The following is a 57,671-nucleotide window of genomic DNA, read 5'->3' on the forward strand; positions in this document are numbered from 1 at the left end:
GGTTGTTCGGGTTGATCAGCACGATGGCGCGGGTGCGCGAGGACACCAGCGTCTCGATCTCCACTGGGTCGGGCTGGAAGCCGTTCTCCGGCGCGCAGCGGTAGTACACCGGGCGGCCGTCGTTGAGGATGGTGGCGGCCGACCACAGCGGATAGTCCGGCGAGGGCACCAGCACTTCGTCGCCCGGGTTGAGCAGCGCGCGCAGCGACAGGTCGATCAGCTCGCTGACGCCGTTGCCGACGAAGATGCGGTCCGGGTGCGCGTCCGGATGCTGGCGCCGGGCGTAGGCCGCGGCGATCGCCTCGCGCGCCTCCGGCAGGCCCTGTTGGTGGGTGTAGGGATCGGTGCGGCCCATGTCGTCGGCGATCGCGCGCTGCAGGTGCTCGGGCGCACGGAAGCCGAACGCGCCGGGATTGCCGATGTTGAGCTTGATCAGCTTGCGCCCCTGGGCCTCCAGCTCGCGGGCTCGCCGTGCCAGTTCGCCGCGGATCTCGTAGCGGACTTCGGACAGGCGTTCGCGGATCGCGAGCGGCTTGATCGGCAGGGTGGGCATCGCATTGGCCGGTGGGGCGTGGGACCTGCATGGTAGCGGAAATGTGACACCACGGCGGGGCAGGGGGCGCCTCGGCAGCCGGTCGTCTACGGCGGCCGGCCGCTGCCGCGGGCGCCGCATCGGGCAAGACGCCGGGGATGGCCCGCGTGGCCGCCGCAGACGCATGCGTGGCCATGGCTGCGGCCTGGCGCTCACCGCGCGGCGTGGCACACCCTCTAGAATCCGCGCATGACTTCCTCCCCGGTCGACTTCGACGCGTTGCGCCCCATCGGCTGGCCCTGGCCCGGAATGCCCGAGGAGCCGGCCTGGCGCGCGCTGTTCGACACACATCCGCGGGCACGGCCGGCACGGGTGGTGGAGCAGCACCGCACCGGCTACGTGGTCGCCGATGCGGTGGACACCGGGTTCAAGGTCGAATCGCTGCCGGACTGGCAGCGGCCACGCTTTCCCAGCCACGAGCGCGCCGCGGTCGGCGACTGGGTGCTGCTGGAGGACACGCGCATCGTCGCGCTACTGCCGCGGCGCACCGCGATCAAGCGCGGCGCCGCCGGCGAGCACTATCACCAGCAGGTGATCGCGGCCAACATCGATACGGTGTTCATCGTCTGCGGCCTGGATGCGGACTTCAACCCGCGGCGGATCGAGCGCTATCTGCTGCTGGTGGGCGGCGGCGGTGCGGCGCCGGTGGTGGTGCTGACCAAGGCCGACCTCACCGAGTACGCCGACGATGCGTTGGCAGTGCTGGAGGAACTGGCGGCGCAGGCCATCCCGCTGCTCACGGTCAACGCGCGCGAGGCCGACAGCGTCGCCGCGCTGCAGCCGTGGCTGGGGCCGGGGCAGACCGCGGTGCTGGTCGGCTCGTCCGGTGCCGGCAAGTCCACCCTCACCAACACCTTGCTGGGCGTGCAGAAGATGCGCACCGCGGCGGTGCGCGCCACCGACTCGCGCGGCCGCCACACCACCACCCATCGCGCGCTGCTGCCGCTGCCGTCCGGCGCCTGCCTGATCGACACCCCCGGCATGCGCGAACTCAAGCCCACCGGCGAGGAAGACCTGGCCGAAGGCGCCTTCGCCGACATCGAGGCGTTGGCCGCGCAGTGCCGCTTCAACGACTGCGCGCACCTGGCCGAGCCGGGCTGTGCGGTGCAGGCGGCGATCGAGCGCGGCGAGATCGATGCCGCGCGCCTGGCCAACTACCTGAAGTTGCGCGAAGAAGTGGCCGGCGCGGCCGGCAAGCTGGCGCAGCGCCAGGCGCAGAACGCGGCCGCCGGCCGCAGCGGCAAGCCCAGCGGCGGCAAGCCGGGCGGCAAGCGCCCGCCGCCGCGCAACCTGCGCCGCTGACGCCGGCCGTGGCCAAGCGCGCGCTGCCGGTCGAGATCCGCCACCACGCCGCGCTCGATGCGCGGCTGGTCAAGGCGGTGCGCGGCATCCGCCTGCTGGCGCTGGCCAGTTGGCCGGTGGCGCTGCAGGCACCGTTCCTGGAGAGCGTGGCGCGCGGGCAGCCGCAGCTGCCGCAGGTGCAATATCCCAGGCTGGATTTTGCCGACACCCGCCGCGAGCTGGCCGCGATCGCCCAGGCCGCCGATCCGGCGCATCCGCTCGGCGCCTATCTGCAGGCCTCGGTGCACAGTTGGGATCTGGCCGCGGCCCTGCTGGAAGCGCTGGGCACGCCAGCGGTGGGCACGTACTCGGCGCAGTTGTTCGGGGTGCCGGACGACCCGATGCCCGGCCACGGCCCGACGACCCGCGAGGCGGCCGGCCATTTCATCCGCATCGCCCAGGAACTGGACCGCGAACTGTTCTCGGCCGAAGAGCAGGTGCCGGTGTCGGCCACCGCCTTGCGCCTGCTGCTGCAGCGCGACCTGGACGAATTCTTCGGCACGCGGGTGATCACGGTGGAACTGGATCCGGACCTGCTGGCCAAGGCCGCCGCCGGCGCGCAGCGCATCCGCCTGCGCTCCGGCGCGCACTTCAGCGACTACGACCGCGCGCAACTGTTCCACCACGAGGCGCTGGTGCATTCGCTGACCGCGCTCAATGGCCGGCAACAGGCGCAGTTGCCGAGCCTGGCGCTGTCCTCGCCGCGCACCACCGCCACCCAGGAAGGCCTGGCGACCTTCGCCGAGCAGATCACCGGCAGCATCGACATCGCGCGGATGAAGCGGATCAGCCTGCGCATCGAGGCGATCGCGCTGGCCCGCGACGGTGCCGACTTCATCGAGGTATTCCGCTACTTCGACGCGGCCGGGCAGGCGCCGGCGGAGAGTTTCTCCTCGGCGCAGCGCGTGTTCCGTGGCGTGCCGACCACCGGCGGCGCGGCCTTCACCAAGGACACCGTGTATCTGCGCGGCCTGGTGTCGGTGCACACCTTCTTCCGCCAGGCGCTGCAGCGCGACCGTCTGCCGCTGTGCCGCTGGCTGTTCGCCGGCAAGATGGCGCTGGAGGACGTGGCCGCGTTCGCGCCGCTGTTCGAGTCCGGGGTGCTGGCGCCGCCGCGCTGGTTGCCGACATGGGTGGCGCGCGCCAGCGGCCTGGCCGGGATGCTGGCGTTCTCGCTGTTCGCCAACCGCATCCGCATGGACCAGGTGGACTGAACGGCGCCACGTCGCGCTCACCCGCCGCGAATGCGTGGCTGCCGATACTGCGGCGTCCGGCCTGCCCCGCATGGCCGTTTCCCTCACGAGGAACCCCGCATGAAGATCCTGATGGTGCTGACGTCGCACGACCGTCTCGGCGACACCGGCCACAAGACCGGCTTCTGGCTGGAAGAATTCGCCGCGCCGTACTACACGTTCAAGGACGTCGGTGCCGAACTGACCCTGGCCTCGCCCAAGGGTGGGCAGCCGCCGCTGGACCCGAAGAGCGATGCGCCGGACGCGCAGACCGAGGCCACGCGGCGCTTCAAGGACGACCCGGCCGCGCAGCAGCAACTGGCGAGCACGCAAACGCTGGCGTCGGTGCGCATGGACGACTACGACGCGCTGTTCTATCCGGGCGGCCATGGCCCGCTGTGGGATCTGGCCGAAGACCGCGACTCCATCGCCCTGATCGAGGCGTTCGCGCGCGCCGGCAAGCCGATCGGTTTCGTCTGCCATGCGCCGGGCGTGCTGCGCCGGGTCGCCGCGGCCGACGGCACGCCGTTGGTGAAGGGACGCCGCGTCACCGGCTTCACCAACGGTGAGGAAGCCGCGGTCGGCCTGACCGAGGTGGTGCCGTTCCTGGTCGAGGACGAACTGCAGCGCCTGGGCGGCGACTACAGCAAGGGCGCCGACTGGAGCGTGCACGTGGTCGAAGACGGGCGCCTGGTCACCGGGCAGAACCCGGCCTCGTCCGAGGCGGCGGCCGAGGCGTTGCTGGGACTGCTGCGCGGGAAGTGAGCGCTATCGATCGCGAGGTTGGCAAGGCGACCGCCATCTCGGTGCGAGAGAGCACCGAGATGGCGGGGCGCAGGCGCAGCGGTTGAAGCGCACCTCTGGCAGCCGCGGTTGCAGCGCCTCGCTGGATCCACCTACGCGCTGCCTTCCTTAGGAGCGGCTTCAGCCGCGACAGGCGTTCCCATTAAAGCTGGTCGCGGCTGAAGCCGCTCCTACGACGCACATGTGCCACCGCGTACCAAGTAGGGTGCACGCCTGTGGGAGGGACGTCAGTACCGACTGCACGCACCCGCACGCGCAGATGTGCAGCAGCGGCGCGTACAGGCACCGCTGCTGTTCTCGGCTCAGCCCCGCCGCCACCAACGCAGGCCGTAGGCGGGCAGGATGCCGTCCCAGTTCGACAGTGCCGAGGGATCGCTGCCGCCATCGGCGATGGCCTGCCAGTCGCCTTCGCCCAGCGTGGTGGCGACATCCACTGCGATCGGTTGTGCGCTGAAGTTGTAGACCGCCACGAACGCCTCGCCGCGGGCCAGGCCAAGCAGCGCGGGATCGCCCAGCGGCAATGCGCGCAGCGGCTGGTCGGCGGCCAGCGCCGCGGTGGCGGCACGCGCGGCGATCAACCCACGCAGGCGGGTGTAGACCTGGCCGGGCAGGCTGTCGGTGTCGTGGCGTTGCGCCGCGCGCGTCCAGTCCATCGCTGGCCGATGCAGCCAGCGACCTTCGTGGCGGCGCAGCGGGTCGTCGCGGTAGGTCTCGTCGTTGCCCAGGGCCAGTTCGTCGCCCATGTACAGCAGCGGGATGCCCGGCATCGCCAGCGCCACCGCGTACAGCAGCAGCAGGCGGCGCACGCCCAGTTCCAGCGCGTCGCTGTCGCCGGCGGCCAGCGCCGCGGCGATGCCGGTCAGCGCAGCGCTCATGCCGTTGCTGCCATGCACGCCGTCGCCGCTGCTCTGGAACGCTTCGCCGCGCGCGTAGCTGTCGGCGGTGCGGCCGGCGTAGAACTGGGCGATGCGCGCCAGCGCGAACGGGGCCACGCCTTCGCCACCGGCGGCTTCGTGCTGCAGCACGTTCCAGCCGATGTCGTCGTGGCAGCGCACGTAGCTGAGCCAGCCGCAGGCCGGCGGCAGCGCGGGCGTGTGCGCGATCGCCGCCTGCACGATGTCGCCGCGCTGCTCGGCCAGCGCCACCCAGCCGGCCGCCATCAGCGTGCTGTGGTAGGCCAGGTGGCATTCGTGGCCGCGCGCGGCGCCGGTGCCGAAGTAGGGCGGCAACTGCGCCATCGGCACGATCGCCTCGGCCTTCAGCAGCACCGCCGGGGCCAGGATGTCGGTGAGCGCGCGCAGCGCCTGCAGGATGGTGTGCGCCTCCGGCTGGTTCATGCAGTCGGTGCCCGGGCGCTTCCACAGATAGGCGGTGGAATCCAGCCGGAACACCTCCACGCCCAGGTTGGCCAGGTGCAGCAGCGCCAGCGCCATCTCGCCGAACACCGCCGGATTGCTCCAGTCCAGATCCCACTGGTAGGGATAGAACGTGGTCCACACCCAGGCGTCGGCGCCCTCCACCCAGGTAAAGTTGCCCGGCGCGGTGTGCGGGAACACCTGGCCCAGGGTGCGCTCGTAGGCATCTGGCACGCTGCGGTCGGGGAAGTGGTGGTAGTAGTCCAGATGCCGCGCATCGCCACGCTTGGCCGCCAGCGCCCAGGGGTGGTCGTCGGCGGTGTGGTTGAGCACGAAATCGGCGCACAGGCTGATGCCCGCTGCGCGCAGGCGCGCGGTCAGCGCCGCCAGGTCGTCGGTGTCGCCGAGCCGCGGCTCGACCTGGCCGTAGTCGCTGACCGCGAAGCCGCCGTCGTTGTCGCCGTCGCGCGCGCGCAGGAACGGCAGCAGGTGCAGATAGCGCACACCCAGTTCCTGCAGGTAGGACACGCGTTCGCCGACGCCGTTCAAGGTGCCAGCGAAACGGTCCACATAGGCGCTGTAGCCAAGCATCGTCGGGGTGGCGAACCAGTCGGGCACGCGCTCGGCGTCGAGCTGGCGCAGCGCCGGCGGCCGCGCAGTGGCGGCGGCCGCCAGTTGCGTCAGCCACTGCGGCAGCCACTGCGCGAAGGCCGGATGCGCGCCGTACAGCGCGTGCAATGGGGCGAGCAAACGTTCGCCGTGGCGCTGCAGGCGCGGCAACAGCGCGGCGGCGGCATCCGGAGGCAGATGCGCCTGCCACAGGCTGTGGGCGAGCGCGGACAATGCGGAAGGAGCGGGTGCGGTCATGGGGGGCTTGGCCGCGCCCCGGGCGGGGCGCGGATGTGCGGTCCTCGTCAGAAGTCGTAGCGCAGGCTGATGCTGGAGGTGCGGCCCGGGATCGAGCGCGCGCGGATCACGCCGGAAGACGCATCGGCGATCGACGCTTCCTCCGCTTCGGTCAGGCCGAAGGTGTTGAACAGGTTGTTGACGTTGAGCGAGACGGTCAGCGCATCGGTGATGCGGTAGTCGCCGAACAGGTTGACCTGGGTGTAGCCGGGCATCTTCAACTGGTTGCTGTCCTGGGTGTAGGCCGAACTGGTGCCGATCGCGTTGACGCCGACCTGGTAGCGCTCGCCGCGGTAGCTCGGCGTCAGCTGCCAGACGAAGCGCGCCTGCCGACGCGGCGTGTTGCCGGCGTTGGCCGGGGTGATCTGGTCCTTGTCGATGGTGGCGTCGGTCCAGGTCAGGCCGCCGTTGAGGTTGAAGCCACCGGCGCGGTACGCCGCTTCCAGTTCCAGGCCATGCGCCTTGTAGGTGCGGTCGAAGAAGCGCTGGGTGGTCGCTTCGTAGTTCTGCTCCTGGGTGCGCGCGGCGAAGGCGGTGGCGAACAGGCTCAGCCCGCCGCTGCGCCACTTCAGCCCGCCCTCGAGCTGCTTGACCACGTTGACCGCCTCGTTGGAGAACACCGAGCCGTCGTCGCGGACCACGCCGAACAGCAGGCGGTCGGCGTTGGCGCGCGCGCCGCGGCTGTAGCGCGCGAACGCGGCCAGGTCGTCGTTGAGCATGTAATTGCCGCCGAACGAGTACGACAGGTAGTTCCAGTCGTAGCGCACCGGCTTGCGGTTGCCGTAGTCGATGGTCGCCACGCTTTGCTCCGGCGCCTCGATCACGCCGTCGCCGTTCACGTCGACGTTGCTGGCCAGCAGGCCGCCGGCGGTGTTGCCGCGCGCTCGGCCCATGTCGTAGCGCAGGCTGCCGTCCAGGCTCAGCGGACCCTGGTCCCAGCTCAGCGCCAGGTACGGTGCGTTGATGTCGTAGCGCACGTCGTAGTGACGGGTGACGTCCAGGCCCCAGTACGGCACACCGTAGGCGTACAGGCCGTCCTGCGAGCGCAGGCTGCCGTCGGCGGCGACCACGTCCAGCAGCCGCGGCCGGTGCGCCAGCGACTGCACGTAGGAATTCCAGGTCCAGTCCACGTCGATGGTCTGCCGCGAGGTGTACCAGCCGGCCTTGAGGTTGAGGTTGCCGCCGTCGCCGCTGCCGAAGTCGCGCGCCAGGCTGAGATCGTTGACCGCGTTGCCCAGGTCGTTGAGATGCACGTTGAACAGGTGCGTGCGCAGCGCCAGCCCGGTGTAGGCCTGGCCGGCGTTCGGGCCGTCGGCGTAGCGCAGGCCGGCGCCGGCGCCGCCGATGCTGGCGGCCAGCGCCGCGGCATCGGCGACCTGCGCCGGGAACGGCGAGACGAAGCGCCCGGAGGTGTCGGCGATGCGGAACTTGTCGGTCAGGGTCCAGCCGCCGCCGACATCGAACTGCGCCTCGGCGCCGAACGCGCGCGACAGCGGATGCATGCCATCGCCCAGTTCCACGCGCGAGGGTTTGTTGCCGCCGTCGAGGTTGGCGCTGCTGCGGAAGTACGGGCTGTACAGCGTGTCGGTGCCGGGGTCGAAACCGTCGATGCTGCCGAAGTGCGGCGCGCCGTCGCGGCCGCTGACCCGGGTCGGCACCGGCAGGTAACCGGCGGCGCGGTCGTTGAGGTACTTGGCGTAGACGCGCACGTAGCCGTTGTCGAACAGCCGGGTCAGGTTGGCCTTGATCTGGCCGCCCTTGTCGGTGGTGTAGCCGGCGTCGCGCACGCCGTCGCCACGCCGGTAGAAGCCGCCGACGTTGAACTGCCAGTGCTCGGCGAACGGCGCGCCGTAGTCGAAGTCCAGGCGGGTGTTGTCGTAGCCGCCCAGCCCGCGGGTGAGGCCGACGCTGCCGCCGGCGGTGTCGCCGGTCTTGCTGATGAAGTTGATGATGCCGCCCGGCGAGTTGCTGGCGAAGGTGGAGGCCGAGCCACCGCGGATGGCCTCGATGCGCTCCAGGCTGTAGTCGGCGCGCAGGAAGATGTCGGCGTTGCCGAAGGCGATGTCGCCGAACTCCAGCACAGGCAGCCCGTCTTCCTGCAACTGCAGGAACTTGGCGCCGCCGGAGGCGACCGGCAGGCCACGCACGGCGATGTTGGCGTTGCCTTCGCCGCCGCTGGATTCGGAACGGATGCCGGGGATATTGCGGAAGATCTCGGCGGTGCTGCGCGGTGCCGACTGTTCGATCGCCTCGGCGCCGACGGTGCTGACCGAGACGCTGGACTTGAGCTTGCTCTTGGGTGTGGCGGTGCCGGTAACGAACACCGAGTCCAGGCTGACCACGTCGCCCTGCGCCGCCGGGGCGTCGGCAGCGGCGGGCGTGGCCTGTTGCGCGAGCGCAGCCGGCGCGGACAGCGCCGCGGCGACAGCCAGGGCCAGGGTCTGCAGGCGGATCGAAGGGTGGTGCATCGCTGTCTCTCCCGAAGCGAAGTGGTGCAGTAGGTGGCGGCGCGCCACCGCCGGAAACGGGCAGGGCGCGGCACGGACGGTGGGTGCGGCGGGCTACAGATACGGCTGCTTGCAATCGTTTGCAATTTGCAGTGCAGCAAAGCCGGCAGCGGTGCCGATGGATTCCGATCAGGAAGAGACGGGGCATATCTTGCATGGTGCAGCGCAGCGTTACAAACGATTGCAGGCGCGGCGACACTCCGCTCCGCCGCTGCGGCACGCCTCCCGCGTGCCCGACCCGCCCCAGGCCGATGCCGATGCTGATGCGTTCCGATCGCCCCCTGCTTCCGCTCTCGCGCGTGCTGGCGCTCAACGCCGGTTTCTTCGGCGTGCAGTACAGCTTCGGGTTGCAGCAGAGCAACATGAGCCCGATCTACAACTACCTGGGCGCCGACCACGCCAATCTGCCGTATCTGTGGCTGGCCGGCCCGATCACCGGGCTGGTGCTGCAACCGGTGGTCGGCGTGCTCAGCGACCGCACCATGACCCACTGGGGCCGGCGCATGCCGTACATGGTGGTGGGCGCGCTGGTCTGCAGCCTGTGCCTGCTGACCATGCCCTTCAGCGTGGCGCTGTGGATGGCGGTGGCGCTGCTGTGGATGCTGGATGCGGCCAACAACGTGGCGATGGAGCCGTACCGTGCGCTGGTGAGCGACGTGCTGGCGCCGCCGCAGCGGCCGCTCGGTTACCTGACCCAGAGCGCGTTCACCGGCCTCGGCCAGACCCTGGCCTATGTCACTCCGCCGTTGCTGGTGTGGCTGGGCATGAACCAGGACGCGGCCAATGCCCACCATATTCCCTACGTCACCATCGCCGCGTTCGCGATCGGTGCGGGGTTCTCCGCCGCGTCGATCCTGCTCACCGCGCGCAGCGTGCGCGAGCCGGTGTTGACGGCGGCGGAACTGCAGCGCTTGCGCCGCGTCGCGGTCGGGCCGCTGGCGACGCTGCGCGAGATCGTCGACGCGGTGCGGCAGATGCCGCCGACGATGCGGCAGATGGCGCCGGTGATGCTGTTCCAGTGGTATGCGATGTTCTGCTACTGGCAGTACATCGTGCTGTCGCTGTCCACCACCCTGTTCGGCACCACCGCGGCCGATTCGCACGGCTTCCGCGAGGCCGGCCTGGTCAATGGGCAGATCGGCGGCTTCTACAACTTCGTCGCGTTCCTGGCTGCGTTCGCGATGGTGCCGGTGGCGCGCCGGTTCGGTCCCAAGGCCACCCACGCCGCCTGCCTGGTCGCCGCCGGCCTCGGCATGTGCCTGCTGCCGTCGATCCACGACCGCTGGCTGTTGCTGCTGCCGATGATCGGCATCGGCCTGGCCTGGGCCAGCATGATGGGTAATCCCTACCTGATGCTGGCCAACAGCATCCCGCCCGAACGCACCGGCGTGTACATGGGCCTGTTCAACCTGTTCATCGTGCTGCCGATGCTGATCCAGATCGTGACCCTGCCGCTGTACTACGACAGCCTGCTGCAGGGCGACCCGCGCAACGTGATCCGCCTGGCCGGCGTGTTGATGCTGTTGGCGGCGGTGGCGATGTTGTTGGTGAAGCGTCGGGAATGGGGAACCGGGAATGGGGAATCGGGAAAGCGCGGCATCGTGCGCTGAAACTCCGCGTGGTAACCGATTTTCAACTCCGCTATCTGCGTGCAATCCATTGCCAGGAAGCGCGCAATTCGAATGTAGAGCCCTAGGCCAGCTGATGCAGCGTCAGCGCGCGACCAGCGCTTTTCCGATTCCCCATTCCCGATTCCCCATTCCCAGCCTTCAAGCCGACTCCCGCACCACCAGGCTCACCGGCAGCTCCACCGAGTCGACCGGTGTGCCGGCAATCAGGTGCAGCACGCCGTCCACCAGCAGGGTGGCGGCCTGGGCCAGGTCCTGGCGCACGGTGGTCAGCGGCGGCTGGCTGTAGGCGGCGAGCGGAATGTCGTCGAAGCCGACCAGGGCGATGTCCTGCGGCACGCGATGGCCGGCTTCGATCAGGGCGCGGATCGCGCCCAGGGCGATCACGTCGGAGGCGGCGAAGACCGCATCCGGTGGATCGGTCTTCTTCAGCATCGCGCGGGTCAGGCGGTAGGCGTCCTCGCTGAGGAAATGGCTGCGCGCGTGCAGCCGCGGGTCGAACACCAGGCCGTGCGCGTCGAGCATGCGCCGGTAGCCGGCGAAGCGCGGCGCCACTTCCGGTAGTTGCTCGTCGCCGAGGAAGGCGATGCGCTGGCGGCCGTGCTCGATCAAGTGCGCGGTGGCCAGTTCGCCGCCGCGCAGGTTGTCGCTGCCGACGCTGGCATAGGCCTGGCCGTCGATGCGGCTGCCCCACACCAGCATCGGCAGGCCGCCGCGCGCGGCCGCGTCCAGCGAGGCGTGCTCGTGGCTCTGGCCCAGCATGATGACGCCATCGGCCCGGCTGCTGCGCGCCAGGTCCTCGACCCAGTGGTCCTGGTGCTGGTCCAGCTTGGACAGCAGCATGCTGTAGCCGCGCGCGGTCAGTGCGTCGGCGAGCAGCGCCAGCATGGTCATCATGAACGGGTCCGACAACGGCTGCTCGTGCGCGTGCATCAACGGCACCGCGACGCAGACGATGTTGGAGCGGCGCGAACGCAGGCTGCGCGCCACCGGGTCGACCCGGTAGCCGGCGTCGCGGGCGAGCTGCTTGATGTAGGCGCGGGTGCGTTCGGCGACCACCGGATTGTCGGCCAGCGCGCGCGACACCGTGGATTCGGACACGCCGGCCATGCGCGCGATGTCGGCCATCTGCAGGCGCGCGGCGGGCGCGCCGGGTTCGGGTTTGTCGGACATGCGGAGCGGGGCGCGACGAACGAAGCGGAAGTTGCAGTGTATGCCAGGCAGGCGGCGCGCCGCTTTGCGCGTCGCGGCCGCATCGCCGCCGCAGTGGTGGGCGCGTCGTGCCCGTGGGCGGCGCCACGCCGCGCCGGCAAGGTTCAAGCAGGGGGCGTGTCTGTGCGGCCCGTTGCCGTGTCACTGAGCCTGGCGCACGTCCCCGTCATGGCGCCTGCCTGCCGCGCGCACGCACAACCGCGGCGCGCACAGCGCGGGAGGCGAAGCATGTCTCAGGCCATGTGCAGGCCGCCGTTGACCGCGTAGTCGGCGCCGGTGACGTAGGCGGCCTCGTCCGAGGCCAGCCAGGCGCACAGCGCGGCCACGTCCTCGGGCTTGCCGAGCCGGCGCAGCGGCACCGAACTGGCCAGGCGATCGAGCACGTCCGGCGGGAAGCCGCTGATCGCCGCGCTGGCGATGTAGCCGGGCGACACTGTGTTGACGGTGACTCCACGCGAGGCCACTTCCTGCGCCAGCGCGCGGCTGAAGCCCTGCATCGCCGCCTTGGCGGTGGCGTAGTTGATCTGGCCGATCTGGCCCTTCTGCGCGCTGACTGCGCCGATGTTGACGATGCGGCCCCAGCCGCGCGCGGTCATGCCGTCCACCACCTGCTTGGTGATGTTGAACAGCGCATGCAGATTGCTGGCGATCACCGCCTGCCAGTCCTCGCGGCCCATCTGCCGGAACAGCATGTCGCGGCTGCCGCCGGCGTTGTTGACCAGCACGTCGATCTCGCCGACCTCGGCCTTGACCTTGGCGAACGCGGCCACCGTGGAATCCCAGTCGGTGGCGTTGCCTTCGGAGGCGATGAAGTCGAAACCGAGCTCGCGCTGCTCGCGCAGCCACGCCGACTTGCGCGGCGAGTCCGGGCCGCAGCCGGCGACCACGGTGTGGCCGTTGCGCGCCAGCTTCTGGCAGATCGCGGTACCGATGCTGCCCATGCCGCTGGTGACGTAGGCGATGCGGAGGGTCATGGCTTAACTCCTTCGGAGTTGGGAATGGGGAGTGGGGAATGGGGAATGGTGGGAAGCGGGGCCGCTCTTGCGATTCCCGATTCTCGATTCCCCATTCCCGGCAGCGCTCAAGCGGCCAACGGATACAGTGCGAATAACAAGCTGCCACCCATCAACACCAGCGAGATCAGCACCGCCCATTTCAGAGTGAAGCGCTGGTGGTCGGCGAAGTCGACCTTGGCCAGGCCGACCAGCAGGTAGGTGGACGGCACCAGCGGGCTGAGCAGGTGCACCGGTTGCCCGGCCAGCGAGGCGCGGGCCATTTCCACCGGGGTGATGCCGTAGTGGCTGGCGGCGTCGGACAGGATCGGCAGCACGCCGAAGTAGAAGGCGTCGTTGGACATGAAGAAGGTGAAGGGCATGCTGGCCAGTGCGGTGATCACCGCCAGGTACGGCCCCCAGGCGTCGGGGATCACCGCCAGGAAGCTGCGCGACATCGCCTCGACCATGCCGGTGTTGGAGAGGATGCCGGTGAACACGCCGGCGGCGAAGATCAGCGACACCACCGACAGCACGTTGCCGGCATGGTTGACCAGGCGCCGGCGCTGTTCGGCCAGGTTCGGGTAGTTGATCAGCAGCGCCAGCGCGAAGCCGATCATGAACAGCACCGGCATCGGCAGCACGCCGATCACCAGCGCGGCCATCAACGCCAGGGTCAGCAGCAGGTTCACCCACAGCAGCCGCGGCCGCTTGATGTCCTCGGCGTCCTCCACCGTGGGCAGCGCCTCGCCGTCGTCGGCCACGCTGCTGTCCATCCAGGCATCGCCGGGCAGCGTCACCACGCCGAGGCGGCGCCGCTCCTTCATGCCCAGGTACCAGGCCAGCACCAGGATGCCGGCGATCGCCAGCGCCATTGCCGGCACCAGCGGCACGAACACGTCGGCCGGGTCCACGTGCAGCGCGGTGGCCGCGCGCGCGGTCGGGCCGCCCCACGGCGTCAGGTTCATCACGCCACCGGCCAGGATGGTCACGCAGGTCATGTTCAGCGCGTTCATGCCCAGCCGCCGGTACAGCGGCAACATCGCCGAAACCGTGATCATGTAGGTGGTGGAGCCGTCGCCGTCGAGCGAGATCAGCAGCGCCAGCACCGCGGTGCCGACCACGATCTTCATCGGGTCGCCCTTGACCAGGCGCAGGATGCGCCGCACCAGCGGATCGAACAGGCCGGCGTCGATCATCACCCCGAAGTACAGGATCGCGAACATCAGCATGACGCCGGTGGGCGCGATCTTCTTGATCCCCTCCAGCATCATCTCGTTGATGCCGGTGCCGAAGCCGCCCGCCAGCGCGAACACGATCGGGACGATGATCAACGCGACCAGCGGCGACAGCCGCTTGCTCATGATCAGGTACATGAAGGTAATGACCATTCCGAAACCGAGCGCGGTCAGCATGGAAGTTCCTCAGGGTGGTGCATGAAAGAAGGCGGATCCCGCAGCGGAGATCCGAAAATCGAAAGCCGACCAGATGTCACATCGCGAAATGCCGCCGTTGCGAATCCCAAATCCCCACTCCCGAATCCCCGCACTCAGAAGTCATACTGGAAGCGTCCGGTAATCGCCCGCGTATGGTCCAGCGTCACGCCGGCCAGGTGGTCGCGGTTGCGGCTGTCGATCAGGTTGAGCATCAGCCGCAGGTTCGGCTTGAGATACCAGTTGCCGGCCAGCGTCCACGAGGCGGTGGAGGCGTCGAGCAGATCCGGCTGGCCGTCGCGGTGCTGCTCGCCCCACATGCGGTCGTAGCGCAGCGCCAATTCGAAGGCGCCGTACTTGTGGTTGACCTGCTTGATGCGGGTGAAACGCCCGGTCTTGCCGTCGTAGCGGCGCGATTCGCCGGTGGCGAACCAGCTGACGAAGCCGTAGGCCGCCATCACGTCGGCACGCTGCGCACCATCGTCGAACACGCCGCCACTGAACTCGCCCTGCCACGACAGCGGGCCGCGCACCTGCGCGTATTCCAGCGACCACTTGTCCACGTCGGTGTCGCGGCCGTCGGCGAAGCGCGCCAGGGTGATGCGGCTGTCGTCGGACAGATGCCCGGCCGGGCGCGGGCGGATGCTCAGCGCCGGCGCGCCGCCGGCGCCGGGATGATCGTAGTGCTCGTGCGCCAGCGACAGGCCCAGGTGCAGCACGTCGCCGTCGCGCGCGCCCGGCGCCCAGGTGCCGCGGCCGCCGAACGCATGGCCGCGGACATTGGAGACGTCGATGCTCTGCAGGCTGTAGACGCTGGCGGCCCAGGTGTAGTCGGTGCCTGCGGCCTGCCACGACACCGCCTTGCGGTACAGCGGCGCCAGCGTACTGGCCGCGCCGCTGCGCTCCAGGAACTGGCCGAAGTTGGAGCCGGTGCGGTCGTCGAGGGTGAAGTACTGCTTGAACTGGCCCACGGTCAGCGTGCCGGCGCCGAATTTGCGGGTGATGTAGACGTCCTTGGCCTCGATGACCTTGCCGTTGAAATCGTCCTGCAGCCCGGCGAAATCGCCTTCGACCTTGTAGCCGAACCCGAACGCCTTGCCGGACACGTCCAGCCACAGGCGGCGGATCTCGGTGTCGTCGGGATTGGGCGTGCCGCGATGGTCGTTGTCGAAATGGGCGAAATCCCAGTGCAGGCGGCCACCGAGTTCGGCGGTCACCGGGCTGTCGTCGTCGGTGGCGGCGCGCGCCGAGCCGGCCAGGCACAGCAGCGCGCAGGCGCTGCCCCATGTCAGAGTCTTCAGTTCCACGTCCCCTCCCAGGTGCGTGTCGCAGCGATTGGATCGGTCCGCCAGCGATGGCCGCAGACCGGGATGGACGCAGCCTAGTCGGGCGTAGCTGTCATCGACCTGTCGGCGGTGGGGAATCGGGAATCGAGAATGGGGAATCGAAAAAGCACGTTCCCGGATGCGCTAGGCTTCTGCCGTTGCTGTTTCCATTCCCTATTCCCTATTCCCGATTCACCATTCCCGGCCCCCAATGCGCCTGCTCCTGGTAGAAGACAACGCCGATCTCGCCGATGCGATCGTGCGGCGCATGCGCCGCAGCGGGCATGCGGTGGATTGGCAGCGCGATGGCTTGAGTGCGGCCGGGGTGCTGCGCTACCAGCGCTTCGATCTGGTGGTGCTGGACATCGGCCTGCCTGGGCTGGACGGGCTGCGCGTGCTGGCCGGGCTGCGCGAGCGCGGCGATACCACGCCGGTGCTGATGCTGACCGCGCGCGACGGCATCGAGGACCGGGTGCAGGCGCTGGACGTGGGCGCCGACGATTACCTGGGCAAGCCGTTCGATTTCCGCGAGTTCGAGGCGCGTTGCCGGGTGTTGCTGCGGCGCAACCGCGGCCAGGCCAGCGAGGTGGTGCAGCTTGGCGGTTTCGCGTTCGACAACGCCGCGCACAGTGTCAGCCTGGACGGCACGCCGATCGACTTGCCCAATCGCGAGTACCGCCTGCTGGAGATCCTGATCGGCCGGCTCGGCCAGGTGGTGGGCAAGGACGAGATCGGCAACGGCCTGTTCGGCTTCGACGACGAGGCCGGGCCGAACGCGATCGAGCTCTACGTCGGGCGCCTGCGCAAGAAGCTGGCCGCCGCGCCGCTGCGCATCGTCACCGTGCGCGGCGTCGGCTACAAGCTGGAGGCGGACGCGGCGCCGCCGGATCCGGCGGCAGCGTACGGCGATGGCTGAGGCCGCGCCGCCGGCGCCTTCGATCCGGCGCACGCTGCTGCGCTACCTGGGCGCGTTGTCGCTGCTCGGCGCGGTGGCGCTGTTCTTCGTGGCGCGCGATTACGGCCAGCGCGCCGCCAACCGTTCCTACGACCACCTGCTGGTGTCCTCGGCGCTGTCCATCGTCGATTCGGTGGCGCTGGCCGGCGGCCAATGGCAGGTGGACCTGCCGTACGCGGCGCTGGACCTGCTGGCGATGGCGCCGGAGGACCGGGTGTTCTACCGCGTGTTCGATGCGCGCGGGCGCACCATCACCGGCTACGACGACTTGCCGGCGGCGCCGTCGCTGCCGCGCGCCAGCGCACCGCCGCGCTTGTTCGACGCGGTCTACAGCGGCGAGCCGGTGCGCTTTGCGGTGGTGTCGCGGCGGGTGTCCTCGGCGGCGGCGCAGGACCAGGTGTGGGTGCAGGTGGGGCAGACCCGCCGCGCACGCGAGGCGCTGGCGCAGGACGTGGTGCTGCACGCACTGGTGGCGATCGCACTGCTGTCGCTGCTGGCGTTGGCGCTGGTCTGGCTGGGCGTATCGCGCGCCTTGCGCCCGTTGCGCACGCTGGAGCGCGAGCTGTCGCGGCGCGAACCGTCCGAGCTCAAGCCGGTGGTCGCCACGGCGCCGCAGGAGATGCAGCAGATGGTGGCGGCGCTGAACCGCTTCATGGCGCGCCTGGCCGGCAGCAACGAAACCTTGCGTGCGTTCATGGCCGAGGCCGCGCACCAGATGCGCACGCCGCTGGCGGCGCTGCGCGCGCAGGCGCAACTGGCGCTGGACGAGGACGACCCGCGCGAGATGCGCCGCAGCCTGGAGGCGATCGAGCGCAATGCCACGCACATGAGCCGCCTGCTCAACCAGTTGCTCAGCGATGCCAGCGTGATCCACCGTTCGAACCTGCAGCGCTACGCCAGCGTCGACCTGGCCGAGGTGCTGCACCAGGCGCTGCACGAGGCCGTGCCGCAGGCCGCGCCGCGGCCGCGCGTGCAACTGGCCGTCGCCAGCGAACCGGCGCTGGTGCGCGGCGATGCGCTGCTGTTGCGCGAGGCGATCAAGAACCTGATCGACAACGCCTGCAAGTACGGCGGCGATGGCCCGCTGCAGGTCGCGCTGACCTGCAATGCGCGCGACTGCGTGGTGACCGTGGCCGACCACGGTCCCGGCATCGCCGCGGCCGAGGCCGAGCGCGTGTTCGAGCGCTTCGTGCGCGGCGAGGGTGCGGCCGCTGGCGGCGCCGGACTGGGCCTGGCGATCGTCAAGCGCGTGGTCGAGGCCCATGGCGGCCGCATCGACCTGTCCAATCGCGTGGGCGGCGGCCTGATCGCCAGCCTGCACCTGCCGAGGTTGCATCCATGAGCCTGCCCATGCTGCTGTGCCGACTGCCGCTGCTGTTGACCGTGCTGCTCGCAGGCGCCGCGCTGGCCGCGCCCGGCGACGTGCGCCGCTTCCCGGCACAGGGCGCGGCCAGCGCGCAGCTGTGCATCCAGGGCTCGACCGACATCGAAGTGTTCGCCGCGGTGATCGGCGATTACCAGCGTCTGCATCCACAGACCGAGGTGGTGTACCAGGACGCGATCGCCTGGGACATCTACCAGCGCTATCTACGGCCGGGCCCGGGCCCGCGCTGCGCCGATCTGCTGATCAGCGCCAGCATGGACCTGCAGACCAAGCTGGTGAACGACGGCCACGCGCTGGCGCACCGTTCGCCGCAGACCGAGGCGCTGCCGGCGTGGGCGCAATGGCGGCACGAACTGTTCGGCATCAGCTACGAGCCGGTGGCGATCGTCTACAACACCGCGCGGCTACCGGCCGCGCAGGTGCCGCGCACCCGCCGTCGCCTGCTGGAACTGCTGCGCGCACCGGGCCAGCCGCTGCGCGGACGCATCGGCACCTACGACGTGGAGCGCAGCGGCGTGGGCTACCTGTTCGCGACCCAGGACAGCCAACTCGGCAGCATGGCCGGGGCGCTGCTGGCGGCGATGGGCGACAACCAGGTGGTGCTGGAGGAGCGCACCGGCGTGCTCCTGGACAAGGTCGCGCGCGGCGAGCTGCTGCTGGCCTACAACGTGCTGGGCTCGTATGCACAGGCGCGCATCGATGCCGGCGCGCCGCTGGCGATCGTGCAGCCTGAGGACTACACCCTGGTGGCGCTGCGTACCGCGGTGATCCCGCGCGACAGCCCGCATGCGGCCGAGGCGCGACGTTTCCTGGACTACCTGCTGTCGCCGCGCGGACAGCAGGTGCTGTCGCGCGAGGCGCGGCTGCAGCCGATCCTGCCGCAGCCGGGCCGGGTGGCCCAGGGTGGGCCGGCCGCCGCCGCGGCGTTCCGCCCGATCGCGCTGGGCCCGGGGCTGCTGGTGTACCTGGATGCGCTGAAGCGGCGCCAGTTCCTGGACGCCTGGCGCAGCAGCATGCAGCAGGCACCGCCGCGCTGAGCGGCGGTGGCGTTCAGCGCGCGAAGCGCGGCTGGCGCCCGGGCGAACACAGCACGCGCACGCTGTCGCCGAGTGCTTCCGGCGCGCCGCCGGCCAGCAACGCGTGCAGGCGCGGCCGGTCCGGGGCCGCGCCCGGCGCCAGCCCGACCCAGGCGTCCTTGCCGGCGCCCTTGGCGGCGTAGAGGCAGCGGTCGGCCAGGCCCACGCTCTGTTCCCAGTCGCCCAGCGCCGGCCACGCGGCAACGAACGGCCACGGTGCGAAACCGATCGAGCAGCTCAGGGTCAGTTCGCGCTCGGCCAGGGCGAAGCCCTGCGTCGCCACCGCCGCGCGCAGGCGTTCGGCTAGGTCGCTGGCGGCGTCCTCGCGCGGCAGGCGCGTGACCAGCAGGAACTCCTCGCCGCCCCAGCGCACCAGCAGGTCGTGCTCGCCGCACAGCCCACGCAGGCGATCGGCGCAGTGCACCAGCGCGGCGTCGCCGGCCTGGTGGCCGTAGTCGTCGTTGATGCGCTTGAAGTTGTCCACGTCGATCATGAAGAAGTACAGGGCATCGGCGCTGCTGCCGTCGTCCAGCGCCGCCAGCAGGGCCGGGCATTCGCGGGCCAGCCAGTCCTGCAGTTCGCGGCGGTTGGCGACCTGGGTCAGCGGATCCAGACGCGTGGCCGCCTGCAGGCGCGCGTTGCTCTGCAGCAGTTGCTGGTTGGCGCGTTCGAGCTGGCGGGTACGCTCGGCCACGGTCAGGTTCAGCAGTTCCACCATGTCGCGTTCGCGGTTGACCGTGCGTCGCACGCGATGCAAGACCAGCCCGAGCAGCGCCAGCCCCAGCAGCACGTAGCCGGCGTAGGCCAGCGGATGCCGCCAGGGCGGTGGCAGCACCTCGATCTGCAGCCGCCGCGCGGCGCCGAACTGGCCGTCGCGTCCGGCCGCTTCCACCACCAGGGTGTAGCGGTCCGGCGGCAGATGGCTGACCGAGAAATCGCTGTGCGCGGTCTGCGGATACACCCAGCCCTTCTGCAACCCGTCGACGCGGTAGCGCAGGCGCGCGGTGCCCGGCGCGGCGAAGTCGATCGCGGTCATGCCGAGGGTGAACACGTTGTCGCGGTGGTCCAGGGCAATGCGCTGCGCGTAGACCACGTCGCTCTCGGCCTGGTTCTGGCTGCCGTTGCGGTCCTCGCCGGCATTGAGGATGCGCAGGTCGGTGAGCACCGCGCGTGCCTGCGGGCTGCGCAGCGGCAGACGCGTGGGATCGATCACGTCCACGCCCTGGGTGCCGCCGAAGTACAGCAGGCCGTGTGCATCGCGATAGCCGCGGCCGCTGTTGTATTCCTGGTTCTGCAGGCCGTCGCGGCGGCCCAGGCTCTGCACGATGCGGGTGCGCGGGTCGAGCACGCTCAGGCCGTTGTTGGTGCTCAGCCACAGCCGCCCCTGCGGATCCGGCAGGATGGTGTAGATGACGTTGCTGCTGAGGCCCTCGCGGTCGCTGTAGCGCAGTGCCACGTCGCGCTTGAGGTCGATGCGGTACAGCCCGCCGGAGAAGGTGCCCACCCACAGCACGCCGTCGTGTTCGTACAGCGACCACACCGAGGGATACAGGGTGCTGCCGCGCGGGCGGTAGGGCTCGGCGGGACGGCCGCTGCGCATGCGCCACACGCCGCAGTCGTTGCAGCCGATCCACAGCGTGTCTTCGCTGTCGCGGTAGACCCGGGTCAGGGTGTGTCCGTTCAGCGGCGCCCAGCGCGGATCGTTGCGCACCTGGCCGCCGACCACGCGGCTCAGGCCGCGGCGGGTGGCCACCCACAGCGTGTCGCCTTCCAGCAGCAGATCGTTGATGTGCTCGTCGGCCAGCCCGCCCAGGCGCCGCAGTGCGCCGCTGCGGTCCAGGCGCCACAGCCCCTGGCGCGTGCCCAGCCACCAGCCGTCGCGGTCGGCGGCGATGCTGCGGATCGCCTGGCTGGCCAGTCCCGGCACCACGCGCCAGGCGGCGCGGCTGCCGTCGCGCAGCAGCAGCCCCTGGTCGGTGCCGATCAGCATGCGTTCGCCGTCGCGCCAGATGCTGCGCACGCTGCTGCTGGGCCAGTCGCGGGTGTCGCTGACGCGCTCCTCGTCGTTGCGGATCACCGCCGACAACGGCCGCACCCGGTACAGCCCGGCGGTGTAGGTGCCGATCCACCAGGTGCCGTCGGGGGCCTGGTAGAAGCGGATGATGGCGCTGTTCGGCGCTACGTCGAAGCTGAGCCGCTGCGGCGCATGCCGCGCGCTGTCCAGTTGCGTCACCGTGGCATTGGTGGTGCCGACCAGCACACGGCCATCGTGCAGCCGGATCAGCGCGCTGAGGTCGCTGCCGCCGGTCAGCAATTGCGCCGGCGTCCAGTGCGCCAGCACCGCGCCGCGCGGATCGAGCTGGAACAGCCCGCCGCGCGCCGAGGCCAGCCACAGCCCTTCCGGGCCGGACTGCAGGCCCACGCATTCGTCGATGCCGGGCGGCGCCGGCAGTGCCTCGCGCGCGTCGCGGCTCAGCCGCCACAGCCGGCATTGCCGGTCCAGCGCCACCGGTTGCTTGCCGTCCGGCATCCAGGTCAGGCCCACCACCGGCGCATCGCCGCCCAGCGGGCGTGCCCGCTGCAGGTCGGTCTCGACCCGGTCCGCACCGCGTTCGGTGCCCAGCCACGCGCCGCCCTGCGGATCGATCAGGATCTGGGTGATGCGGTTGTGCGACAGGCCCTGCTTCGCGCCGAGGCGGTGGTGTTGCCAGGTGGCCAGCTCGATCACTTCCAGGCCGGCATCGTTGGTGCCCAGCCACAGGCGGGTGCCTTTCGGCTCGAAGCCGAGGCTGTCGATGCTGCTGCTCAGCAGGCTCTGCCGGCTGTCGCTGCCGAGTTCGCGTCGGTAGGCGCGGAACAGATGTCCGTCGAAGCGGTTCAGGCCCTCCTGCGTGCCCACCCACAGGAAGCCCTGGTCGTCGCTCTGCAAGGCGTTGATCGACAGCTGCGACAGGCCCTCGTCCAGGCCGAAATGCTCCAGGCTGCTGGGCAGGTCGTCGTCGTTGGCCGTCACCGCGGCGGCCGCGGTCGGCGCCAGCGCCAGGCACAGGGGAAGGCAGCGCGCGGCCAGCGGCAGGCGGCCCAGCAGGTTGGAGAGCGAGACGATCACGCCGTCTTATCGGCCATTGTGGTGCCGGTCTTGAATACGCGGCCGTCGGCGTCTTGCCGTTGGCGGTGGCGGGTGGGTGCTTGCGATGCGTGCGTCCGGTGCGCAACGCGCCGAGCTGCGCCGGGTGACGCGCCACCGTTGACATCCCGCAGCTCGACCAAGGCCGCCACCGGCTGCGTCGCTGACCGATAGGCTGCACGCACGCTCGGCATCCATCCGCGCCGCACGTACACTGCATGTCCTGCGCGCTGTCCGCGCCCACCCGACGCCGCGTTGCGGCGTCATGCCAGCCGCCTCACGCCCATGGATGCCCCGACGATCCTGGTCGCCGACGACCACCCGCTGTTCCGCGCCGCCGTGCTGCACGCGCTGCGCCAGGCCTTGCCGCGCGCCCTGGTGGTGGAGGCGGCCAGCGCCGCCACCCTGGACGCCGCGCTGGCCGCGCAGGCCGATGCCGACCTGATCCTGCTGGACCTGGCCATGCCCGGCGCGCGCGGCTTCTCGGCCCTGCTGCACGTGCGCGGCGAGCGTCCGGACGTGCCGGTGGTGGTGATTTCCTCCAACGACCACCCGCGGGTGATCCGCCGCGCGCAGCAGTTCGGCGCGGCCGGCTTCATCCCCAAGTCCTCGCCGGCCGAGACCATCGGCATCGCGGTGGCGGCGGTGCTCGATGGCGGCACCTGGTTCCCGCCGCTGACCGCGGCGCGCTCGGAGGCCGACGCGCAGCTGGCCGCGCGCCTGGCGCAGCTGACCCCGCAGCAGTTCCGGGTACTGCTGTGCCTGGCCGACGGCCTGCTCAACAAGCAGATCGCCTACGAGCTGGGCCTGGCCGAGAACACCGTCAAGGTCCACGTCACCGCGATCCTGAAGAAGCTTGAATGCCACAGCCGCACCCAGGCGGCGGTGCTGGTGAAGGCGCTGGAGCCGGAAGGCGAGGCCTGAACCGGGCGCCGGCGGGGGGCGTTTTCCGCGGCGCCCGGATACGCGATGCTATGCGCCGATGCCCGCGCCCCCTGCGGGCGGAGACCACCGGACCATGCCCACCACGACCATCCGCAACGAGCAGACCGCCCACTATCCGTTCCTGCAGGAGATGCTGGACGACGACTACTTTCCCCCGTCGCTGGTCGGCAAGGGGCAGAAGATCCTGCTGCGGTTGTGCGAGGCGATCGAGGCGCAGGAACCGGCGGACCTGGCGGCGCTGTACCGGCTGACCCATGCCGCCACCGAGGAATTCAACAAGCTGGCGCTGGAGTTCGAGGCCCACGACAGCGAGATCGAGACCTCCGCGCGCGAGAACATCGGCGTGGATTTCCTGCACATTGCCAAGGCCTACGGTTTCGACGACGCCGACGTCGAAGAGCTGATCGCCCCGCGCGAGTGGTAGACGCACCGCTGCGTAGCCGACCCTCACCCCAACCCCTCTCCCGGGGGGAGATGGGCTAAAACACGACGCTCCGGCTCTTCCTTCTCCCCTCGGGAGAAGGTGCCCCGCAGGGGCGGGTGAGGGTGCGGCGGCCAGGGGCTTGCTTCACCGCCAGGGCAGCGGCGAGGCTGGCGCGCCAACTGCGGTCAGGTCTAGCGTTGCGCTGCGCGCCCCGACCCTCACCCCAACCCCTCTCCCGGCGGCAGAGGGGCTAAAGCGCGACGCTCCGGCTCTTCCTTCTCCCCTCGGGAGAAGGTGCCCTGCAGGGGCGGATGGGGGTGCGGCGGGCAGGGGCTGCTTCACCGCCAGGGCAGCGGCGAGGCTGGCGCGCCAACTGCGGTGAGGTCTTGCGTGGCGCTGCGCGCCCCGACCCTCACCCCAACCCCTGTCCCGGCGGGAGAGGGGCTAAAGCGCGACGCTCCGGCTTTTCCTTCTCCCCTCGGGAGAAGGTGCCCCGCAGGGGCGGATGAGGGTACGGCGGCCAGGGGCTGCTTCACCGCCAGGTCAGCGGTGAGGCTGGCTCGCCAACTGCGATGAGGTCTTGCGTGGCGCTGCGCGCCCGGGCCCTCACCCCAACCCCTCTCCCGGCGGGAGAGGGGCTAAAGCGCGACGCTCCGGCTTTTCCTTCTCCCCTCGGGAGAAGGTGCCCCGAAGGGGCGGATGAGGGTACGGGCGCCAGGTTTCCTAGCCGCCAAAGTACCGCGGCCAGACATCCAGCCTCCACAACACGCCTCACCCACGCCGCAGCAGCATCTGCGTCATCAGCGCGCGCAGGGCCGGGGCCCGGACCGGTTTGGCCAGGAAGCCCCAGCCGCGTTCCTGCGCCAGGGCGCGCAACGCCGGATCGGCTTCGGCGGTGATCAGGATCACCCGTGGCTCGGCCTGCCAGCGTGCGCACAGCTGCGCGAACAGGCTCGGGCCGTCGCGGTCGCCCATGCGCACGTCCAGCAGCACCAGTTCGGGCGCCTGCGCCGGCTGCGCCGTGGCCAGGGCCTGCTCCGGGCCGGCGGCCAGTTCCACCTGGCAGGCCCAGCGCGTCAGCAGGGTGCGGCTGGCCTCGCAGACCCGCGGGTCGTCGTCGATGCACCACACGCGGCAGCCGTGCAGGATCGGGTCGTCGCCGTTGTCGCTGGCCATCGCCGCCGGCGCCTGGCGTTGCGCGGCAGCGGCATCGCCCAGCGGGACGGTCACCGAGAACACGCTGCCACGGCCCAAGTGCGAGCGCAGGCCGATGCGATGGCCGAGCAGGCGGCCGATGCGCTCCACGATCGCCAGGCCGAGGCCGGCGCCGCGGTCGTTGGCGACGCCGTCGCCGAGCCGGCGGAATTCCTCGAAGATCTCCTGCTGCAGGGCGTCGGGAATGCCCGGCCCCTGGTCGTGGACCTCGATGCGCAACTGCGCGCCCTCGCGCCGGCAGCCCAGCAGCACGCGCCCGCGCGGGGTGTAACGCACTGCGTTGGACAGGAAGTTCTGCAGGATGCGCCGCAGCAGGGTCGCATCGCTGCGCACCGTGGCGCGGGTCGGCACATAGTCCAGGCGCAGGCCGCGACCTTCGGCGACGATGCCGAACTCGCGCGCCAGGGTCTGCAGCAGCGGATCCAGCGCCAGGTCCTGCACCTGCGTCTTCAGCGTGCCGGCCTCCAGCCGCGAGATGTCCAGCAGGCTGTTGAGGATCGCATCCTGCGCCGCCAGCGCGTTGTCGACGTGGTCGGCGATCTGCCGCGCATCGGCGTCGTGCAGCTTGCCGCGCAGCGCCGAGACGAACATGCGCGCGGCGTTCAGCGGCTGCAGCAGGTCGTGCACCGCCGAGGCGACGAAGCGGGTCTTGTAGCGGTTGGCGTTCTCGGCCTCGCGCTTGGCCTCGGCCAGGTCGCGGGTGCGTTCGGCGACGCGGTGCTCCAGCGCGTCGGCCAGCGAGCGCAGTTCGCGCGCGGCGTTCTTGTAGCTGGTGATGTCGGCGTAGCTGGTGACGAAGCCGCCGTCGGGCAGCGGATTGCCGCGGATTTCCAGCACCGTGCCGTCGTCCTTCTCGCTCTCGCGCATGTGCGGGCGGCCGCTGCGCAGGTGGTCCAGGCGGCGCTGGATGGCCGCTTCCACCGGGCCGGGCCCGAGCAGGCCGCGACGCGCGTTGTAGCGGAACACGTCCTCGATCGGCCGGCCGACGCGGATCAGTTCCGGCGGAAAGCGAAAGATCTCCAGATAGCGCGAATTCCACGCCACCAGGCGCAGTTGCGCGTCGATGATCACCACGCCCTGCGGCAGGTGCTCCAGGCTGCGGCTGAGGCCGGTGTCGGCCTGCTGCGCGGCCTGCACGATGCCGTCCTGGGCGGTACGCAACTCCTGTGCATGCTGCTGCAGCAGCGACTCCAGTTCGCGCCGGCTGCGCTGGCGCAGCCGCGCCAGGCGCTGGCGCTGCTGGAACAGCAGACCCAGGAACGACAACGCCAGCCAGATCCCGGCCGCGGCCAGCGCGGCGGCACGGCCGGCCGCGCGGCTGCCGCCGATGTCGTGCAGCAGGTGCAGGCGCCAGCCGCTCTCCGGCAGCGCCATGCTCTGCCACAGCAGCGGCGCCGGTTGCGCCGGCGTGTCGATGCGCATCACCTGGCCACCGTCGTCCAGCGTCTCCAGCACTCGCCGTTGCGCCGGCAGCAGGGTCTGTTGCGCGTACTGGCGGGTGGCGAGCAGTTCGTCGCGCTCGTGCGCGCTGAGCGGCTGCAGCTGGCGGTAGCGCCAGACGTCGCGGCTGGACAGGAACACCACGCCATGGCGGTCGCTGACCAGCACCACGTCGGGCACGCGCAGCCATTCGTGCTCCAGCGCGGCCAGCTCGATCTTGATCACGATCACCCCCAGCGGACGCCCGCGTGCATCGAGGATCGCCTGCGAGAGGAAGTAGCCGGGCACGCCGGTGGTCATGCCGATGCCGTAGAAGCGGCCCTTGCCCTGCGCCAAGGCCTGCTTCACGTACGGGCGGAAGCTGTAGTCGGCGCCGACGTTGCTGCTGGCGAGGCGCCAGTTGCTGGCGGCCAGGGCCACGCCGTTGGCGTCGATCAGGGTCAGGGTCGAGGAACGGGTGACGTCGTTGGCACGTTCCAGTTTCAGGTTCAGTTGCCGCTGCGTGGCCGCGTCCAGCGGGTGGGTCAGGGCGTCGCGCAGTTCCGGATCCAGCGCCAGCACCTGCGGCAGGGTGCGGTAGCGGTCGATGCGCTGCTGCAGGGTCTGCGCATACAGCTCCAGTTGCTGGCGCAACTGCACGCTCTCGGCGCGCAGGGCGCGCTGCTCGGCGACGTGCTGCGCCGACAGCATCGCCAAGGCCATGCCGCCGACGATGACGACCAGCAGCAGGACGAGGCGGCGATGGCGCAGGAGCGAGGGCATGCGGAAGAATGCGGCGACCGGGACCGCATCAGCTTAGAGGGTGCGATGCCGTTTGCGGCATGCGCTGGCGCTGGCCGGTGTCGCGGATCGCCTGACGAGAGGACCCGGCCCGGTCAGGCCTGGACGGCAATCGCGTCAGCGGGTGTTGCCGGTGGCGACCCGCGGATACGCCGCGGACACACCATGGACGGCGAGGCCGGCGTGCACGCGGGCCGTCGGCATCGCCGGCGACCCGCGCTGCGGTTCCTTGCACGGTCGCTGCGGCTGGCGCCGCAGTACGCACGCCGGCCGATCGCGTCGGATCGGCCGGCGTGCGACGGCTCAGAACTGGACCTGGGCGCGGACGTCCAGCGAGTTCGGCTTCAGGTGCACGCCGGCGCGTTCGGCATCGGCGCGCACGTAGTTGACCTGGAACTTGAAGTGGCTGGTCAGGTACCAGTTGGCGCCGAAGGTCCAGTCGTGCTGGCGGCCGCCGAGCACGGTGCCGTCGTCCAGGTCCAGGCGGCTGTAGCGCGCCAGCAGCTCGACCGCGCCGTAGGCGTTGGCCGGCTTGATGTTGCCGACGTTGCCGGCGCTGTACGGCCGCGATTCGCCGGTCAGCACGTAGCTGGCGAACACGTACTGGCCGTCGGCGGTGTAGTCGGGGCGGCCGTTGTCGCGGGTTACGTCGGCGCGCAGCGCCTCGCCCTGCATCGAGAACGGACCCTTGATCCAGATCGCCTCCAGGCCGGTGCGGCGCACCTGGTCGACGTCGACCAGCGTGCCGGAGTCGATCAGGCGCACGTCGGTCAGGCCGGCTTCCGGACGCGCGCGGAAGCGCGCGCGCGGGCTGAAGCTCACGTCCAGGCCGTTGTGGTAGCCGCGCGGATTCTCCTGCGAATAGGCCAGGCCCAGGTGCAGCACGTCGCCCTCGGCCTTGAACGGGGTCCACACGCCGCGCACCGCCTGGGTGGTGCCGGGGTTGTCGCCCTGCAGGTCCTTGCCGCCGTAGGCGCCGGCCTGCAGCAAGTATTGCGGACGCTCGAAGGTCCACTCCACGCCGGTGCGGCGGCCCTGGTAGATCGCCTGCACCGGCAGCGCCACTTCCAGGAAGCTGTCCGCACGCGAGCTGGTCACGCCTTCCAGGCCCACCGGCACCTTGATGTAGCCCAGCCGCACCTTGCCGTAGTCGGCGCCGAACAGGGCCTTGGTCTCGAAGCGGAAGAACACGTCCAGCCACAGCTTGGCCTGGAAGTCGAAGTACACCATCGCGTCGTACACGCCCTTCTTCTTCAGCGTGGCGCCGAATTCCTTGCGCCGGAACGCGTTGTCGTCCTCCAGGCGGCCGTCGTCGTTGGAAAAGTTGTTCCAGTCGTAGGCGTAGTTGCCGGTCACGGCCAGTTCGGTGCCGTCGTTGAAGGCGACCTTGGTCGGCCAATTGTCGAAGTTGTTCGCGGCGACGGCGGGAGCGGCGGCGGTCAGGCCCAGCGCGGCGAAGAGAAGGGTGTGGCGCATGATGGAGTCGTCTCGGTAAGGAATGAAGGCGCGGCAATCCCCGGCCGGGCTGATGGTGCGATGGCGCGGGCAGTGCGGTGGCGGGTCGCACGCGAACGGCGAGGCCGCCGCGATGCGGACACGGTGCCGGACGTAATTGCCCCCTGCATGCAATAGCGGACGCGCCCGGCCGTTCTTTACGGCGATGTTGCAATTCCTGCGGCGCCGCCTCCCCTGAGGACGCGCTGCGATGGCGACGGCGCCACCACATGCCGCGAGGGCGGCGTCCGTAGGCGGCGTTGCGTGACAGCCCTTCCGTGAGCGTACCGCGCCACTGTAACCGCGTCGACATGGCCAGGCGCCGGGCCTAGTACCAATAGGTTATCTGCTTAGACGCCGGCGACGCGTACAAAGGCAGCATTCCGCGACCCGCGTCGGGTGGGCGGACCGTCCCGGAGCGCAAGCCATGCATATTCCAACCTCGCCGGCGGGTCACGCGCCCCGGCATCTGCCGTTCTACCGGCAGCTGTACTTCCAGGTGGTGGTCGCCATCGTCCTCGGCGCCATCCTCGGCCACTTCGAGCCGGCGTTCGCCGAGAAGCTCAAGCCGCTGGGCGACGCCTTCATCAAGCTGGTGAAGATGATCATCGCGCCGGTGATCTTCCTGACCATCGTCACCGGCATCGCCGGCATGACTCACCTGAAGACGGTGGGCCGGGTGTTCGCCAAGGCGATGGTGTATTTCCTGTTCTTCTCCACCCTGGCGCTGATCGTCGGCATGATCGTCGCGCACGTGGTGCAGCCCGGCGCCGGCATGAACATCAATGCCGCCGACCTGGACCAGAGCGCGGTGCACAGCTACGTGGAGAAGTCGCACGAGCTGACCCTGGTCGGCTTCCTGATGGACATCATCCCGAAGACGCTGCTCAGCCCGTTCGTCGGCGACAACATCCTGCAGGTGCTGTTCGTGGCGGTGCTGTTCGGCGTGTCGCTGGCGATGGTGGGCGAGCGCGGCAAGCCGGTGCTGAACCTGCTGGAGGCGCTGGTGGCGCCGGTCTTCAAGCTGGTGCACATCCTGATGAAGGCCGCGCCGATCGGCGCGTTCGGCGCGATCGCCTTCACCATCGGCAAGTACGGCGTGGGATCGCTGGTCAATCTGGCCTGGCTGGTGGGTTCGTTTTACGTGACCTCGCTGCTGTTCGTGCTGGTGATCCTGGGCGCGGTGGCGCGCCTGTGCGGCTTCTCGGTCCTCAAGCTGATCCGTTACCTGAAGGCCGAGCTGCTGCTGGTGCTGGGCACGTCCTCGTCCGAATCGGCGCTGCCCTCGCTGATGGAGAAGATGGAAAAGGCCGGTTGCCAGAAGTCCGTGGTCGGCCTGGTCGTGCCCACCGGCTATTCGTTCAACCTCGACGGCACCAACATCTACATGACCCTGGCGGCGCTGTTCATCGCCCAGGCCACCAACACCGAACTGACCCTCGGCCACCAGATCGCGCTGCTGCTGGTGGCGATGCTCAGTTCCAAGGGCGCGGCCGGCGTGACCGGCGCCGGCTTCATCACCCTGGCGGCGACGCTGGCGGTGGTGCCGGAAGTGCCGGTGGCCGGCATGGCGTTGATCCTGGGCGTGGACCGCTTCATGAGCGAGTGTCGCTCGCTGACCAACTTCATCGGCAATGCGGTGGCCACCGTGGTGGTCTCGCGCTGGGAGAACGCGCTGGATCGCGACCGCCTGCGCATCGCCTTGAACGGCGGCGAAGAATCGCTGCCGGATGTGACGGTCGATCCTGTCGCCACCCCGACCCGCTGAGTTCGCTGCAACCTGGACGCGCCGGCACTGCCGGCGCGTCGCGTTTTTTCCCGGTGCCCGCGGCCCTGGTGACAGCCGCCAGACAGGACCGCTCCTGCTGCTGGGGGTAGAATTCCGGGCCTCCGCGCCTTTCGACAAAAGAAGCCCTCGATGTCAAACGACGATTTCAAACAGGCCGCCCTCGACTATCACCGTCAGCAGCCGCCGGGCAAGATCAAGGTCTCCGCGACCAAGCCGATGCTGACCCAGCGCGACCTCTCCCTAGCCTATTCGCCGGGCGTGGCGTTCGCCTGCGAGGCCATCGTCGCCGACCCGAAACAGGCCAGCGAACTGACCGCGCGCGGCAACCTGGTGGCAGTGATCAGCAACGGCACCGCGGTGCTGGGCCTGGGCAACATCGGCCCGCTGGCGTCCAAGCCGGTGATGGAAGGCAAGGGCGTGCTGTTCCAGAAGTTCGCCGGCATCGACGTGTTCGACATCGAGATCAACGAGAACGATCCGGACAAGCTGGTCGACATCATCGCCAGCCTCGAGCCGACCTTCGGCGGCATCAACCTGGAAGACATCAAGGCGCCGGAGTGCTTCATCGTCGAGCGCAAGCTGCGCGAGCGCATGAACATCCCGGTGTTCCACGACGACCAGCACGGCACCGCGATCATCGTCGGCGCGGCGGTGCTCAACGCGCTGGTGGTCACCGGCAAGAAGATCGAAGAGGTCAAGCTGGCCACCACCGGCATGGGCGCGGCTGGCATCTCCTGCGTCAACATGCTGGTCTCGCTGGGCCTGAAGCCGGAGAACATCCTGGCGCTGGACCGCGACGGCGTGATCCACACCGGCCGTACCGACCTGGACCCGGACAAGGCGCGCTACGCCCGCGACACCGACAAGCGCACCCTGGCCGAGATCGTCGAGGGTGCGGACATCTTCCTGGGCCTGTCGGCCGCGGGCATCCTCAAGCCGGAGATGGTGGCGACGATGGCGCCGCAGCCGGTGATCTTCGCCCTGGCCAATCCCAATCCGGAAATCACCCCGGAAGCGGCCAAGGCGGTGCGCCCGGACGCGATCATCGGCACCGGCCGTTCGGACTACCCGAACCAGATCAACAACGTGCTGTGCTTCCCCTACCTGTTCCGTGGCGCCATCGACGTCGGCGCCACCGGCATCAACGAGGAGATGAAGATCGCCTGCGTCAAGGCGATCGCGGCGATGGCGCGGCGCGAGGCCTCGGACCTCGGCGCGGCCTACGGCGGCGAGACGCCGAGCTTCGGCCCGGACTACCTGATCCCGCGGCCGCTGGATCCGCGCCTGCTGGTCGAACTGTCCTCGGCGGTGGCGCAGGCGGCGATGGATTCGGGCGTGGCCACGCGGCCGATCACCGACATGGCCGCCTACCGCGACAAGCTCAGCCAGTTCGTCTACCGCACCAGCCTGATGATGAAGCCGGTGTACGACCGCGCCCGCGCCGACAAGCAGCGCGTGGTCTATGCCGAGGGCGAAGAGGAAGTGGTGCTGCGCGCGGTGCAGAGCGTGATCGACGAAGGCCTGGCGTTCCCGATCCTGATCGGCCGTCCCGACGTGATCGAGGCGCGCATCAAGCGCCTGGGTCTGCGCATCACCGCCGGCGTGGATTTCGAAGTCACCAACATCCACGACGACCCGCGCTTCAACGACTACTGGCAGTACTACCACGCGCTCACCGAACGCCGAGGCGTCACCGTCACCGCGGCCAAGGAACTGATGCGCTCGCGGCCGACGCTGATCGCGGCGGTGATGGTCGCGCGCGGCGAAGCCGATGCGCTGCTCACCGGCGTGGTCGGGCGCTTCCACAAGAAGCTCGGCTACGCGCGCAGCGTGATCCCGCTGGAGCCGCGGGTCAGTTCGACCTCGGCGATGACCGGCGTGATCAACCAGCAGGGCGCGTTCTTCTTCGTCGACACCCACGTGCAGGAAGATCCGAGCGTGGAGCAGATCGTCGAGGCCACGCTGCAGGCCGCCTATCGCCTGAAGCTGTTCGGCATCGAGCCGAACATCGCGCTGCTGTCGCATTCCAACTTCGGCAGCCACGATTCGCGCGACGCGCTGAAGATGCGGCAGGTGCGCGAGGCGCTGCTCAAGCGCAAGCCGGAACTCAACATCGACGGCGAGATGCAGGGCGACACCGCGTGGGACGAGGCGCTGCGCAAGCAGATCATGCCCAACAGCACGCTGAAGGGCCGCGCCAACCTGTTCGTGTTGCCGAACCTGGAAGCGGCCAACATCGCCTACAACCTGGTGCGCGTGTTCACCGATGGCGTGGCGATCGGCCCGATCCTGATGGGCATCTCCAAGGCGGTGCACATCCTCACCACCAGCGCCACCTCGCGCCGGGTGATGAACATGACCGCGATCGCCGCGGTCGACGCGCAGATCCGCAAGCAGCTCGAAGCGGAGAAGTAAGCCGCCGCAGCGGCCTCCGCTGAACACCGGCCCGCGCGACAGCGGCGCCGGTGTGGTGCAGGCGCTCCGGCACTGCCGCGGGGCGCACACCTCGCCCGCTCGGCCGCCTGACTGCCTCCCGGCCGCTCCAATGAGGGGTACGTGCGTTGTGCGCGAACTCGACGCGCCAGGGGCGTGGTTGGGGGGGCGTGCCTGGAAAAGGCGTGCGCGAGCTGGCTGGAAAAGAAGGGGGGGGGCGATCGCGCGCGTGGATCAGCGTCGGAGTAGCACGGCAGCAGTCAGGGCGTCTTCGTTGTGAGCGGCGCCGATTCGCAACGGGTCAAAAGGCGGGGCTGAAAACGCTTTCATACGCAGGCGACAAGCAGTGTCGCGGTGCCATTCGCGCCATCGCGCGCAGCCGGCACGCGGGCCGCGCGGGGTCAAGCCGGGGCACGGGGAGCGACGCCAGTGGCGCCGCGCCGCACTCAGGCCATGCGCTTGCCTACCGGCAACGGCAGGCTGTCGCCGTCGGTCTGGTTCAGCTTGGAAGGCTTGCCAGTCAGCAGCACATATGCGTCGACGCCAGTAAGTTCGGCGATCTTCAGCAAATGCCGGGCATTGGGGACAGAACGATTGTTCTCCCAGTGACCCAGGGTGCTATGCGCCACGCCCAGCAAGGCGGCAAGCTCGCGCAGTGTGAAACCGGCATTTCGCCGCGCCTGCATCAAACGCACACCTATATCCACGAGACACCTCAAAGCGGCATGTCGGCGCCGCGTGACACCAGCATAGTGCTGCGTTCGTCCTGCATCAAGCGAATAGGAAAGGCGCGTGAAAGGACCTCGTCGCGGTGGCCCCGGGAGACCCGCGCCGGGCCCGGGGCGGGCTGCTAGAATCGCCTGTCCCCTTCGCCGTGTCCCCACCGCCATGAGCCATACCGCCACCGCGCCCGCCAACGCCCAGACGCGCTACGAGGTGCGCCGCGCCGACCTGCCGCTGAGTTGCCCGACGCCGGAGATGGCGCTGTGGAACTCGCACCCGCGGGTCTACCTGCCGATCGAGGACGAGCCCGGCCTCGAAGCCAAGTGCCCGTACTGCGGCGCGGTCTTCGTGCTGGTCGACTGACCCGGGTTCGATGCACCGCCTGACCGTGGTGCAGCTGCTGCCGGCGCTGGAGTCCGGCGGCGTCGAGCGCTCCACGCTGGAAATCGCCCAGGCCCTGGTCGATGCGGGGCACCGTGCCCTGGTGGTCTCGGCCGGCGGCCGGCTGCTGCCCGCGCTGGCCGCCACCGGCGCCGAGCACATTGCCCTGGACATCGGCCGCAAATCCTTGCTGACCCTGCGCTACGTGCCGGCGCTGCGGCGCCTGTTCGCGCGCGAGCGCGCCGACATCGTGCACGCGCGCTCGCGGCTGCCGGCCTGGCTGGGCTGGCGTGCGCTGCAGGGCATGCCGGCGGCGCAGCGCCCGCGCCTGGTCACCACCGTGCACGGGCTCAACTCGCCCAGCCGCTACAGCGCGGTGATGACCCGCGGCGAGCGGGTCATCTGCGTATCCGAGACCGTGCGCGCCTACGTGCTGCAGCACTATCCGCAGACCGATCCGGCGTGCCTGCGGGTGGTGCCGCGCGGCATCGATCCGGCGCAGTTCCCGCGCCGTGCCTGGCCCGATGCGCAGGCGCGGGCCTGGGCGGCCAGCCAGGCGCCAGCGCTGGCCGGGAACGGGCCGCTGCTGTTGCTGCCGGGGCGCGGCACCCGCCTGAAAGGCCACGCCGACGCGCTGCGCCTGCTGGCGGCGCTGCGCGGCGACGGCCGCGACGCGCGGCTGTGGCTGCCCGGCGCACGCGAGGCCGGGCGCGAGGCCTACGTGCGCGAACTGGAGGCCGAGGCGGCGACGCTCGGCGTGGCCGACGCGGTGGCGTTCACGCCGCCGACCGCGCGCATCGCCGAGGCCTATGCCGCCAGCGACCTGGTGCTGCAGCTCTCGCGCAAGCCCGAAGCGTTTGGCCGGACCGTGGTCGAGGCGCTGGCGGTCGGGCGGCCGGTGCTGGGCTGGGCGCATGGCGGGGTCGGCGAATTGCTCGCGCAGCTGCAGCCCGCCGGCGCGGTGGCGACCTTCGATGCCCAAGCCCTGCAGACCGCCGCGCGCGCGCTGCTGGCGCAACCTCCGGCGCCGCCGGCGGCGCTCCCCTACACGCTGCAGGCCATGCAGCGCAGTACCTTGGCGATCTATGACGAACTCCGGCCCTGACGGTTCCCTGTCCGCTTCTGCCTTGCCCGAGGTCCGCGAGCGCTGGGCGCCGGTCTGGGTGCTGCTCTTCGTCGCGCTGTGGCCGGCGCCGGGCCTGGCGGCCGGGGTGCTGGCGCTGGGCGCCCTGGTCACCCTGGCGCGCCTGCTGCACAGCCGCTTCCGCGGGGGCGGGCGCCTGCTCAGCGGCCCGGCCTGGGCGCTGACCACGCTGCTGTTCTTCGCCTACTGGCTGCCGCAGCCGTTGTCGGCACTGGGCGCGGTGGACGTGCCGCTGGCCCTGCGCGAATCGGCGGTGGACCTGCGCTTCCTGCCGTTCCTGTGGCTGGTGGCGATGGCGGTGGCGACGCCGCGCGGACGCCGCATCACCTTCAACGGCCTGGCGGCGATCGCCGCGCTCTGGACTGTGGACGCACTGGCGCAGGCGCTGTGCGGCACCAGCCCGCTGTTCTGGTCGATGGACCAGTTGAAGTGGGCGATCAGCCACCACGGCCTGTGCACGCCGCAGGAGATCGCCCTGGCCGATCGCCTCAGCGGCGTGTTCGGCCCGTGCAACCTGAAGTTCGGCCAGGTGCTGGCCAGCGTGTCGCCGTTCCTGTTGTGGGTGGCGGCGCGCCGCGGCGGTGCCTGGGGCTGGCTGCTCGCCGCGGCCGCGGTGGGGGTGGTGCTGGTGCTGGCGGGATCGCGCGCCTCGTGGATCACCTACGCGGTACTGCTGGTGCTGTCGGGCTGGCGCCTGCTCGGCGCGCGCAAGCTGCTGGCGCTGGGTGTGGCCGCGTTGCTGGTGGCCGGGGTGCTGGGCGTGGTGTCGCCGCAGGTGCACGACCGCTTCGAGCGCACCGCGCGCGCGCTCAGCGGGCATCCGGCCGACCTCAATGCGGCGCTGACCGGGCGTGCGCAGATCTGGACCGCGGCCTGGTGCATGATCCGCCAGCACCCGATCAACGGCGTCGGCGTGCGCGGCTTCCGCGAGGCCTACGTCGGGTGCGACCCGGATCCGACCCATGCCGGGGAATGGGGACGCGAGCCGGCGTTCCATGCCCACCAGATCGTGCTCGAAGTGCTCGCCGAGACCGGCGTGATCGGACTGCTGCTGTGGCTGGCCGGTGCCGCGCAGGCATGGCGCGCCTGGCGCTACGCGTCGGCGCAGGCGCGCGAACGTGCGCGGCCGGCGATGCAGGCGTTGCTGATCACGGTGTTCCCGTTCAACACCCACCTGGCGTTCTACTCGTCGTTCTGGGGCGGGCTGACCATGCTGTTGATCGGCCTGTACGCCGGCGCGCTGCTGGCGAACGACCCCGAGCCGGGCGAGCGCGCCGACGCCGCGGCGCCGCGCTGAGCGCTCAGCCGGGCTCGTAGAAGTCGCTGCGGCCGCCGGGCTGGCGCTTGAAGCGGCGGTGGATCCACAGGTACTGCGCCGGCGCCTCGCGCACCATCGCCTCGATCGCGGCGTTGACCCGCGCGGTGTCGGCGACCATGTCTTCCGACGGAAAGTCCTCCAGCGGCGGCGCGATGCGCAGGATGTAGTCGGCGCCTTCGCGGCGGTGGAAGTACGGCACCACCGCGCAGCCGGTCAGCCGCGCCAGCTGGTGGGTGGCGGTGATGGTGGCCGCGGGCATGCCGAAGAACGGCACGAACACCGTGTCCTTGCCGCGCATGTCCTGGTCCGGGGCGTACCACAGGAAGCCGCCGCGCTTGAGATGGCGCACACTGCCGCGCAGGTCCTCGTTGGCGAACATGGCGGTGGCGTAGCGCAGGCGCCCGCGCTTGACCGCCCATTCGAACACCGGATTGCGGTGGCGCCGGTACATCCCGGCCAGCGGCACGTACTGGCACAGCAGTCGGCCGCAGATCTCCAGGGTCATGAAGTGGCCCGATACCAGCAACACGCCGCGGCCCTGCGCCTGCAGCGCCTGCAAGTGTTCCAGGCCTTCGATGCGGGTGCGCCGGCGAATCGCGCCGATGCCGCCCCACCAGGCGCGGGCGAACTCGAACACGCCCACGCCCAGCGCGTCGAAGCTGTCGCGCAGCAGGCGTTCGCGCCAGGCCGCGCTCTGCTCCGGGAAGCACAGTTTCAGATTGACCTCGGCGGCATGCCGGCGGGTCCCGGCCAGGCGCAGCGCCAGCCAGCCGATGCCGCGGCCCAGGGCGCGCTGCAGCAGCCAGGGCAGGCGTGCGGCGATCACCGCCAGGCCGAGCAGCAGCCAGGTGAGCCAGTGGCGGGGCGAGCGCGGCGGCGGTGCGGCGTGGGTCGCGGAGGCGGGCGGAGTGGGAGCGGCAGACATGCGCCAAGTTTAGCCGGGCACGCGCACGGCCGCGTCGGCACGCGCGGCGATCGTCTGCCGCCGCCCGCGCGCAACCGGCTATGCTGTCCGGATGCGCAACGATTTCATCGAGCGGCTGCTGCGCGGCCTGTACTCGGCCGTGCTCTATCTGCTGCTGCCGGTCACCGTCTATCACCTGGTCTGGCGCGGCTTCCGCGTGCGCCAGTACTTCCAGCGCTGGGACGAGCGCTACGCCTCGTATTCGCAGGCGCGCGGACGCCCGCGGGTCTGGCTGCACGCGGTCTCGGTGGGCGAGGTCAACGTCGCCGCGCCGGTGGTCAATGCGCTGCGCGCGCAGCGCCCGGACATCCGCTGGGTGATCACCACCATCACCCCGACCGGCTCGGAGCGCGTGCGCGCGCTGTGGGGCGATGCCCTGGACCACGTGTATCTGCCCTACGACGTGCCCGGCAGCGTCGGCCGCTTCCTGCAGCATTTCCGCCCCAGCCTGGCGCTGATCCTGGAGACCGAACTGTGGCCGAACATGTTGTTCGGCTGCCGCGACCGCGGCATCCCGGTGTACGTGCTCAATGCGCGGCTGTCGGCGCGTTCGCTGCGCGGCTACCGGGTGCTGCGGCCGTTGATCGGGCGTGCGCTGCGCACCGTCACCTGCGTGGCGGCGCAATCGCAGGAGGACGCCGAGCGCTTCGTCGCCCTGGGCGCGCGCCCCGAGCAGGTGCGTGCACTGGGTAATCTGAAATTCGACATCGCCGCGCCTGCGCACCTGCCCGACGTCGTCGCCGCGTTCCGTACGCGCGTGCCGGCGACGCGTCCGGTGTGGATCGCCGCCAGTACCCACGATGGCGAGGAGGCGGCGGTGATCGAGATGCACCGGCAGCTGCGCCGGCAGTGGCCGGACGTGCTGCTGTTGTGGGCGCCGCGGCATCCGGAACGTTTCGCCAAGGTCGAGGCGCTGGCGCGCGACCAGGGCTGGCGGGTGGCCACGCGTCGCCAGCAGCAGTGGCCCGGCGCCGACGATGCGGTGTTCGTGATCGATACGCTGGGCGAACTGATGGGCTTCTACGCCTGCGCCCAGGTGGCCTTCGTCGGCGGCAGCCTGCAACCGATCGGTGGGCACAACCTGCTGGAGCCCGCCGCCGTCGGCACGCCGTCGGTCACCGGGCCGCACCTGCACAACTTCTCCGAGATCTCGCGGCGCATGCGCGAGGCCGGCGCGGTGGCCATCTGCGAGGATGCCGGCGCCGTGTGCGCCGCCCTGCAGGCCCTGCTGGCCGATGCCGAGGCGCGCAAGCGCATGGCCGAGGCCGGCTGCGCGCTGGTCGAAAACGGCCGCGGCGCGCTGCAGCGGACCCTGCAACTGATCGCGCCGCATCTGCCGCCGCTGGCGGGCGCGGCGAGCGTGGAGGACTGACCTGCGTCGCTCGGGATGCGCGCGGCCATAGGAGCGGTTTTTGCCGCGACGGCATCCTTTTCGGGTTCCAGGCAGCCGGTTGTGGGGGCGACTTCAGCCGCGGCGCATGACACTCTCCGTTCGCCCATCGCATCCCCTCCCATGGCACGCGTCGGGACTGAAGTCCCTCCCACAGTACAGCGGGCTGCCGGCGTGTTGCGTCATCGGCCAGGGCGGCGTTCGCTCCGCCAGAGGGAACACCACAGGGGCCACGCTGCATGGCGCATGGCGCGTGTCGCATCGCGACGCGCGCCCCGTAGGAGCGGCTTCAGCCGCGACCCGCGCGCAGGCAACGGCGCGCCTCCCGCTGCTCCCAAAACAAAAACGGCGGACCCGAAGGCCCGCCGTTTCGGTGTTCGCGCCAGCGAACGCGTTTACTGCGTGCTGTTGGCCGAGTTGAGCTTGGACTCGGCGCTCTGGGTCAGCAGCGCGTTGATCGACTGCACCTCGGCCACGTCCAGCGAGCCGAGCGCCTGGCTCAGCAGCAGGCGGTTCTGCAGGAAGTTGTAGCGCGCCTGTGCGTAGGCCAACTGCGCCTGGTACAGGGTGCGCTGGTTCTGCACCACGTCCAGCACGGTGCGGGTGCCCACTTCCAGGCCGACCTGCGAGGCATCGAACGCCGCCTGTGCCGAGACCACCGCCAGCCGCCGCGCCTCGATCTCGCTGATTCCGGCCACCACCGTCTGGTAGGCGTTGCGGGTGTTGCGGTCGAGCGCGCGCTTCTGCAGCTCGTAGGTGTCCTGGGCGATGTCGCGCTGCGCCAGGGCCTGGCGCACGGCCGACTGGGTGGCGCCGCCGGCGAAGATCGGGATGTTCAGGGTCAGGCCGATGGTGTTGCTGTCGGCACGCGGGGTGCTGCCGCTGCCGGAGACGCTGTCGCCCCAGTTCGCGTCGCGGCCGGCGCTGGCCGACAGGTTCAGCGTCGGCAGGTGCCCGGCGCGTGCCGCCGAGACGCTGGCCTCGGCCGCCTGCACCTGGTACTGGTAGGAACGCAGCGACGGGTTCTTGTCCAGCGCCGAGGCGATCAGGCTGTCGATGTCGCCGCCGGTGGCCGGCAGCTGCGGACGGAAGTCCTCCGGCAGGCCGCGCAGGTCGCGTACCGGCTGGCCGGTGATCTCGGTCAGCGCCTGGTACAGATCCTGCAGCGAGTTGCGTGCGGTGATCGTGTCGGCGCGGGCCTGGTCGTACTCGGCGCGCGCTTCGTGCACGTCGGTGATCGGCGCCAGGCCCACTTCCAGGCGCTTGTCGGCGTAGTCGAACTGCTTCTTGGCGGCGGCTTCGTTGGTCTCGGCGGCGACCAGCGACTCGATCGCCACCAGCACGTTGAAGTAGGCCGCCGAGGTGCGCACGATCAGGTCGTCGTTGGCCGAATCCAGGGTGTAGTCGGCGGCCAGGCTGCGCGCCTTCTGCGCGCGCAGGTTGGAGAACTGCGCGAAGTTGACCAGGGTCTGCTGGCCCTGCACCGCATAGCTGCGGCTCTTGCCGGTGCCGGACAGTTCGCCGCCGCCGCGCTCGACCTCGCTATGGTTGCGCTGCAGCGACGCGCTGCCGTTGATCTGCGGCAGCAACGCGGCGCGCGCCTGCACCTCGCCTTCCTTGTCGTACAGCCGGGTCGATTCCGCGGAGGCCAACTGCGGGTCGCTGTTGCGGGCCATTTCGTAGACTTGCAGCAGGTCCGTGGCGTTGGCGGCCAGCGGAAACAGCGCGGCGGCCAGCGCCAGGACGAGGGATCGGCGGATCATTGCGGCTTCCTTGATGGATCAGAATGTGAACTGGGGGACTGGCGCTGCGCCTCGCAGGTAATACGCCAGGTCGGTTTCGAACAGCGATTCCGTGCGCGGGGCGCCGGCGTCGGCATGCACCAGCACCGCTTCCATGACCGGCGCGCGGCCGCGGATCGCGAACAGGCGTCCGCCGGGGCGCAGCCATGCCAGGAACTGGGCCGGGATCTCGGTGACCGCAGCGGTGACGCAGACCACGTCGAAGCGGCGCTCGCTGTTCCAGGCGAAGGCGTCGGCGGTCTCGATGCGGACGTTGCTGCCCAGGCCGGCGGCGTCCAGGTTGGCGCGCGCGGCGGCGGCCAGGGCCGGCTCGATCTCCAGGCTGACCACCTCGCGGCCGAGTTCGCCCAGGCAGGCGCCGACGAAGCCGCTGCCGGTGCCGATCTCCAGCACGTCCTCGCCCGGCTGCACGTCCAGGGCCTGCAGCATGCGGCCCTCGATGACCGGCTTCATCATGTACTGGCCGTGGCCCAGCGGAATCTCCAGGTCGGCGTAGGCCACGGCGCGGTGCGCCGGCGGCACGAAGGTCTCGCGCGGCAGCCGCGACAGCACGTCGAGCACGCGCAGGTCGAGCACGTCCCAGGGACGGACCTGCTGTTCCACCATCTTTTCGCGGGCTTGGGAGTAGTCGATCGTCATTTCGGGCATCCAACGCGGAGGGCCGGGCATTTTAGCCGGCACGGAGGCCGGGCGTATGCCGCAGCATCGCCGCCGGACGGCCCGGCGCGCAGTGCCGGAAGTCATCGGCGCCGGGGAATGGCCTGGCGGCCGGGCTAGCGCGCCGCATAGGCACGCAGGAAGAAGTCGATGCTGGCCTCGACATGGGCGCGGATCCGGTCCTGGCCGGCGTCGCGGCACAGGCCGCACATCATCAGCGAGTACAACTCGCCCTTGACCAGGCAGAAGAACTGCGAGGCGGCCAGGTTCAGGTCGGCGATGTCCAGTTCGCCGGCGGCGACATGGGCCTGCAGCAGCCTCGCCAGGTCCTGCTGGGTGCGCTTGGGGCCGGCGTTCCAGAACATCTCGCGGACGTGGTCGTCGCCGGTGCCGGGGGTCAGCATCATGCGGTGGGTGGCCATCGCCGCCTCGCTGCTGATCATGGCGAAGAAGGCCAGGCCAATGTCCAGCAACTGGGTGCGCAGGGGCCCCTTCAGCGCGTGCCCGAACAGGTCGTCCGGCAGCAGCGCCTGGCATTGCGCGCGCACCGCCTCGGCGAACAGGGTTTCCTTGTCGCCGTAGTGGCTGTAGACGGTGAGCTTGGAGACGCCGGCGCGGGCGGCGATGCCGTCCATGCTGACCCCGCCGAAGCCCAGTTCGGTGAACATCTCCCGCGCGGCCTCCAGGATCGCGGCACGTTTGCCCATGTCCTTGGGGCGACCGGGCCCGGCGGGACGCGAGGAGGATTTGGCGGAGGCGGCGGGCGATTTGCTGACCATGGTGGCAATACTAGACCAGTCGGTTCGATATTTATACTAGACCCGTGGGTTCATTATTGTGACGCTGCGTTCGGCCATGTTGCGCGTGACGCCGGCGGAGGTGTGCCTCGGCCGTCCCTGGGCGGCCCCGGCCGTCAGGAAGTCCCTGACATCGGCAGCGAACAGGCGGTGATAGATTAGCCATCTGCCCACAGGGGGTTGCCGCGCGCCGTTGTCGGTGTGATTCGGGAAGGGATGGAACACGGGGATCGGCGTCACGGTAGTCGCGACGGCGCGCATGCGCTGTGTCACCGCGTGGGTGTGATGTTGTGCCTGTTGCTGGCGCTGTGGTGCACCAGCGTCGTCGCGCGCGCCGCCGAACCGGCCGCGCCGCTGACCGAGCGCGCCGTGCTCGACCGCCCGGTGGTCGCGCGCTGGACCATGGAAGAGGGGCTGCCGCACAACCTGGTGCACGCGTTGGCGCAGGACCGCGACGGCATGATCTGGGTCGGCACCTGGGAAGGCGTGGCGCGTTTCGACGGCCGCGCCTTCACCGTCTTCGATCGGCAGAACACCCCGGGCATGGAGCTGTCGGGGGTGTTCGCGCTGCTCGCCGACGCCGACGGCGGCATGCTGGTCGGCACCGCCTACGACGGCGTGTTCCGCTACGCCGCCGGGCGCTGGGAGCATCTGGGCGATGCGCGCGCGCAGCGGCTGCGGGTCACGGCGATGCTGCGCGACGCCGACGGCGGATTGTGGGTCGGCAGCGAGGACGGCCTGTTCCGGATCGAGGCCGACGGCCGCCTGGTCGACGTTGGTGCCGCCGCGGGGCTGGGCAAGATCCGCATCGCTGCCCTGCTGCGCTACCGCGACGCGGTGCTGGTGGGCACGCCGCAGGGCCTGTTCCGGATGACCGCGCACGGCACGCGGGCGCAGCGCTGGGGCGCGGCAGCGATGCGCACGGCGTCGATCCGGCGCCTGGCGCCCGACCGCCAGGGCGGCCTGCTGGTCGCCAGCGACGAAGGCGTGTTCTGGCTCGGCGCCAACGGCGGCCTGCAATGGCTGCGGCGCGGTCAGCGCGTCGATGCCGCGCTGCAGGACCACGATGGCCAGCTGTGGATGAGCCTGTCCAGCGGGCAACTGCTGCGGCGCGCCTCCAACGGCGCCAGCGAGGAAGTGCTGTCGATCTCCGGCGTGGTCAGCCCGGCGCTGATCGAGGACCACGAGGGCCTGGTGTGGGCCGGCAGTACCGACGGCCTGTTCCGCGTCGCCAAGGGCGATGCCGGCGGCCTGACCCGCCAGGACGGGCTCGGCAGCGACTACGTGCGGGTGGTGCAGCAGAACGCCGATGGCGCGATCTGGATCGGCCATGCCGCCGGCCTCGACCGCTGGCAGGGCGGCCGCATCCGTGCGCTGCGCTTGAGCGAGCGCCCGGGCCGCGATCCCTCCGTGCTGGCGCTGGCCGCCGCCCGCGACGGCGGCATGTGGGTCGGCACCTACGACCAGGGCGTGCTGCTGCTGTCGGCCGACGGCGCAATCCGGCAACGCCTGGGCGTGGCCGCGGGCGTGCCGCGGACCATGGTGCGTGCGCTGCTGGCCGATGCCGACGGCGGCCTGTGGATCGGCGGCAACGAGGGACTGCTGTATCGCAAGGGCGAGCGCACGCGGGCCTACGGCACCGCCGAGGGCCTGCCCGGGCGGCAGGTGCAGGCGTTGTACCGCGACCATGCCGGGGTGCTGTGGATCGGCACCAACCAGGGCATCGCCACGCTCGCCGCGGACGGTACGCTGCAGGCGCGGCCGAGCGGCCACGGCTTCCCGGCGCAGAACGCCTTCGATTTCCTGGAAGATGCCGACGGCACCCTGTGGGTCGCCAGCGACCGCGGCCTGCTGCGCCTGCGCGGCGGGCAGTGGCGCATCTACGACCACAGTGTCGGGCTGCCGCGCGACAAGCTGTTCCGGCTGCTCGACGACGGCAACGGCACCCTGTGGGCGAACAGCAATCGCGGCGTGCTGCGCATCGCGCGTGCGCGGCTGGCGGAACTGGACGCCGGCCAGCGCAGCACCCTGGCGGTGGACGTGGTCGACCGCAGCGACGGCATGCCCAGCGGGCAGGGCAACGGCAGCAGTGCGCCGGCGGGCTGGCGCAGCCGCGACAGCGTGCTGCTGATCCCGACCTCGGCCGGGCTGGCGCTGATCGATCCGGCGCTGCCGAGCCGGCGCAACGTGCGTGCGCCGCCGCTGGTGATCTCCCATGTGCAGGTGGACGGCGTGGCGCAACCACTGCGCGGCGACTACCGCCTGCACGGCGGCGTCGCCCGCCTCGCGATCGGCTATGCCGGGCTGAGCTTCCGCTCGCCGGACAAGGTGCGCTATCGCTATCGCCTGCATGGATTCGATCGGCAGTGGGTCGACGCCGGCAGCAGCGAGGAAGCGGTCTACACCAACCTGCCGTCGGGCAGCTACCGCCTGGACGTGCAGGCGATGACCAGCCCGCTGGACTGGTCGCGCAGCGAGCGCATCGGCAGTGCCTCGCTGCGCCTGCAACTGGTGCCGCCGTTCTGGGAACGCTGGCCGTTCGTGGTGCTGGTGGCGCTGGGTGCGACCGGCCTGCTCCTGTGGTGGTACCGCGGCCGCAGCCGCCGTTACCGGCGCCGCCAGCGCCGGCTCAACACCATCATCGCCGAGCGCACCCACGAACTGAAGGCGAAGAACCTGGCGTTGAAGCTGGCCAACCTCGAGCGCGAGGACCTGGTGCGCAAGCTCGCCTACCAGGCCGGACACGATGCGCTGACCGGCCTGCCCAATCGGCGCACCGGCGATCCCTACCTCAACGCGGCGCTGGAGCGGGCGCTGAACACGCGCACGCCCCTGTGCGTGGCGCTGCTGGACATCGACCATTTCAAGAAGATCAACGACGCCTACGGCCACGAGATCGGCGACGAGGTGCTGCGCCGGGTCGGCGAGGCGCTGCGCGCCAGCCTCGGCGAGCAGGCCTTCGCCGCGCGCCATGGCGGCGAGGAGTTCCTGCTGGTGCTGCCGGGCCTGGACCAGGAGCCGGCGCACGCGCGCCTGGACGCGTTGCGCCTGCACATCGCCGATCTGGTGCTGCACGACGACCACGGACGCGCGGTGCGCTTTACCGCCAGCATCGGCTTCGCCTGCCTGTCGCCGGCCCTGCGCACCCGCCGCGACCTGCTGGTGCAGGCCGACAAGCGCCTGTACCAGGCCAAGCGCGAAGGCCGCGACCGGGTGATCGGCTAGGGCGGTGAGGCGGCGCAGGCGCGGCGCGTGGTCCGCGCGGTGGCGTGGGATTGCGCAGGGGTGATGACGCAGGCGCCACGCAGGCGCACTGAAGAGAAATGGCGGCGCTCCACACCCGCCGCATCGTCGCGGCGGGCGGGAGGCGGCCGGCGCCAGTGGCGCCGGCGCGGATCAGCCCTGCAGGCGCTGCAGCACCGCCTCGGCCGCGGCCTCGGTGGAGATGCCCTGGCCCGGTGCGGCAAGGTCGGCGGTGAACGCCTGTGCGTCGAGCGCGGCATTGACGGCCTGCTCGATCGCCACGGCTTCGGCTTCCAGACCCAGCGAGTGGCGCAGCAGCAGCGCCGCGCTGAGGATGGTCGCGTAGGGATTGGCGATGCCCTTGCCGGCGATGTCCGGCGCCGAGCCGTGGATCGGCTCGTACAGGCCGATGCGGCCTTCGCCCAGCGAGGCCGACGGCAGCAGCCCCAGCGAGCCGGCCAGCATCGAGGCTTCGTCGGTGAGGATGTCGCCGAACATGTTCTCGGTGACGATCACGTCGTACTCGCGCGGCTTGGCCAGCAGGTGCATGGCCATCGAATCGACCAGTTGGTGTTCCAGGCGCACGTCGGGGAATTCCTCGCGGCCGATCCGCGCGGCGACGTCGCGCCACAGCCGCGAGGTTTCCATCACGTTGGCCTTGTCCACCGAGACCACGTGGTTGCGGCGCTGCCGGGCCAGGCGGAACGCGCTGCGCAGCACCCGCTCGATCTCCGCGACGGTGTAGCGGCACAGGTCGCTGGCGTCGCTGGGGCTGCGGGTCTTGTCGCCGAAGTAGATGCCGCCGGTCAGTTCGCGCACCACCACGATGTCCACGCCCTGCAGCAGGTGCGGCTTGATCGGCGAGGCGTCCAGCGCCGCCGGGTGCGGCTTGACCGGACGCAGGTTGGCGAACAGGCCCAGGCCGCGGCGGATCGCCAGCAGGCCCTGCTCGGGACGTACCTTGGCATTCGGATCGGACCACTTGGGTCCGCCGACCGCGCCCAGCAGCACCGCGTCGGCGCGCTGGCAGGCGGTCAGCGTCGCCGCCGGCAACGGCTCGCCGTGGCGGTCGATGGCGATGCCGCCGATGTCGTGTTCCTGGAACTGGAAGTCGTGGCCATGGCGCGCGGCCACGGCGCGCAGCACCGCGACCGCGGCGGCGGCGACTTCCGGACCGATGCCGTCGCCGGGCAGGACGACGATGTCAGCGTGCATGGGTGGCCTCGTAGCGTTCGATGTCGGGTTGGCGCAGCAACAGGTAGCCCATCTCGTCCACGCCCTCGAGCAGACAGGTCTGCGAGAACGCGTCGAGCGAGAAGGCGTAGACGCGGCCGTCGGGCGTGCGCAGTTCGCGCGCGGCCACGTCCACGGTCAGTTCGTCGTCCGGGCGCTGCATCAGCGTCTGCACGTCGTCCTCGGCCAGCACGATCGGCAGCAGGCCATTCTTGAGGCTGTTGTTGCGGAAGATGTCGGCGATCTCGCTGCTGACGATGGCGCGCAGGCCCAGGTCGGTCAGCGCCCACGGCGCATGCTCGCGCGAGGAGCCGCAGCCGAAGTTGCGCCCGGCCAGCAGGATCTGGCGGCCGGCGTTGTGCGCCTGGTTGAAGGCGAACTCCGGGTTCGGCGTGCCGTCGGCCTGCCAGCGCCAGTCGTTGAAGGCGTGGCGGCCGAGGCCGGCGCGTTCGGTGGTGGACAGGAACCGTGCCGGGATGATCTGGTCGGTGTCGATGTTGGTCTGGCGCAGCACCACGCTGCGCGAGGTGAGGGTGGCGAAGCCGGCCATCACGGGGTCTCCTGGGAAGCGACGGCGTCGGGGGCGGGCGCCGCGGCGTCGGCCGCCGGCGGCAGTGCCGCAGGCGGCACATGCGGCGGCAGCAGCGGCTGATGGCGGTGCGCGAAAGCGCGGGTGGTGGTGGCGACGAAGGTCAGCGTGGCCGCGAACGCGGCGATGTGCGATGCCATCACGCGACCTCCGCGAACAGCGCGCGCGGATCGCTGACCCGGCCGTTCACCGCGGCCCAGGCCGCGGTCAGCGGCGAGGCCAGCAGGGTGCGCGAGCCCGGGCCCTGGCGGCCTTCGAAATTGCGGTTGCTGGTGCTCACCGCCAGCTGTCCCGGCGCCACCAGGTCGCCGTTCATGGCGATGCACATGGAGCAGCCCGATTCGCGCCATTCCGCACCGGCCGCGCGCACCACCTCGTGGATGCCCTCGGCCTCGGCCTGGCGCTTGACGATCTCCGAGCCCGGCACCACCAGCATGCGCACGTGCGGCGCCACCTTGCGGCCGCGCAGCACCTGCGCCACGTCGCGCATGTCGCTGAGCCGGCCGTTGGTGCAGGAGCCGACGAACACCACGTCCACCGGCGTGCCGATCAGCGCATGTCCGGCTTCCAGATGCATGTAGTGCAGGCCCTTCTGCGCCGCCGGATCCTGCGCGGCCGGGATCGGCACGTCCACCGCGATCGCGGTGCCGGGGTGGGTGCCCCAGGTCAGGGTCGGGCGGATGTCGCGCGCGTCGATGCGCACCTCGGCGTCGAAGCGCGCGCCGGGATCGCTTTGCAACTGCGACCAGCGCTGCACGGCGGCCTCGAAGTCGGCCCCCTTGGGGCCGCGCGGGGTCTTGGCGACCCAGTCGAAGGTGACCTGGTCCGGCGCGACCATGCCGGCGCGCGCACCGGCCTCGATCGACATGTTGCACAGGGTCATGCGCTGTTCCATGTCCATCGCGGCGATGGTGGAACCGCGGTACTCCAGCACGTGGCCGGTGCCGCCGTTGACCCCGATCACGCCGATGATGTGCAGGATCACGTCCTTGGCGCCGACGCCGGGCGCCAGCGGCCCGTCGACGGTGATCGCCATGGTCTTGGCCTTGCGCTGCAGCAGGCACTGCGTGGCCAGCACGTGGCCGACCTCGCTGGTGCCGATGCCGAACGCCAGCGCGCCGAACGCGCCATGGGTGGAGGTGTGGCTGTCGCCGCAGACGATGGTCATGCCGGGCTGGGTGAAGCCCTGCTCCGGCGCGATCACGTGGACGATGCCGCGGTTGTCCGAGCCCATGTCGAACAGTTCGATGCCGTAGTCGGCGCAGTTGCGCGCGAGCATGTCCACCTGCGCCTCGGAGGCCGGGGTGTAGTACGGCAGCTTGCCGTCGGCGCCGCGCGGCAGGGTCGGCGTGGAGTGGTCCATCGTCGCCTTGGTGCGGTCCGGCCGGCGCGGCGTCAGGCCGCGCGCCTTGAGCTCGGTGAACGCCTGCGGCGAGGTCACTTCGTGGATCAGGTGCAGGTCGATGTACAGCACCGCCGGGGCGGCGGCGCTCTCGGGGACGACGACGTGCGCGTCCCACAGTTTGTCGTACAGGGTGCGGGGAGTGGCGGACATTGCGGAACTACCTGGCAGGAAAGCTGGGCGGGAAGGACGGGCGAAGGCGAGCGTGCACCACGACGATGACCGTGCGGTGGCGGCTCAGGCCAGCGCGTCGGCGGCGCCGACCGGCGCGCCCTGGCGCTGGCGCAGCACGCGGTTGGCCACGTCCAGCCAGGCCAGCGCGCTGGCCTCGATGATGTCGCGGCTGGTGCCGGTGCCGTCGTACTCGACCTCGCCGTGGCGCACGCTGAGGTTGGCCTCGCCGCGCGCGTCGGCGCCGATGCCGACGCTGTGCACCTGGTAGCTGTCCAGCACCAGCTGCACGCCGGTGGCCGCCGACAGCGCGGCGAACAGCGCGTCCACCGGGCCGTCGCCCTCGGCGCGCTCGCTGACCCGCTGGCCGTCCGGATCGGACAGCTCGACCTGCGCGCTGGCGCGCTGACCGCGGTCGCTGACGGTCATCGACGACAGCCGGTAGCCCTGGCTCTCCGGCGCGTCCTGCATCATCGCCTGCAGGTCGGCGTCGTTGACCACGCGCTGCTGTTCGCACAGCGCCTTGAAGGCATCGAAGGCGATGTTCAGTTCGGCCTCGTCCAGCACGTAGCCCAGCGCGCGCAGACGCTGCTCGACCGCGGCGCGGCCGCTGTGGCGGCCCAGCACCATCTGCGAGGACTCCCAGCCCACGTCTTCGGGGCGCATGATTTCGTAGGTACCACGGTGGCGCAGCATGCCGTGCTGGTGGATGCCCGACTCGTGGGCGAAGGCGTTGCCGCCGACGATCGCCTTGTTGCGCTGCACCGGCATGCCGACCAGGCGCTGCAGCAACTGCGAGGTGGCGACGATGCGCGGGGTGTGGATCGCGGTGTCCAGCTCGTAGAACGCGTTGCGCACCTTCAGCGCCATCGCGATCTCTTCCAGCGCGCAGTTGCCGGCACGCTCGCCGATGCCGTTGATGGTGCATTCCACCTGCCGCGCACCGCCTTCCACCGCGGCCAGCGAGTTGGCCACGGCCAGGCCCAGGTCGTTGTGGCAGTGGGTGCTGAAGACCACCCGGTCGGCACCTGGGACGCTGGCGATGATCCGCGAGAACATGCCGCGGATCTCTTCCGGGGTGGTGAAGCCGACCGTGTCGGGCAGGTTGATGGTGGTGGCGCCGGCGGCGATCGCCACGCTGGCGACCTCGGCCAGGAAATCCTCCTCGGTGCGGGTGGCGTCCTCGGCCGAGAACTCCACGTCGTCCACGTACTGGCGCGCCAGCGCCACGTGCTTGCGCACCGATTCCAGCACCTGCTCGCGGCTCATCCGCAGCTTGTGCTCGCGGTGCAGCGGGCTGGTCGACAGGAACACGTGCAGGCGCGGATTGGCCGCCGCTTCCAGTGCCCGCGCCGAGGTCTCGATGTCGGCGGCCAGGCAGCGCGACAGCACCGCCAGGGTCGGCGTGCGCAGCTCGCGGCCGATCAACGCCATCGCCTCGCGGTCGGACTGCGAGCTGGCCGGGAAGCCGGTCTCGATGATGTCCACGCCCAGCTCGGCCAGGGCGCGCGCCATCACCAGCTTCTGCGGCGGGGTCATGCTGCAGCCGGGGGATTGCTCGCCGTCGCGCAGGGTGGTGTCGAAAATGCGGATGCGGGGGGTCTGGGAAGAAATGGAAGTGTTCACCAGATGGGTTCCTCTACGGCGGCGGTGGCTTGCGGATGGGGATGCGGGGACGACGCGATGCGGGCAGGAGCGGGCGGGGCGGGACGTTGGCTGCGAAGTCGCTCGGCGCTGCGGCGGCGCGGCTTGCGCGGCGGGCGCGGGCGCACCTCCGACAGCAGCGTCGCCAGCACGCCGGCGTCGATGTTGCCGCCGGACACCACCGCGCACTTGCGCTTGCCGGCGACGCGGCGCCCGGCCGCCAGGGCCAGCGCGCCGGCGCCCTCGGCGATGACGTGCTCCTCCAGCGCCAGGCGGACCAGCGTTTCGCGCAGTTCCGCCTCGCGCACGATCACCACGTCGTCGAGCAGGCTGGCGCACAGCCGGCGGGTGATGAACCCGGGGATTTTAACCTTGACGCCGTCGGCCAGGGTGGGGACGGGATCCACGGCGCGGATGTCGCCGCGGATCGCCCGCGCCATCGAATCCACGCCCTCGACCTGCGCGCCGACCACGCGCACGCCCTGCGAGCGCAGCGCCAGGGCCACGCCGGAGGCCAGGCCGCCGCCGCCGATCGGCACGATCACCACGTCCGGGGCGTGCGCGGCCAGCTCGATGCCGACGGTGCCCTGGCCGGCGATCACGTCCGGGTCGTCGAAGGCGGACAGGAAACGGTAGCCGTTCTGCTCGGCCAGGTCGCGGGCGAAGGCGAAGGCCTCGTCGTAGCTGTTGCCCTGCTGGCGCACGGTGGCGCCCCAGTGCGCGACGCCGGCGATCTTGGTCTGCGGCGCGCCGTGCGGCATCACCGTGATGGCCTGCACGCCCAGGCGGTGCGCGGCCCAGGCCACGCCCTGCGCGTGGTTGCCGGCGGAGGCGCAGATCACCGCGCGCTCGTCGCCGCGTTCCAGCCCGGCCAGCAACGCATTGAGCGCGCCGCGGACCTTGTAGGAACCGGTGCGCTGCAGGTTTTCCAGCTTCAGCCAGACGCCGAAGCGCTCGGCGTAATGCACCGGCGTCGGCGGCAGGTAGCGGCGCAGCCGCGCCTGCGCGGCCAGCACGTCGGCCACACTGACGGCGACGTGGCCTACATCCGGCTCCTGCGCAGGGCGACCGGCATCAGACATGGTAGGGCCGGGAGTGGGGAGTGGGGAGTGGGGATTCGCAGCGGGAATCCTGGGCGCGAGCGCGAAGAAGTGACCTCCATGGAAGAAGGCGCCTCCGCATGGTCGGGTGGCGTTGACGCGTCATGACAGCGACGACCGTGCGGCCGCCTGCTGGGAATCCCGATTCCCCCCTCCCCGATCCCGGTCCCATCACGCCACCCCATCCAGCGCGGTCACGCGCACCGATTCGCAGTCGTAGACCTTCTCCATCTGCAGGCGCAGGGTCTCGCCAGGGCGGTTGCCGTCCACCACCAGTTGCAGGTGCCAGCGGCCGGCGTCCTCGGCCACCGGCGCGCCGCTGATCGAGATCGGCGCGAAGCCGCGGCGTTCGGCCATGCCGATCGCGCGCAGCAAGGCGCCGTCGATCGGTTTCAGCACCAGGTCAAGCTGGTAACGCATGTGTCGTCTCCTGGCGCTGGGCGGCGGGATTGCTTTCCAGCATGGTGCTGTTGGCGGTGTTCGGCGGCACCAGCGGCCACACGTTGGCGCGCGCGTCGATGGCCACGTGCAGCAGCGCCGGGCCCGGCTGCGCCAACAGCTCGGCCAGCGCGTCCTCGACCTGACCGCGCGCGGAGATGCGCTTGGCCGGGATGCCGAACACCTGTGCCAGCGCGGCGAAATCCGGGTTGTCGGACAGGTCGATCTCGCTGTAGCGCTCGGCGAAGAACAGTTCCTGCCACTGCCGCACCATGCCCAGCGAACTGTTGTCCAGCAGCACGATCTTCACCGGCAGCTTGCAGCGGGCGATGGTGACCAGCTCCTGCACGTTCATCATGAAGCTGCCGTCGCCGCTGACCAGCACCACGGTGCGGTCCGGGCAGGCGAACTGCGCGCCCATCGCCGCCGGCAGGCCGAAGCCCATGGTGCCCAGCGCGCCGCTGGTCAGGTGATTGCGGGGGTGGTTGAAGCGGCAATGCTGGGCGACCCACATCTGGTGCTGGCCGACGTCGCAGGCGATCACGGTGTCGGCCGGGGCCAGTTCGCTCAGCCGCTTCAGCAGGCCGGGCGCGTAGATGTCCTGCCCGGGCGCGTCGTAGCGCGCGCCGAACTTCTCGCGGTGGCCGACGCAGCGGGCGTGCCAGGCCTCGCAGGTGCTGGTCGCCGCGGCCAGCGCGCGCAGCGATTGCGCCACGTCGCCGGGCACGGCGATGTCGGCCTGGCGCAGCTTGGAGATCTCGCAGGCGTCGGCGTCCAGGTGGATGACCCGCGCGAACGGCGCGAATTCGGCCAGCTTGCCGGTGGCGCGGTCGTCGAAGCGGGCGCCGACCACGATCAGCAGGTCCGACTCCTGCACCGCCATGTTGGCGGCGCGGGTGCCGTGCATGCCCAGCATGCCCAGGTAATGCGGATGCGCGTGCGGCAGCGCACCCAGGCCGCGCAGGGTCAGCACGGTGGGGATGCGGGTGGCCTCGACGAACTGGCGGAACGCCTCCACCGCATCGCCCAGGGCGATGCCGCCGCCGCCGTAGATCACCGGCTTCTCGGCACCGGCGATCGCCGCCAGCGCCTCGGCCAGCACCGCGTCCTGCGGCGCCGGCGGGGTCGGCACTTCCGCCGGCACGTGCGCGGGCAGATGCGTGGCATCGGCCAGTTGCACGTCCTTGGGCAGGTCGATCAGCACCGGGCCCGGCCGCCCTTCGCGGGCGATGCGGAACGCGTCGCGCAGCACCTGCGGCAGGTCGTCCACGTGCCGCACCAGGAAGCTGTGCTTGACGATCGGCAGGGTCAGCCCGAACACGTCCAGCTCCTGGAACGCATCGGTGCCCAGCAGCGGCGTGGCGACCTGCCCGGTCAGGCAGATCATCGGCACCGAGTCGAGCATCGCATCGGCGATGCCGGTGACCAGGTTGGACGCGCCCGGACCGGACGTGGCGACGCACACGCCGACCCGCCCGCTGGCGCGGGCGTAGCCGTTGGCGGCCAGCGCCGCGCCCTGCTCGTGGCGGACCAGGATGTGCTTGAGCTGGCTGTCTACCAGCGCGTCGTAGAACGGCATGATGGTGCCGCCCGGATAGCCGAACAGCGTGTCCACGCCTTCGGCTTCCAGGGCCTGCGTCAGCCAGCGCGCGCCGTTGCGGGGCGTGCCGTGAGCGGAGGAGTTCATACGGTGGCGACCTTTCGGTGGAAGCGGGTGGGGGAGCCGCGGGTTACGCGGCCTTGGTGCCGCCGGCGGCCGGGGCGGCAGCGGCGTCGCCGTTGAGCCACACCATCTTGGCGCGCAGCTGCTTGCCGACCGTTTCGATGGGGTGGTCCAGGTCGGCCTGCTTGAACTTCGTGTAGTTCGGCAGGCCAGCGTCGTACTCGGCCACCCAGTTCTTGGTGAAGGTGCCGTTCTGGATGTCGGTCAGCACGTCGCGCATGCGCTCCTTGGTCGCCGCGTCGATCACCCGCGGGCCGCTGACGTAGTCGCCGTACTGCGCGGTCTCGGAGACGAACTCGAGCATGCGGGTGATGCCGCCTTCGTAGAACAGGTCGACGATCAGCTTCAGTTCGTGCAGCACTTCGTAGTAGGCGATTTCCGGCTGGTAGCCGGCTTCCACCAGCACTTCGAAGCCGGCCTGCACCAGCGACGAGGCGCCGCCGCACAGCACGGCCTGCTCGCCGAACAGGTCGGTCTCGGTCTCTTCCTTGAAGGTGGTCTTGATCAGGTTGGCGCGCGCGCCGCCCAGGCCGGCGGCGTACTCCAGCGCGAACTGCTCGGCCTTGCCGCTCTTGTCCTGGTACACCGCCCAGATGCACGGCACGCCGCGGCCGATCTCGTACTCGCGGCGCACCAGCGCGCCCGGACCCTTCGGCGCGACCAGTACCACGTCCAGGTCGGCGCGCGGCTTGATCATGTCGAAGTGCACGTTCAGGCCATGCGCGAACAGCAGGCAGGCGCCCTGCTTCATGTTCGGCGCCAGCACTTCCTCGTACAGCTTCTTCTGCACCATGTCCGGGGTCAGCACCGCGACCAGGTCGGCGTCCTTCACCGCCTCGGCGGGGCTCTTCACCACGAAGCCGTCGGCCTGCGCCTTGGCTTCGGTCGGTCCGCCGGCACGCAGGCCGATGGTGACGTCGAAGCCGGACTCGCGCAGGTTCAGCGCGTGCGCGCGGCCCTGGCTGCCGTAACCGACGATGGCGATCTTGGTGGTGGGCTGGGCGGAACTGGTCATGGGGCGGATGTCCTTGAACGGTGTTGGAGTGAAGGGGGTCTTGCATTCGCGATCACTGAAACGAAAAACCCCGCGCCGTTGCCGGTGCGGGGTCTGATCGAATCCTGGCTGCTTGTCGCTTACACGCCGGTTCGTCCCGCACTTGTGGGCGAGGTAATAAGCACGAGTACGAGGAGCGACGCCGCAGCGTCCGCGCGCAGGGCGGCGGGCTGGAGGGTCGACTTCGGGCGGGTGTGGCGTTGCAACATGCAGCGAGATAACCATGGGCTTTGCGCGACTGTCAACTGTGTTGCGGGCCTGCGTGGGCGAATGTGCCGAAAGCCGCGCCAGTGCTGCTTGGTTACGCATGAAACGGAGGGCGCGCAGGCGGCGAACAGCGCCAATTGCGCGGAAATCCGGCCGTCGCGACGGCGCGATGTGCCCGCCTGCGCGGCGGCGCCGGCCGCACTCGGGTACGGTGGGCGTTCCCTGTTCTTCCGGAGAGCCGCGCATGTCCGTTTCGCTTCCTTCCCTGGCGCGCCTGGCGCTCGCGCTGGCGCTGGCGACGTCGGTGCCGGCGCAGGCCGCCGACCGCATCACCGGACAGCCGTTCGCGACCCGCTCGGAAGTGATCGCCCCGCACGCCATGGCCGCCACCTCGCAGCCGCTGGCCACCCAGATCGCGCTGCAGACCCTGCACGACGGCGGCTCGGCGGTGGATGCGGCGATCGCCGCCAACGCCGCGCTGGGGCTGATGGAGCCGACCGGCAACGGCGTCGGCGGCGACCTGTTCGCCATCGTCTGGGATCCGAAGACGCAAAAGCTCTATGGCTACAACGGCTCGGGCCGCTCGCCGAAGGCGCTGACCCTGGCCGAGTTCCAGCGCCGCGGGCTGACGGAGATCCCGGCCACCGGCCCGCTGCCGGTCTCGGTGCCCGGCGCGGTCGACGGCTGGTTCGCGCTGCACGAGCGTTTCGGGCGCAGGACGATGGCGCAGGACCTGGCCCCGGCGATCCGCTACGCCCGCGACGGCCATCCCGTCGCCGAGACCATCGCCTACTACTGGGACCGCTCGGTGCCGCGGCTGTCGCAGTACCCCGGCTTCAAGGAGCAGTTCACCATCGACGGCCGCGCCCCGCGCAAGGGCGAGCTGTGGAAGAACCCGAATCTGGCCAACACCTTGCAGCAGATCGCCGACGGCGGCCGCGACGCCTTCTACAAGGGACCGATCGCGCGCACCATCGATGCCTACTTCAAGGCCAATGGCGGCTTCCTGCGCTACGAGGACCTGGCCAGCCACCACGGCGAATGGGTGGAACCGGTGTCCACCAACTACCGCGGCTACGACGTGTGGGAACTGCCGCCCAACAGCCAGGGCATCGCCGCGCTGCAGATGCTCAACATCCTGGAAGGCTACGACTTCTCCAAGATCCCGTTCGGCTCGGCCGAGCACGTGCACCTGTTCACCGAGGCGAAGAAGCTGGCCTTCGCCGACCGCGCGCGCTTCTACGCCGACCCGGCGTTCCAGCCGGCGCCGTTGGCGCGGCTGATCTCCAAGGACTACGCCGCGCAGCGGCGTGCGCTGATCTCGATGGACCGCGCGCTCAAGGAGGTGCAGCCGGGCACCCCGAAGCAACTGGAGGAGGGCGACACCATCTACCTGACCGTCGCCGATGCCGACGGCATGATGGTGTCGCTGATCCAGTCCAACTACCGGGGCATGGGCAGCGGCATGGCGCCGCCGGGGCTGGGCTTCATCCTGCAGGACCGCGGCGAGATGTTCGTGCTGCAGAAGGACCATCCCAACGGCTACGCGCCGGGCAAGCGTCCGTTCCAGACCATCATCCCCGCGTTCGTGACCAAGGACGGCAAGCCGTGGCTGAGCTTCGGCGTGATGGGCGGGGCGATGCAGCCGCAGGGACACGTGCAGATCCTGATGAACCTCATCGATTTCCACATGAACCTGCAGGAGGCCGGCGACGCGCCGCGGATCCAGCACGACGGCTCCACCGAACCGACCGGGCAGGCCACGGCGATGCGCGACGGCGGCGAACTGAACCTGGAGACCGGCTTTGCCTATGACACCATCCGCGACCTGATGCGCAAGGGTCACCGGGTGATCTTCGCCGACGGTCCCTACGGCGGCTACCAGGCGATCGCGCGCGACCCGGACAGCGGCGTGTACTACGGCGCCTCGGAAAGCCGCAAGGACGGGCAGGCCGCCGGCTACTGAGGCCGGCCACGCGCGGCGAGGTTCATGCCTGTTCGCGGGGCGGCGCCGGGTCGGTGCCGTCGCGCTGCGCCTGCGCGGCCTGTTCGCGCGCGATCCATGCCTCGATCATGTGCCGCGCGCGCTGCGCCTTGCGGCGCTCGCGGTTGGACTCGGCGTCGAGCACGCGGTACAGCGACACGATCACCAACACCATCAGCAGGGCGAACGGCAATGCCGCGATGGTGATCATGCCCTGCAGTGCGTCCAGGCCGCCGGCCAGCAACAGCACCGCGGCGATCAGCGCCACCGCCACGCCCCACACCAGCTTGCGCGCCAGCGGCGGGTCGCCGGCTTCGTCGGTGGACATGCTGGCCAGCACCAGCACCGCCGAGTCGGCGGAGCTGACGAAGAAGATCATCAGCAGCAACAGCGCCGCGCTCGACAGCAGCAGCGAGCCGGGCAGGCTGTCGAACAGCGTGAACAACACCGTCTCGTAGCCGTTGTGCAGCGCCTGCAGCATGTCGACGTGACCGAACAACTGCGACCACAGCGCGGTGCCGCCGAACACCGAGAACCACAGGAAGCCGAGCAGGGTCGGTGCCAGCACCACGCCGACGACGAATTCGCGCACGCTGCGGCCGCGCGAGACGCGGGCGATGAAGGCGCCGACGAACGGCGCCCAGGCGATCCACCATGCCCAGTAGAAGATGGTCCAGTCCGCCACCCAGCGGCTGCCGGAAAACGGCGACATGCGCAGGCTCATCGTCACCAGCTGGTTGAGGTAGGCGCCCAGCGTGGTGGTGAAGGTGTCGAAGATGAAGCCGGTGGGGCCGAGCACCAGCACCGCGGCCAGCAGCAGCGCCGCCAGGGCCAGATTGAAGTTGGACAGCCACTTGATGCCGCGCTCCACGCCGCTGCTGGTCGAGGCCATGTACAGCACGAAGGCCACCGCGATCACCGCCATCTGCACCGGGATGCCGGCGTGTACGCCGAACACGCGTTGCAGGCCGGCGGCGATCTGGATGGTGCCGAAGCCCAGCGTGGTGGCCACGCCGACCGCGGTGGCGACCACGGCGGCGATGTTCACGCTCTGTCCGATCCAGCCACGGTGGTGGCGGCCGATCACCGGCTGCAGCATGTCGCTGACCAGGCCGCGGCCGTTGCGGTTGTACTGGAACCAGGCCATCGCCAGGCCGATCAGGCCGTAGGTCGCCCAGGGATGCAGGCCCCAGTGGAAGAACGCATAGCGCATCGACGCGCGCGCCCCCTCCATGCTCTGCGGCGCCAGGCCCTCCGGCGGCTCGAGGAAGTGCGAGATCGGTTCGGCCGCGCCCCAGAACACCAGGCCGATGCCCAT

The 57,671-nt window shown here is 70.5% G+C and carries 42 protein-coding genes (2 of these 42 only partly in view); 17 read left to right on the forward strand and 25 right to left on the reverse strand.

The window, feature by feature from the left end; all coding sequences use genetic code 11:
• A protein-coding gene (locus M3U25_RS11125) for a pyridoxal phosphate-dependent aminotransferase (protein WP_209246148.1) crosses the window boundary here: on the reverse strand, positions 1–553 show its 5' portion. Its footprint begins 725 nt before the window's first position; the window shows 553 of its 1,278 coding nt (coding positions 1–553); the start codon lies at positions 551–553; the stop codon falls past the left edge of the window.
• Between the two features lie 228 nt (positions 554–781).
• On the opposite strand from M3U25_RS11125, the gene rsgA reads away from it, so the two are divergent.
• The 3 genes from rsgA to M3U25_RS11140 all read left to right on the forward strand — a co-directional run bounded on the left by rsgA (position 782) and on the right by M3U25_RS11140 (position 3,930).
• Positions 782–1,894, forward strand: a complete 1,113-nt coding sequence (rsgA, locus tag M3U25_RS11130; RefSeq protein WP_355498762.1) for a ribosome small subunit-dependent GTPase A — start codon at positions 782–784, stop codon at positions 1,892–1,894.
• An 8-nt stretch (positions 1,895–1,902) separates the two neighbouring features.
• A complete protein-coding gene (locus tag M3U25_RS11135; RefSeq protein WP_355498759.1) occupies positions 1,903–3,147 on the forward strand; it encodes a flavohemoglobin expression-modulating QEGLA motif protein in 1,245 nt (414 codons plus the stop codon).
• A 99-nt stretch (positions 3,148–3,246) separates the two neighbouring features.
• Positions 3,247–3,930 carry a type 1 glutamine amidotransferase domain-containing protein gene (locus M3U25_RS11140; RefSeq protein WP_355498757.1) on the forward strand — a complete coding sequence of 228 codons (684 nt, stop codon included), beginning with the start codon at positions 3,247–3,249 and terminating at the stop codon, positions 3,928–3,930.
• Between the two features lie 341 nt (positions 3,931–4,271).
• On the opposite strand, the gene M3U25_RS11145 is transcribed toward M3U25_RS11140, so the two are convergent.
• Both M3U25_RS11145 and M3U25_RS11150 read right to left on the reverse strand, forming a co-directional pair.
• Positions 4,272–6,191, reverse strand: coding sequence for an alpha-amylase family glycosyl hydrolase (locus tag M3U25_RS11145; RefSeq protein WP_355498755.1), 1,920 nt, complete (start codon positions 6,189–6,191; stop codon positions 4,272–4,274).
• 47 nt (positions 6,192–6,238) lie between these two features.
• Entirely contained in the window at positions 6,239–8,698 is a 2,460-nt protein-coding gene (locus M3U25_RS11150; RefSeq protein WP_355498752.1) for a TonB-dependent receptor, read from the reverse strand.
• Positions 8,699–9,000: 302 nt separating this feature from the next.
• On the opposite strand from M3U25_RS11150, the gene M3U25_RS11155 reads away from it, so the two are divergent.
• A complete protein-coding gene (locus M3U25_RS11155; RefSeq protein WP_355499244.1) occupies positions 9,001–10,347 on the forward strand; it encodes an MFS transporter in 1,347 nt (448 codons plus the stop codon).
• Between the two features lie 159 nt (positions 10,348–10,506).
• On the opposite strand, the gene M3U25_RS11160 is transcribed toward M3U25_RS11155, so the two are convergent.
• The 4 genes from M3U25_RS11160 to M3U25_RS11175 form a co-directional block, all read right to left on the reverse strand.
• Positions 10,507–11,538, reverse strand: coding sequence for a LacI family DNA-binding transcriptional regulator (locus M3U25_RS11160; RefSeq protein ID WP_242160957.1), 1,032 nt, complete (start codon positions 11,536–11,538; stop codon positions 10,507–10,509).
• 272 nt (positions 11,539–11,810) lie between these two features.
• Positions 11,811–12,551 (reverse strand): acetoacetyl-CoA reductase, encoded by a 741-nt coding sequence (gene phbB / locus M3U25_RS11165; RefSeq protein WP_355498749.1) that lies wholly within the window; start codon positions 12,549–12,551, stop codon positions 11,811–11,813.
• A 107-nt stretch (positions 12,552–12,658) separates the two neighbouring features.
• Positions 12,659–13,984: a CitMHS family transporter gene (locus M3U25_RS11170; RefSeq protein ID WP_355498746.1), complete on the reverse strand. Its 1,326-nt coding sequence runs from the start codon at positions 13,982–13,984 to the stop codon at positions 12,659–12,661.
• 134 nt (positions 13,985–14,118) lie between these two features.
• Positions 14,119–15,309, reverse strand: coding sequence for a porin (locus M3U25_RS11175; protein WP_355498743.1), 1,191 nt, complete (start codon positions 15,307–15,309; stop codon positions 14,119–14,121).
• Between the two features lie 229 nt (positions 15,310–15,538).
• Here M3U25_RS11175 and M3U25_RS11180 point away from each other — a divergent pair, with 229 nt between their 5' ends.
• Genes M3U25_RS11180 through M3U25_RS11190 form a run of 3 tightly spaced genes read left to right on the forward strand, consistent with a single transcriptional unit; the run spans position 15,539 to position 18,703 of the window.
• Positions 15,539–16,243, forward strand: a complete 705-nt coding sequence (locus tag M3U25_RS11180) for a response regulator transcription factor (RefSeq protein WP_355498741.1) — start codon at positions 15,539–15,541, stop codon at positions 16,241–16,243.
• A complete protein-coding gene (locus tag M3U25_RS11185; protein ID WP_355498738.1) occupies positions 16,236–17,624 on the forward strand; it encodes a sensor histidine kinase in 1,389 nt (462 codons plus the stop codon). Before M3U25_RS11180 ends, M3U25_RS11185 begins: the two co-directional genes overlap by 8 nt.
• Positions 17,625–17,632: 8 nt before the next feature.
• Positions 17,633–18,703, forward strand: coding sequence for an ABC transporter substrate-binding protein (locus M3U25_RS11190; protein ID WP_355499241.1), 1,071 nt, complete (start codon positions 17,633–17,635; stop codon positions 18,701–18,703).
• A gap of 13 nt (positions 18,704–18,716) precedes the next feature.
• On the opposite strand, the gene M3U25_RS11195 is transcribed toward M3U25_RS11190, so the two are convergent.
• A complete protein-coding gene (locus M3U25_RS11195; RefSeq protein WP_355498735.1) occupies positions 18,717–21,851 on the reverse strand; it encodes a two-component regulator propeller domain-containing protein in 3,135 nt (1,044 codons plus the stop codon).
• A 303-nt stretch (positions 21,852–22,154) separates the two neighbouring features.
• Between M3U25_RS11195 and M3U25_RS11200 the strand changes: the two genes are divergently transcribed.
• Both M3U25_RS11200 and M3U25_RS11205 read left to right on the forward strand, forming a co-directional pair.
• A complete protein-coding gene (locus M3U25_RS11200; protein ID WP_048490880.1) occupies positions 22,155–22,793 on the forward strand; it encodes a response regulator transcription factor in 639 nt (212 codons plus the stop codon).
• A 94-nt stretch (positions 22,794–22,887) separates the two neighbouring features.
• Positions 22,888–23,238, forward strand: a complete 351-nt coding sequence (locus tag M3U25_RS11205; RefSeq protein ID WP_355498731.1) for a DUF5713 family protein — start codon at positions 22,888–22,890, stop codon at positions 23,236–23,238.
• A gap of 771 nt (positions 23,239–24,009) precedes the next feature.
• Here M3U25_RS11205 and M3U25_RS11210 read toward each other — a convergent pair.
• Together M3U25_RS11210 and M3U25_RS11215 are read right to left on the reverse strand one after the other, a co-directional pair.
• A complete protein-coding gene (locus M3U25_RS11210; RefSeq protein WP_355498728.1) occupies positions 24,010–26,655 on the reverse strand; it encodes a PAS-domain containing protein in 2,646 nt (881 codons plus the stop codon).
• Positions 26,656–26,976: 321 nt separating this feature from the next.
• The gene (locus M3U25_RS11215; RefSeq protein ID WP_355498726.1) at positions 26,977–28,149 is read right to left on the reverse strand and encodes a porin; all 1,173 of its coding nucleotides are present in this window, start codon (positions 28,147–28,149) and stop codon (positions 26,977–26,979) included.
• Positions 28,150–28,594: 445 nt separating this feature from the next.
• Between M3U25_RS11215 and M3U25_RS11220 the strand changes: the two genes are divergently transcribed.
• Complete coding sequence (locus M3U25_RS11220; protein WP_160945360.1) at positions 28,595–29,935, forward strand: dicarboxylate/amino acid:cation symporter; 1,341 nt, start codon at positions 28,595–28,597, stop codon at positions 29,933–29,935.
• A gap of 150 nt (positions 29,936–30,085) precedes the next feature.
• The gene (locus tag M3U25_RS11225; protein WP_242160507.1) at positions 30,086–32,371 is read left to right on the forward strand and encodes an NADP-dependent malic enzyme; all 2,286 of its coding nucleotides are present in this window, start codon (positions 30,086–30,088) and stop codon (positions 32,369–32,371) included.
• A gap of 464 nt (positions 32,372–32,835) precedes the next feature.
• Here M3U25_RS11225 and M3U25_RS11230 read toward each other — a convergent pair whose 3' ends face one another.
• The gene (locus tag M3U25_RS11230) at positions 32,836–33,084 is read right to left on the reverse strand and encodes a helix-turn-helix transcriptional regulator (protein WP_311195509.1); all 249 of its coding nucleotides are present in this window, start codon (positions 33,082–33,084) and stop codon (positions 32,836–32,838) included.
• 193 nt (positions 33,085–33,277) lie between these two features.
• Here M3U25_RS11230 and M3U25_RS11235 point away from each other — a divergent pair, with 193 nt between their 5' ends.
• The 3 genes from M3U25_RS11235 to M3U25_RS11245 are packed head-to-tail and all read left to right on the forward strand — an operon-like array spanning position 33,278 to position 35,934.
• Positions 33,278–33,475, forward strand: a complete 198-nt coding sequence (locus M3U25_RS11235) for a zinc-finger domain-containing protein (protein ID WP_010344507.1) — start codon at positions 33,278–33,280, stop codon at positions 33,473–33,475.
• A gap of 10 nt (positions 33,476–33,485) precedes the next feature.
• Positions 33,486–34,598 carry a glycosyltransferase gene (locus M3U25_RS11240; protein WP_355498720.1) on the forward strand — a complete coding sequence of 371 codons (1,113 nt, stop codon included), beginning with the start codon at positions 33,486–33,488 and terminating at the stop codon, positions 34,596–34,598.
• The gene (locus tag M3U25_RS11245) at positions 34,579–35,934 is read left to right on the forward strand and encodes an O-antigen ligase (protein ID WP_355498716.1); all 1,356 of its coding nucleotides are present in this window, start codon (positions 34,579–34,581) and stop codon (positions 35,932–35,934) included. Before M3U25_RS11240 ends, M3U25_RS11245 begins: the two co-directional genes overlap by 20 nt.
• 4 nt (positions 35,935–35,938) lie before the next feature.
• Here the strand turns inward: M3U25_RS11245 and M3U25_RS11250 are convergent, their stop codons facing one another.
• Positions 35,939–36,880 (reverse strand): LpxL/LpxP family Kdo(2)-lipid IV(A) lauroyl/palmitoleoyl acyltransferase, encoded by a 942-nt coding sequence (locus M3U25_RS11250; protein ID WP_355498714.1) that lies wholly within the window; start codon positions 36,878–36,880, stop codon positions 35,939–35,941.
• Positions 36,881–36,971: 91 nt separating this feature from the next.
• Between M3U25_RS11250 and waaA the strand changes: the two genes are divergently transcribed.
• Positions 36,972–38,291, forward strand: a complete 1,320-nt coding sequence (gene waaA, locus M3U25_RS11255; RefSeq protein WP_355498711.1) for a lipid IV(A) 3-deoxy-D-manno-octulosonic acid transferase — start codon at positions 36,972–36,974, stop codon at positions 38,289–38,291.
• Positions 38,292–38,704: 413 nt separating this feature from the next.
• Here the strand turns inward: waaA and M3U25_RS11260 are convergent, their stop codons facing one another.
• The 3 genes from M3U25_RS11260 to M3U25_RS11270 all read right to left on the reverse strand — a co-directional run bounded on the left by M3U25_RS11260 (position 38,705) and on the right by M3U25_RS11270 (position 41,547).
• Positions 38,705–40,072 (reverse strand): TolC family outer membrane protein, encoded by a 1,368-nt coding sequence (locus tag M3U25_RS11260; RefSeq protein ID WP_242160512.1) that lies wholly within the window; start codon positions 40,070–40,072, stop codon positions 38,705–38,707.
• Between the two features lie 18 nt (positions 40,073–40,090).
• Complete coding sequence (locus tag M3U25_RS11265) at positions 40,091–40,750, reverse strand: protein-L-isoaspartate O-methyltransferase (protein ID WP_355498708.1); 660 nt, start codon at positions 40,748–40,750, stop codon at positions 40,091–40,093.
• A gap of 134 nt (positions 40,751–40,884) precedes the next feature.
• Positions 40,885–41,547 (reverse strand): TetR/AcrR family transcriptional regulator, encoded by a 663-nt coding sequence (locus tag M3U25_RS11270; protein WP_242160514.1) that lies wholly within the window; start codon positions 41,545–41,547, stop codon positions 40,885–40,887.
• Between the two features lie 303 nt (positions 41,548–41,850).
• Here M3U25_RS11270 and M3U25_RS11275 point away from each other — a divergent pair, with 303 nt between their 5' ends.
• A complete protein-coding gene (locus tag M3U25_RS11275; protein ID WP_355498705.1) occupies positions 41,851–44,790 on the forward strand; it encodes a two-component regulator propeller domain-containing protein in 2,940 nt (979 codons plus the stop codon).
• Between the two features lie 171 nt (positions 44,791–44,961).
• On the opposite strand, the gene leuB is transcribed toward M3U25_RS11275, so the two are convergent.
• The 9 genes from leuB to ilvC all read right to left on the reverse strand — a co-directional run bounded on the left by leuB (position 44,962) and on the right by ilvC (position 54,123).
• Positions 44,962–46,023: a 3-isopropylmalate dehydrogenase gene (gene leuB, locus M3U25_RS11280; RefSeq protein ID WP_355498702.1), complete on the reverse strand. Its 1,062-nt coding sequence runs from the start codon at positions 46,021–46,023 to the stop codon at positions 44,962–44,964.
• Complete coding sequence (gene leuD / locus M3U25_RS11285; RefSeq protein WP_355498699.1) at positions 46,013–46,591, reverse strand: 3-isopropylmalate dehydratase small subunit; 579 nt, start codon at positions 46,589–46,591, stop codon at positions 46,013–46,015. Before leuD ends, leuB begins: the two co-directional genes overlap by 11 nt.
• Positions 46,591–46,770, reverse strand: coding sequence for a hypothetical protein (locus M3U25_RS11290; RefSeq protein WP_355498696.1), 180 nt, complete (start codon positions 46,768–46,770; stop codon positions 46,591–46,593). Before M3U25_RS11290 ends, leuD begins: the two co-directional genes overlap by 1 nt.
• On the reverse strand, positions 46,770–48,185 hold the full coding sequence (gene leuC, locus M3U25_RS11295) for a 3-isopropylmalate dehydratase large subunit (protein WP_355498692.1): 1,416 nt from the start codon (positions 48,183–48,185) through the stop codon (positions 46,770–46,772). Before leuC ends, M3U25_RS11290 begins: the two co-directional genes overlap by 1 nt.
• Before the next feature lie 84 nt (positions 48,186–48,269).
• Entirely contained in the window at positions 48,270–49,829 is a 1,560-nt protein-coding gene (locus M3U25_RS11300) for a 2-isopropylmalate synthase (RefSeq protein ID WP_355498689.1), read from the reverse strand.
• A complete protein-coding gene (locus M3U25_RS11305) occupies positions 49,826–50,929 on the reverse strand; it encodes a threonine dehydratase (RefSeq protein ID WP_355498686.1) in 1,104 nt (367 codons plus the stop codon). Before M3U25_RS11305 ends, M3U25_RS11300 begins: the two co-directional genes overlap by 4 nt.
• A 189-nt stretch (positions 50,930–51,118) precedes the next feature.
• On the reverse strand, positions 51,119–51,367 hold the full coding sequence (locus M3U25_RS11310; RefSeq protein ID WP_010343388.1) for an ACT domain-containing protein: 249 nt from the start codon (positions 51,365–51,367) through the stop codon (positions 51,119–51,121).
• Entirely contained in the window at positions 51,351–53,072 is a 1,722-nt protein-coding gene (gene ilvG / locus M3U25_RS11315; protein ID WP_355498681.1) for an acetolactate synthase 2 catalytic subunit, read from the reverse strand. The genes M3U25_RS11310 and ilvG overlap by 17 nt, the downstream gene beginning before the upstream one ends.
• Positions 53,073–53,115: 43 nt before the next feature.
• A complete protein-coding gene (ilvC, locus tag M3U25_RS11320) occupies positions 53,116–54,123 on the reverse strand; it encodes a ketol-acid reductoisomerase (protein WP_242160521.1) in 1,008 nt (335 codons plus the stop codon).
• 490 nt (positions 54,124–54,613) lie between these two features.
• Between ilvC and ggt the strand changes: the two genes are divergently transcribed.
• Complete coding sequence (gene ggt / locus M3U25_RS11325) at positions 54,614–56,335, forward strand: gamma-glutamyltransferase (protein ID WP_355498677.1); 1,722 nt, start codon at positions 54,614–54,616, stop codon at positions 56,333–56,335.
• Between the two features lie 22 nt (positions 56,336–56,357).
• Here ggt and M3U25_RS11330 read toward each other — a convergent pair whose 3' ends face one another.
• Positions 56,358–57,671, reverse strand: partial view of a BCCT family transporter gene (locus M3U25_RS11330; RefSeq protein WP_355498674.1) — the 3' portion only. The gene runs 267 nt beyond the window's last position; the window shows 1,314 of its 1,581 coding nt (coding positions 268–1,581); its start codon lies off the right edge, out of view — the gene reads right to left on this strand; the stop codon is at positions 56,358–56,360.

This window comes from Xanthomonas sp. PPL134, from assembly GCF_040595915.1.
Classification (GTDB): domain Bacteria; phylum Pseudomonadota; class Gammaproteobacteria; order Xanthomonadales; family Xanthomonadaceae; genus Xanthomonas_A; species Xanthomonas_A indica.

Excerpts from the sequence above, each read along its gene's own strand:
- M3U25_RS11140 (WP_355498757.1), top strand. The coding sequence starts at position 3,247 with ATGAAGATCCTGATGGTGCTGACGTCGCACGACCGTCTCGGCGACACC.
- M3U25_RS11235 (WP_010344507.1), top strand. The coding sequence starts at position 33,278 with ATGAGCCATACCGCCACCGCGCCCGCCAACGCCCAGACGCGCTACGAG.
- M3U25_RS11205 (WP_355498731.1), top strand. The coding sequence starts at position 22,888 with ATGCCCACCACGACCATCCGCAACGAGCAGACCGCCCACTATCCGTTC.
- M3U25_RS11210 (WP_355498728.1), bottom strand. The coding sequence starts at position 26,655 with ATGCCCTCGCTCCTGCGCCATCGCCGCCTCGTCCTGCTGCTGGTCGTC.
- M3U25_RS11160 (WP_242160957.1), bottom strand. The coding sequence starts at position 11,538 with ATGTCCGACAAACCCGAACCCGGCGCGCCCGCCGCGCGCCTGCAGATG.
- waaA (WP_355498711.1), top strand. The coding sequence starts at position 36,972 with ATGCGCAACGATTTCATCGAGCGGCTGCTGCGCGGCCTGTACTCGGCC.
- ggt (WP_355498677.1), top strand. The coding sequence starts at position 54,614 with ATGTCCGTTTCGCTTCCTTCCCTGGCGCGCCTGGCGCTCGCGCTGGCG.
- M3U25_RS11215 (WP_355498726.1), bottom strand. The coding sequence starts at position 28,149 with ATGCGCCACACCCTTCTCTTCGCCGCGCTGGGCCTGACCGCCGCCGCT.
- M3U25_RS11275 (WP_355498705.1), top strand. The coding sequence starts at position 41,851 with ATGTTGTGCCTGTTGCTGGCGCTGTGGTGCACCAGCGTCGTCGCGCGC.
- M3U25_RS11170 (WP_355498746.1), bottom strand. The coding sequence starts at position 13,984 with ATGCTGACCGCGCTCGGTTTCGGAATGGTCATTACCTTCATGTACCTG.
- M3U25_RS11145 (WP_355498755.1), bottom strand. The coding sequence starts at position 6,191 with ATGACCGCACCCGCTCCTTCCGCATTGTCCGCGCTCGCCCACAGCCTG.
- M3U25_RS11200 (WP_048490880.1), top strand. The coding sequence starts at position 22,155 with ATGGATGCCCCGACGATCCTGGTCGCCGACGACCACCCGCTGTTCCGC.
- M3U25_RS11265 (WP_355498708.1), bottom strand. The coding sequence starts at position 40,750 with ATGACGATCGACTACTCCCAAGCCCGCGAAAAGATGGTGGAACAGCAG.
- leuC (WP_355498692.1), bottom strand. The coding sequence starts at position 48,185 with ATGTCCGCCACTCCCCGCACCCTGTACGACAAACTGTGGGACGCGCAC.
- ilvG (WP_355498681.1), bottom strand. The coding sequence starts at position 53,072 with ATGAACTCCTCCGCTCACGGCACGCCCCGCAACGGCGCGCGCTGGCTG.
- M3U25_RS11305 (WP_355498686.1), bottom strand. The coding sequence starts at position 50,929 with ATGTCTGATGCCGGTCGCCCTGCGCAGGAGCCGGATGTAGGCCACGTC.
- M3U25_RS11220 (WP_160945360.1), top strand. The coding sequence starts at position 28,595 with ATGCATATTCCAACCTCGCCGGCGGGTCACGCGCCCCGGCATCTGCCG.
- M3U25_RS11150 (WP_355498752.1), bottom strand. The coding sequence starts at position 8,698 with ATGCACCACCCTTCGATCCGCCTGCAGACCCTGGCCCTGGCTGTCGCC.
- rsgA (WP_355498762.1), top strand. The coding sequence starts at position 782 with ATGACTTCCTCCCCGGTCGACTTCGACGCGTTGCGCCCCATCGGCTGG.
- M3U25_RS11290 (WP_355498696.1), bottom strand. The coding sequence starts at position 46,770 with ATGGCATCGCACATCGCCGCGTTCGCGGCCACGCTGACCTTCGTCGCC.
- M3U25_RS11260 (WP_242160512.1), bottom strand. The coding sequence starts at position 40,072 with ATGATCCGCCGATCCCTCGTCCTGGCGCTGGCCGCCGCGCTGTTTCCG.
- phbB (WP_355498749.1), bottom strand. The coding sequence starts at position 12,551 with ATGACCCTCCGCATCGCCTACGTCACCAGCGGCATGGGCAGCATCGGT.
- M3U25_RS11185 (WP_355498738.1), top strand. The coding sequence starts at position 16,236 with ATGGCTGAGGCCGCGCCGCCGGCGCCTTCGATCCGGCGCACGCTGCTG.
- M3U25_RS11155 (WP_355499244.1), top strand. The coding sequence starts at position 9,001 with ATGCGTTCCGATCGCCCCCTGCTTCCGCTCTCGCGCGTGCTGGCGCTC.
- leuD (WP_355498699.1), bottom strand. The coding sequence starts at position 46,591 with ATGGCCGGCTTCGCCACCCTCACCTCGCGCAGCGTGGTGCTGCGCCAG.
- M3U25_RS11190 (WP_355499241.1), top strand. The coding sequence starts at position 17,633 with ATGCTGCTGTGCCGACTGCCGCTGCTGTTGACCGTGCTGCTCGCAGGC.
- M3U25_RS11310 (WP_010343388.1), bottom strand. The coding sequence starts at position 51,367 with ATGCGTTACCAGCTTGACCTGGTGCTGAAACCGATCGACGGCGCCTTG.
- M3U25_RS11225 (WP_242160507.1), top strand. The coding sequence starts at position 30,086 with ATGTCAAACGACGATTTCAAACAGGCCGCCCTCGACTATCACCGTCAG.
- M3U25_RS11270 (WP_242160514.1), bottom strand. The coding sequence starts at position 41,547 with ATGGTCAGCAAATCGCCCGCCGCCTCCGCCAAATCCTCCTCGCGTCCC.
- M3U25_RS11180 (WP_355498741.1), top strand. The coding sequence starts at position 15,539 with ATGCGCCTGCTCCTGGTAGAAGACAACGCCGATCTCGCCGATGCGATC.
- leuB (WP_355498702.1), bottom strand. The coding sequence starts at position 46,023 with ATGCACGCTGACATCGTCGTCCTGCCCGGCGACGGCATCGGTCCGGAA.
- ilvC (WP_242160521.1), bottom strand. The coding sequence starts at position 54,123 with ATGACCAGTTCCGCCCAGCCCACCACCAAGATCGCCATCGTCGGTTAC.
- M3U25_RS11245 (WP_355498716.1), top strand. The coding sequence starts at position 34,579 with ATGACGAACTCCGGCCCTGACGGTTCCCTGTCCGCTTCTGCCTTGCCC.
- M3U25_RS11240 (WP_355498720.1), top strand. The coding sequence starts at position 33,486 with ATGCACCGCCTGACCGTGGTGCAGCTGCTGCCGGCGCTGGAGTCCGGC.
- M3U25_RS11250 (WP_355498714.1), bottom strand. The coding sequence starts at position 36,880 with ATGTCTGCCGCTCCCACTCCGCCCGCCTCCGCGACCCACGCCGCACCG.